This is a genomic window from Kitasatospora sp. NPDC091207, assembly GCF_044768625.1.
In the GTDB taxonomy this organism is placed as follows: domain Bacteria; phylum Actinomycetota; class Actinomycetes; order Streptomycetales; family Streptomycetaceae; genus Kitasatospora.
Map to the genome: position 1 here is coordinate 3262 of NZ_JBIVVS010000019.1, position 56326 is coordinate 59587.

Genomic DNA, 56326 nt, shown 5'->3' on the forward strand with positions numbered 1-56326 from the left:
CCTAGCCCCCCCCCCCCCCCCCCCCCCCCCCCCCCCCCCCCCCCCCCCCCCCCCCCCCCCCGCCGCCCCCCCCCGGGGGGGGGGGCCCCCCCCCCCCCCCCCCCCCCCCCCGGCCGTGCCGGGAAGGTGCCAGGGACGTGACCGGCGGGAACAGCGGGTCCGCACGGGGCGTTGCGAGCCTGCGTCGTCACAGCCCGTACCACGGCGGGGCCACCCGGAAGCCAGTTGTTCAAATTGGAACTACCGAGTACCGTCGGGGTCCGACCATCACCCCGGTAACGGAGGCCCCGCCCATGCCGCAGCCTGCCCCGACGCAGCCTGGCACCGCTCCGACCCGGCCCGGCACCGCCACGGTGCGCTCCCGGGTCCGCATCCCGCTGACCTTTCCGGACGGGTACCGCGCCGAGGCCGAGGTCTTCACCTTCCACGGCCTGGCGGACGGCGCCGAGCACCTGGCGCTCGCCTTCGGCACCACCCCGGAGGACACCACTCCACAGGACGCGACGCCGCTGGTGCGGCTGCACTCGGAGTGCCTGACCGGCGACGTCTTCGGCTCGGACCGGTGCGACTGCGGGCCGCAGCTGCGCGAGTCGGTGGAGCGGATCGCCGAGGCCGGCGGCTACCTCCTCTACCTGCGCCAGGAGGGCCGGGGCATCGGGCTGTACAACAAGCTGGACGCCTACGCGCTGCAGGACTCCGGCCTCGACACCTATGACGCCAACACCGCGCTGGGCCTGCCCGAGGACGGGCGCGACTACACCGCCGCCGCCCAGATGCTGGCGGCGCTCGGCGCCACCGGCATCGACCTGCTGAGCAACAACCCGGACAAGGCGGCCCAGCTGGCCGGCCTCGGCATCACGGTCGAGCACCGGGTGCCGACCGGCGTGCACCTGTCCGCCAGCAACATCCGCTACCTGCGGGCCAAGGTGGAGCGGACCGGCCACTCGATCGAGCTGTCCCGGCTGGTCGGCTGAGCCCGCGGCCGGCCGGGCCACCGCGGGCCGGGCCCGTTCGTCCACGCACCTGATGCCGCCCCCCTGCGACGGGGGCATCCTGGAAGGACGTCCCAGCTCTCCAGGAGGCGTCCATGCCGACGCACCAACTGCCGGTCGCGGTGGTGGGGGCCGGCCCGTACGGGCTGGCGGCGGCCGCTCATCTGACGGCACGGGGCGCTGCCCCGCGGGTGTTCGGGGAGCCGATGGCCGGGTGGCGCGACCACATGCCGGCGGGGATGTTCCTGAAGTCCACCCCGCGCGCGTCGAACATCTCCGCGCCCGCCGCCGGGCACCGGCTGGCCGACCACCGGGCGGCCCGGGGCCTGCCGCCGGTCGGTGACCGTTACCCCGTGCCGATCGCGGAGTTCCTCGCGTACGGCACCTGGTTCCAGGAGCGGTGGGTGCCCGGGGTCGAGCGCTGCGCGGTCCTCGACATCGGCTATGACCACGGCGTCTTCAGGCTGCGGCTGGACACCGGCGAGGAGGTCCGGAGCCGGGCCGTGGTGCTCGCCACCGGGCTGCGGGCCTTCGCGCACGTCCCCGGGGTGCTGGCCGCCGTGCGGCAGGAAGGCTTCGCCTCGCACACCTCGGACCACGCCGACCTGGGCCGCCTGGCCGGCCGCCGGGTCGCGGTACTCGGCGCCGGGCAGTCGGCGCTGGAGAGCGCCGCCCTGCTGGCCGAGGCGGGAGCCCGGCCCACGCTGCTGGCCCGGACGGCCCGGCTGAGGTTCGGGACCGCGCCCGACACGGACCTGCCGGGCCAACGCCCGGCGACGGTCCGGGCCCGCTACCCGGGCTCCGAACTCGGCCCCGGCTGGAACCTCCTCGGCTACTGCCGGGCCCCCTGGGCCTTCCGTCATCTCCCCGACGACGTCCGGTCCGGCCGGGTGCGGACGGTGCTCGGCCCGGCCGGTGCCTGGTGGTTGCGGGAGCGGATCGAGGACGCCGGGGTGCCGGTGCTCACCGGATGCTCGGTGGAGTCCGCGCGGGAGCGGGCGGGCGCGGTCCAGGTGCGGCTGCGCGGCGCCACCGGCGCGCTGGAGGTCGACCACGTCCTGGCGGCCACCGGCTACCGGGTGGACGTCGAACGCCTCGGCGTGCTCGACCCGGGCCTGCGGCGGGCGGTGCGACGCACCGCGGAAGGGGCCCCCAGGCTGTCCGGCGACTTCGAATCCTCGGTACCGGGGCTGTACTTCACCGGGCTGGCCGCGGCGGACACCTTCGGCCCGCTGCTGCGCTTCGTCTGCGGTACGGACTTCGCCGCCCGCCGGATCTCGGCCGCGCTCACCGACGGCGCGGCGGCCTGACCCGCCCGTACCGGGACCACCCGAACCGACCCGCCCGCACCGGCGCCACCGGGCACCCGGGCTTCCTCAGCCGCGCGCCGCTCCCCCGGCACCCGCCCGGACCGCGCCCGCCAGCCGGCGGCCGGCGTAGCGGACGGCCCGGCCGCCGAACCGGCCGGCCTCGGCCACGGCGGGCACCGGATCGTCCGGGCAGAGCCAGGCCCGCTCGGTGCCCCGGCGCGGCCACAGATCGGCCGGTAGGCGGTGCCCGTCCCGGAGGGCGGAGCCGACCGAGAGCAGGTCGAGCTGGCCGACTCCGTAGCCGCGCCGCAGCTGCGGTCCGCGCGGCACCGGGCGCCCGGTCAGCGAGAGGTGCAGCGCCCGCACCACGTCCACGCCGTCGGAGGTCTCGAAGAGGCGGAACTGCGCGCCCGTGCGCGGATTGAAGTCGACCAGCTTGTACCGGCCGTCGCGCAGGTCGAGCCGCCAGTCGAGATCGGCGATCCCGCAGTAGCCGATCCGCCGGCACAGCCGCACGGTCAGCTCGGCCAGTTCGGGGTTGGCGACGCTCCGGGCCCGGGTGGTCACGCCCGCGCCGGGCGGCCAGGAGCGCAGTTTGACGCCGGTGAAGACGGCGAGCGGCTCGCCGCCGGGGCCGCAGGTGAGGTGGGTGATCCAGTCCTGCGCCTGCTCGGCGGGCAGGTACTCCTGGGCGAGCACCGCGAGCGGCGGGCCGCCGGACGGGGCACCGGGCCGGCCGTTCGGCGGGCAGCGGGCCAACAGCTCCGCCTCGGTCCGGACGACGGTGGTGTGGCCGACCACCGGGCGCCGCAGCCGGGTGAAGGAGGCGAGGTTCTTCAGCACCAGCGGATAGCCGAACCGCCGGGCGGCGGCCAGCAGCCCGTCCCGGTCGACGGGCGCGCAGGCCCCCGGGGTGGGGGTGTCGGTGGCACGGCAGATGTCGTACAGACCGCCCTTGTCGGCCAGCCGACGGGGCAGGTCGGCCGGCACCGGCGGCAGCAGCAGGTCCTCGGCGAGCTCCGGCGCGTACTCGGCGAGCAGCACGGCGGCCTCGTCGTCGGTGGCCACCGCCACGGCCCGCCGCCCGGTCCGCCGCCTTACCTCGCCGGCCGCCTCGCGCAGGGCGGCGACCAGGTCGGCGGGCGGCTCCCGGCCGGTGCTCGGCCTGACCAGCGCCCCGGTCAGGTAGCGGGAGAGCGCGGTGGGCGTCAGCCGGTCCTCGACCATCGCGTAGACCGGGACGCCGAGCCGGCCGAGCGTGCGCACCGCGCCGAGGGCACTGTGCGACTGCGGATAGTGCCCGACCTTCACCAGGAGCGCGGGGACGGTGCGGTCCGCGCGCAACGGGCTTCGTGCCATGGCGCTCCCACCTCTCAGTGCTGCCACACCTGGACCCACTGGGCCTGCACGGCCGCCGAGGTCGTGCCGGGGGGCGGCGACTCCAGGTACCCGACGGCGAGGTTGATCACGATCTCCATGGCCACGGTCGGGATCCGCGAGGGGTCGGTGACCTGGAACCAGACCTTGCCGTCGACGTACCAGGTCACCGTGTCGGGCTCCCAGTCGACGCCGTAGACGTGGAAGTCGGAGGAGAAGTCGGCGGGGCCCCAGTTCTGGCCGACGTGCTGGTCCGAGCCGTCCGGGCCGCGCCAGTGCAGGTTCATGTGGACGTACTGGTCGGTGTTCGGGAACTCGGCGATGTCCACCTCCGGCGGGGTGCCCCGGCTCGCGGCCGGGATCAGCCAGAAGGCGGGGAAGAAGCCGTGCGGGTTGGCCGGGACCTTGAGCGAGGCCGCGAAGTAGCCGTAGGTGAACGTGTGGCGCGGCTTGGCGTTCCAGGAGTCACGGCCGGTGCTGACCATGCCGGAGACCCACGGGTACGTCCGGCCGTCGCTGCCCGTCACCGTCCGGGGCTGCGCGGTGAGGGTGAGCCGGCCGCCGCCGGCCTTGACCTGGCCCGGCTGGTACCACTGGTCCTCGCCGTTGCCGGCGTTGGTGCAGCCGCCGTCGTTCCAGTCGTAGCAGGTGGTCCAGTTCGCCGGGTCGAGGGTGGATCCGGCGAACTCGTCGTGGAACACCAGCCGCCACGCACCGGGCGCCGGAGGGTGGTTCGAGGCGGCCGCGGCCGGCAGCCCGGAGCCCGTCGTCGACCCGGTGCCGGAGGTCCCGGCGCTGCCGGAGCAGGCCGCGACCAGCACCAGCAGGGCGGCCGCCGCCGCACCGCCCGCGGCCGGCCGGGCCCGGCCGGGCCGCGCCGGCCCGCGCCGCCCGCGCGGTTCACGCGGTTCACGCGGTTCACGCGGCGGGTCCGACGGCCGGGGCGCCGTCGGACCCGCCGCCCGCACGGGCGGTAACCCGGTGGGCGGTCGGCCACCCGGCGCGGCGCGGCCCGGCCGGGTGCGGTGCGGCAGCAGGGCGAGCACCGTGGTGACGGTCGCCAGCAGGGCGAGCGCCCGGCCCACCGAGAACGCGTCGTAGGCCAGCAGCGCGACGGCGGTCAGCGCGGCGAGCGCCGTGCTCAGCGCCACCGCGAGCGGGAGGGCGGCGAGCCGGTCGGGCCCGCCGGCGGTGCGGGCGACGGTCGGCCTGGCCAGCAGCGCGGCCGCCCCCGGGCCCAGCACCAGGAAGCCGCCGGTCAGGACGACGCGCAGCGGATCGCCGGCGGGCAGCGCGGTGGACGCCAGCGCGACCCAGCCGAGGAGGGCGGGCGCCAGACGGGTGGCGGCACGGGGAGGAAGCCTCATCACTGCCCACTCTCGGCGAACGGGCTCACGACGGCGACCGGGGCGGAGTGCCGGTAGACGGTGGCGTCACCGTCGGTGAACACGACGCGCAGCGTGGACGAGGTCGAGGCGGCGTCGCGGACCCGGTCGACGGTGTCGGCCGGCAGGATGCCGGTGAGCTTGCACTCGGCGGCCTGGGCCTTGGTGAGCACCAGGTACGAGGGGCCGGGGACGGCGGGGTCGCCGAGCGCGGCCTCGACGGCCGTGGCGGGGTCCGCGACCAGTTCCCGGCGGTCCTGTGGCGTGCCCAGGGAGAGCGCCGTCCGGCTGAGCTGGTCGTAGCGCTCCTCGGAGCCGGGCAGGTCGGCGGTGACCGACACGATCCGCGATCCGGACGGGGCGGTGTGCGCGACGTAGCGCAGGGCGGCGACCTCGCCGGGGCTGAACTCGTTCATGACCTCCTTGCTGTAGTAGCCGAAGACCAGGCCGCCCAGCAGCCCGAGCAGCGCCACCGCGGTCAGCCCCCAGCGCAAGCCGGGCAGTGCCCGACGCGGGCCCCGTGCCGGAGCGGGGGCGGCGGTGGCGGCGGACGCCTCGGAGGCGGCCGCGACGCCCGGGGGGTCGGGGGCGCGGGAGGCCGGGATCAGGACGGTGGCGGCGAGCAGGGCCGCCGCGGGCAGCGCGAACAGGTAGGCGCGGAAGACCATCTCGCCGCCGTAGCTGTTGGCGAGCAGCAGCGGGACGGGCGCGATCAGGAGCAGCGGCAGGCTGGTGCGGCGCACCCAGCGGTGGCGCACGACGGCCGTCACCGCCAGCACCAGGACGACGCCGGTCAGACCCCGGTCGACCCAGGAGGCGAACACCTGCCCCGGGGCGGGCTGGGCGAGCCGCTGCAGGCCGGGCAGCGCGTTGTTGTCGGGCGAGGCCAGCGCGGCGACCAGGTTGCCGATGTTCTTGGCCAGGTAGGGCCGCGCGACCGTGGCATCCCAGGCGAAGGTGATGCCGACGGCCCCGACGAGGGCGGGCAGGACCACCCGGCGGTTGCGGCGCGGGAGGGCGAGCATGAGCAGGGTGCTGATCAGCATCAGCGGCGTGAGCTGGTGCGAGCAGGCGATGGCGGCCGTCAGGACCAGCACCAGGACGAACGGCAGCGGCCGCCAGCCGCCCCGCGGCGGCAGGTCGCTCACCCAGGTCATCGCCCGGGCACCGGCTCCCGGCCCGCTCCGCGCGGCGGCCGGGGCTCCCCCGTCACTCCCGGCTCCCTCCCCGGGCGGGGCCTGTGCCACCCGGGTGGCCGCCAGCCGGCGGAGCACCATCGCGATCACCGCGAGGAACAGCAGGTACGAGAAGGCCTGCGGGGAGAAGTAGTCCTGGCCGATCCAGGAGGCGCTGTAGTAGATCCAGATCCCGCCCCAGACCAGCCGGCGGTCCAGGGTGACGGTACGGAAGATCAGCAGCAGCGGGCCGAGCAGCAGCACGTTGGCGAGCACGGGGTACCAGACGGCGTAGCCGAGCGCGGAGTGCAGGCCGGTGGCGCGCAGCAGCAGCACGTTGAGCTGGAAGAAGCCGGGCCACTGGTTGTAGATGTCCAGCTCGCCCGCGTAGGGCACCGAGCCGTCGTGGCGCAGCATCGCGTCCACGACCATCACGTGCTTCCAGGCCCACGCGTAGCGCAGTTCCGGGTAGAGCAGTGTGGGCGTGGCGTGGATGAAGGCGATCAGGGCGAGGACGTAGCCGGCCGCCCAGCGCTGGCGGATCCGCCGGTCGCGCAGGACGGCGACGAAGCCGGCCACGAGCAGGGCCAGGCCGGTCCAGTACAGCACCGGGAGCACCTGGATCAGGCCGAGGTCGCCCATGCCGCCGAGCCGTACCCGGGGCAGGGCGAGCAGCCAGAGGGCGAGCGCCGCCGGCAGTGCCGCGCGGGCGAACACACCGAGCGGCCCGGCCGCCCGCCATCCGTCGCGCAGGGAGCGCAGCGGCCCGCGACGGCGGGACCCGCCGGGAGCGGGGCGTCGTCCGCCCGGGGAGGGTTGGACACGAGCCAGCTGGTCAACCATTGGAGGGCCTCCCGACCGGGCTGCCCACCGCGGTGCGCAGCCGGCGGTAGTTGCGCCAGAGCCGCGTGTAGAGGCTCTCCGGCACGGGCCCGATCCGGGCTCCCCGCCCGGCGACCCAGTCCTCGAAGACGTGGTCGGGCGTGTCGTTGCGGACCATCAGCCGGCAGATCCGCAGCACCGAGTCGGACCCGGAGCTGAACTTGTTCTCGACGGCGGTCGCCGAGGTCCAGCCCGCCTCGCGGACCTTGCGCCGGACGGCCGGGCTGGAGTAGCCGTGCGGATAGGCGAACGCCGCGACCTCGTGGCCGAGCGCGTCCTCCAGGCGCCGCTTGCAGTCGACGATCTCGTCGGTGCACCGCTGCCCGTAGACGGTGTCCAGCTGGGCGTGGGTGACGGAGTGGCCGCCGATCTCGACGCCCATGGCGTCCAGGGTGCTGATCTGGCGCCAGTTGAGCATGTCCGCGGGTGGGAAGAGGCTGCCGGTGGGCCGTCCGCCCGGCGGGTGGACGGCGCCGACGGTCACGTAGAGGGTGGCCGGCAGGCCGCGCTCGGCGAGCAGCGGGGCCACCGTCCAGTAGAAGTCGGCGAATCCGTCGTCGAAGGTGAGGACGGCGGCGCGGGGCGGTACCGGGGGGCCGCCGAGGATCGCCGCGACCAGCCGGCGCAGCGGCACCACGGGCCGCCCGCTGTCGACGATCCGGTCGATCTGGCGGCGGAAGGCGGCGGGGGTCACGGTGTACGGCGCGATCCACGGCGGCGGGTCGTCCGACACCGAGTGGTAGAGGAACACCGGTACCGCTTTCATGGCCGGCTCCTGGTGGGAACCGCCGTCACGACGTCCTGCCCGACGGCCGGGGCCGCGGCGGCGGCCCGGGCGTCCGCCCGGGAGAGCCGGCCGGTGGTGTACCCGACCGCTGCCAGGCAGGCGCCGGCGCCCAGGGCCCCGGCCGCCCGCGGCCGGCGCCGGCCCAGTGCGCGCAGGATCGCGGCGGGCAGCGTGCGGCGCACGTAGCGGCGCTCGCTGGAGAGTGCGGACCGGGTGCCCGCGTACCGGGCGACCACGGCCTTGGAGCGGCCCTCCGCGTAGCAGCGGGAGCTGAAGTAGCGCCAGGTGGTGCGGGCCCGCGGGACGTGCTGGCGGACGACGGCGGCGGGCTCGTAGCGCAGCTCGCTGCCGGGGTGCTCGGCGGTGAGCCGCAGGCAGAGTTCGGTCTCCTCGCAGCCGAACGGGCTGGTGCCGATCCGGCCGAGGTCGCCGCGGAACCCTCCGGCGGCGACCACCGCGGCCCGGCGGAAGGACATGTTGGCGCCGATGAAGTTGCGTACCGCGCCGGTGGTTTCGGGGGCGCCGGGGTACGAGCAGCCGACCACCCAGTCGTACTCGGGCGGGAACCAGCCGGGGCGGCCGGTCTCCCACCAGGAGTCGACCCGGCCGCCGACGCCGAGCACCCGGGGGTCGCGGTAGCCGGCCAGCAGCCGTCGCGTCCAGTCGGGTTCGGCCACCGCGTCGTCGTCCAGGAAGGCGACGATCTCACCGCGGGCGACCGTCACCCCGGTGTTGCGGGCGCCCGAGACGCCCGGTCGCTCGGGGCTCTCGACCAGCCGCAGGCCGGGGCGGGCGGCCAACCGGGCGGTCAGCTCGGGGCAGTGGTCCACCACGACGACGGTCTCGTCCGGCCGGAGCCGCTGGGCGCCGATCGAGTCGAGGGCGGCGCACAGGTCGTCCCAGCGGTCGAGGGTGTAGCTGCAGACGACCACGGACAGGGTGGGCGCGGGGCCCGGTGCGGTACCCGGCCCGTACTTCGGCTCGGTGTTCATCACGATCTCCGATCGGACGGCAGCCAGCGCGGGAGGGCGACCAGCAGCGGAAGGGCGAGGGCCGTCGCGCCGATCAGCCAGGCCAGCCCGACCCCGGCGAGGCCGAGTACGGGCAGCAGTCCGGCGACGAGCGCGATCACGAGGACGGCGTAGACGAGTTGGAGGCTGATCATCCAGCCGAGGGCGCGGCGCACCCGGGCGACGTCGGTGGCCAGGCTCAGCACGACGGTGGGCAGGGCGGAGAGGGCCATCAGCCGCAGCACGGTGGTGCCGTTCTCGGCGTAGCCGGGCCCGAACAGGCTCAGCAGCCAGGGGGCGAAGGCCACGATCACGACGACCGCCGCGAGGACCAGCAGCGCGGTGTGCCACATCATCCGGCGGGCGTGCTCGGCGAGCCGCTCCGGCGCCCGGGCGGCCTCGACCACCAGCGAGCTGCCCATGCTGTAGGCGGCCATGTAGAGGCTGTCGGCGATCACCCAGGCGAGCGAGTAGTAGGCGTTCTGCGCCGCGCCGAGCACGGCCAGCACCATCAGCGGGACGACGCTGCACGCGGCGATGCCGGAGATGTTGCCCAGGTAGTCCGCGACGGCGTACCGGGCCACCCGCGGCGGCGCGGACGCGGTGGCGCCGGCCGCGCGCTGGTGGTCCGGGATCGCCCGGCGGAAGAGCACGACGTTGGTGAGCAGGACGGTGACGAGCAGGGCCGCCGCCCAGGAGACCAGGATGCCGGTGCCCACGGCGAGCACCGCGCAGACGGCCAGCGCACCCGCCTTGGCCAGGGCGAAGAGGGTGTTCTCGCCGAGGACCCAGCCCGTGCGCCGCAGACCGGTCAGCGCGCCGTCCTGCAGGACGAAGAGCGAGTACCCGGCCGTGACCACCACGAAGGCGACCGCCACCACCGGCTCCCGCAGGTATCCGAGGCTCGGGGAGATCCACGGGATCAGCAGCAGGAAGAGCACCGCGGCGAGCGCGCTGGCGACCACGCTCGCCGTGTAGCAGCGGACCACCAGGCGCCGGGTGTGCCGGCCGGCACCGGGGAGGAAGCGCACCAGGACGCCGTTGAGGTTGAAGCGGCCGACCGCGGAGAGCAGCCCGGCGGCGGACACGGCGGCGTAGCTGAGGCCCACCGTCCCGGCGCTGTACCAGCGGGTGGCGAACAGCCAGAAGATCGCGCCGAACGCCGCCGCGAGGGTCGAACTCGCCAGCAGCATGTGGCCGTTGCGCAGCAGCGGCTCACCGGACAGCCGGACCCGGGCGGCCCGGGCCCGGGCCTTCAGCAGGGCCCGGTAGGTGCACTGGCAGGGCAGCGGGCGGGGGCAGGAGCAGGGCCTGGCGGGGGCGGCCGAGCGGGCGGTGAGCACCTGCATCACGACCAGTCCTCCGAGCGGAACCGGCGGTCCTGCCGGCGGCTGACCAGATAGCTGAACGGTCCGTTCAGGAGGCCGCGCAGTTCGAGCCGGCCGAGCCGGGCCGCCCCCGGGTCACGGTCGCCGGTGCCGGTGCCGGTGCCGGTGCCGGTGCCGTTGACACTGCCATTGCCGCCGCCGTCGCCGTTGAGGTGACCGCGGCCGGTCCGTCCGGCGCCGGCCCGGCGCAGGGCGTACCGGGTGCCGGCCGGGAGCCGGCGCAGCAGGTCGGCCAGCAGGCCGGGGCGCTGGGTGACGGCGGCGGTCAGATAGGCGCCGAGGCCGGTGCCGAAGCCCTGGATCTGGGCTTCCAGCTCCGCCATGGTGCGCCGGTGGCGGTGCCAGACGACGGCGTCCGGCCGGTACGCGAGGGTGTGCCCGGCGACCAGGACGCGCAGGAAGGCGAGCAGGTCCTCGCCGCCGCGGGTCGGGGTGCCCGCGCCGGTCGCCGGGTCGAAACCGCCGATGCCGCGGATCACGGCGGTCCGGAAGGCCATGTTGGCGCCGGTGCCGAAGCGACCGGCGGCGAACGGGAAGAGCGGGTCGTCGCCGGCCGCGCGCATCGACCAGTCCCGGGGGGCGAAGCCCTTGCCGAAGCCGCAGTACCGCTCGAAGGCCGCCTGGGCCTCGGTGTCGAGTTCGGCGGGCACCACGAGCCCGGTGACGCAGGAGATCCGGGGGTCGGCCCGGAAGGCCCCGGCGAGGGCGGTCACCCAGCCGGGATCGGCCAGCGCGTCGTCGTCGGTGAAGGCCACCACCTCGCCCCGGGCGGCGGACAGCCCGCGGTTGCGGGCCCGGGCCAGGCCCGGGACCGGCTCGCGCAGGTAGCGCAGCCGGTCCGGGTCCAGTGCGCGCACCAGCCGCTCGGTGGCGTCGTCCTCGGGGGCGTTGTCGACCACCAGGAACTCGGTGGCCGGGTAGTCGGTGCGCAGCAGCGCGCTCAGGCTGTCGCCGAGCAGGGTGGGCCGCCCCCGGGTGCAGACGATGACGCTCACCAGGGGCGCGGACCCGGACGGCGGCGCGGCGGGGCGGGCGACGGGGGTGGCAGCGGCGGGCGGACCGGCGTCGAGGTGGCGTTCGGCCGCCTCGACCAGCCGCCGGCGCAGCCGCTCGGGGTCCGGGCCGGGACCGGCGGAGGGGCCGGTGGAAGGGCCCGCAGGACCGTCCTGGGAGGGACGGTCGGGGCCGACGGCCACCAGGCCGAGCGGTCGGCCGGCCCGGCGGACCAGGGCCACCACGGGCCCCTGCGGGCGGACCGGGGCCGTGAAGCCGGGCCGCCACGGCCCACCGGGCCGGTCGAGATCGAGTTCCACCACCTGGGCGGGCGCCCGCAGGACGGTGTTCATGACGTGCCTCCGGTCCGCAGGGTGCGCTGGCGCCACACGCTGAGCAGGTAGCCGAACGGCCCGACCAGCAGCCCGCGGAACTCGCGGCGCCCCAGTCGCAGCAGGTCGGCCTCGCCCGCGGCCGGGCCGTGCCGGGCCCGGTCGCGGCGCACCCGCTGCCAGCGGTGGAGGCCGGCCGGGACGCGCCGCACGAGTGCGGTGAGCACACCGGGCCGGTGGGAGACGACGGCGGTCAGGTAGGCCCCGAAGCCGACGCCGAAGTTGAAGACCTGCCGGGTCAGCGCGTCGCAGGTGCGCGGGTGGCGGTGCCAGACGATGGCGTCCGGCTGGTAGGCGACGGTGTGTCCGGCGTCGAGCGTCTGGAAGAAGGCCAGCAGCTCCTCGCCGCCGCGGGCCGGTGTGCCGGCCCCGGTCGCCGGGTCGAAGCCGCCGATGGCGCGCAGCAGTGCGGTCCGGAACGCCATGTTCGCGCCGGAGCCGAACCGGCCGACCGAGAACCGCATCAGCGGGTCGTCCGGGCGGTCGCGCAGCGACCAGTCGCGGGCGGCGAAGCCGCGGGAGTAGCCGCCGTACTGTTCGAGGGCGGCCTGGGCCGGGGTGTCGAGTTCGGCCGGCAGCACCAGCCCGGTGACGCAGCCGATCCGGTCGTCCGCGCGGAACGCCCCGGCCAGCGCGTCCACCCAGCCGGTGTCGATGATCAGGTCGTCGTCGGCGAACGCCACCACCTCGCCGTGGACGGCGGACAGCCCGCGGTTGCGGGCCCGGGCCAGGCCCGGGACCGGCTCGCGCAGGTACCGGACGCGGTCCCGGTACCGCGTGGCGACGAGGCGTTCGGTGGCGTCGCTCCGCGGGGCGTTGTCGACCACCAGGACCTCCACGTGCGGATAGCCGGTCCGCAGCAGCGAGTCGAGGCAGCTCCGCAGCTGTTCGGTCCGGTCGCGGGTGCAGACCACCACGCTGACCGTGACCGGGCCCGCGGGCACCCGGGCGCGGCCGACCCGACCGGGACGCGCCGCGGGTGTCGCGGTGGACAGGGCGGGAACCGGCAGTTCCCGGTGAGCGGCGTCGACCAGCGCCCGGCGCAGCGCGGCACTGTCGCCCGCTGTTCCGGTGGCCGTGACCAAGCCGAGCGGGTGTCCGTGCAGTCGCACCAACGCCAACACGCGGCCGACCGGGTCGACGGCGCCGAGACCACCGGGCGAGCGCAGCTCACCCGGATCGTCCAGGTCAAGGTCGACGACACGGACAGGGGTGTAGAGCGAGTCGCGGGCGGCAGAACGCGGGCAGGCAGCTGCGGTGCGCCGGTCGGAGCCATTCATCGTCGCTCCTCCGCGGAGGCGGACGCCGAGGACCGGGCGCCGGGACGCTCGGTGATCAGGGTCCTCAGCACCCGGCGGCCGTCGGAGACGGCGTGCAGGTGGGATCGACCGCTGCGGCGGGGGAGTTCCAGGCTCGGTACCTCGGCGATCCGCAGTCCGGAGCGCAGCGCGTGCGCGATCATCTCGGCCTCGATCTCGAAGCCGGAGGAGCGCAGGTCGAGCGCGTCCAGGAAGGAACGGCGGAAGGCGCAGTAGCCGTAGCACAGGTCGGTGAGGCCTGCGTCGTACAGGCGGTTGACCACGGCGAGCAGGGCGCGGTTGCCGAACGACCGGACCTTGGTGAGGTCCAGCGAGCCGCCGCCGGCAATGCACCGGGAGCCCTTGACGAAGTCGAAGCCGTGGTCGAGGAAGTGGAGGAAGTGCGGGATCTCGCCGGGCCACATGGAGCCGTCGGCGTCCATCATGACGATGTACTCGCCACGGGCGGCGGCGAAGCCGGTCCGCAGCGCGTTGCCCTTGCCGGGTCCGCTCTGCTGGACGCTGCGGACGGTCGGCAGGCAGTGCCGGGCCATCGGGACGGTGGCGTCGTCGGAGGAGCCGTCGACCAGGATGACCTCGTCGACGCAGCGCGGGATCTGCTCGAACACCCAGGGGATGTTGCGGGCCTCGTTCTGGGCGGGGACGACCAGGGTGACGCTGTGCTGACTGGCGACGCCGTCCCCGGCCCGGCGCATCGGCCGGCGGGCGACGGCCCGGTCCTCGGCCCGGCGCTGCGGCCGGCGGGCGAGGGCCCGGTCCTCGGCGCGGCGCTGCGGCCGGCCGTCGTGGTCCGGGGGCGGAACGACGTGGGGGGGCAGGGTGGTGCTCATCGGGGACGGCCTCTCGGAAGGAGGCGACGGGCGGCGCCGGAACAGGACGCGGCCCCTGTGACGGGGCGGGCCCGGTGCGCACGGGTGGCGCACGGGGGCGGGGCCCCGGGAAGCGAGCCCCCGGAGGGACTGCCGAAACGGTGGAGAGCGGCTTTGGGGAGACAACGCGTGAGCGGTGCGCCGCCGGCTCTCGGGCGCCGAAGCGCCGGTCTGTCGAACTGGCCGAATGTGCTTCCCGCACCGGAGTACGGGGTGTGCCAGGGCCTCATCGTGCCCAGGTGACGGGCGTCACGTCAAGTAGTTTGTCCGGATTTTGCCATATCTGACCGGTTGGGCTTCGGCACCGGGACCCCCTCGGCGACGCCCGCCGGCAGCGGGAACCGGTGCCGCCCGCGCGTCAGCCGCCGACCGGCCGGCCGCCCGGCTCCTCGGCGATCCGGCGGGCGATCTCGGCCGGCCGCACCGGCCGCCCGAAGTGCCAGCCCTGCGCCCAGTCGCAGCCGATGCCGCGCAGCCGCTCGGCGTCCCGGCGGGTCTCCACGCCCTCGGCGGTGACGGTCAGGCCCAGCGCGTGCGCCATCGACACCAGGCCGCTGACGATCCGCCAGCCGGTGGCCGCGTCCTTGGCCGGGTCGTGCAGGTCGCCGACGAAGGAGCCGGCGATCTTCAGCCCGGAGACCGGCAGGTCCCGCAGGTAGGCGAGGTTGGACCAGCCGGTGCCGAAGTCGTCCACGGCGAGCGAGACACCCTGGTCGACCAGCCCGTGCAAGGTCCGCAGCGCCTCGTCCTCCGGGCCGACCACGGTGGACTCGGTGATCTCCAGCTGGAGCCGGGCCGGGTCCAGGCCGGTGGAGTCGAGGATCCGGCCGAGATCGGTCACCAGGGCGGCGCTGCGGGCCTGACGGACCGCCAGGTTGACGTTCAGCTGGGGCGCGTCGTCACCGAACCGCTTGATCCAGTCGGCCGCCTGGCCGCAGGCCTGCTCCAGCACCCAGCGGCCGAGCGGCATGATCAGCCCGGTCTCCTCGGCGGTGGTGACGAACTCGTCCGGGCCCAGCACGCCGAGCTGCGGGTGGCGCCAGCGCACCAGCGCCTCGACGGCGGCGAGCCGTCCGTCGGCCAGCGCGTACAACGGCTGGTAGTCGATGAAGAACTCGCCGCGGTCGAGCGCGGCCGGCATCCGGACCGAGACCGCGTACCGGCTGACCGCGCGGGCGTTCTCCTTGGGGTCGAAGAGCGTCCAGCGGCCGCGGCCGGCCTCCTTGGCCCGGTACAGCGTCAGATCGGCGGCGCGGACGGCGGCGCCCGGCGTGGTGGTCGAGACGCGCCGTTCCAGCACGCCCACACTGGCCCCGACGGCCAGTTTGTGATCCCCGATCAGGACGGGTCCGGCGAGCGCCTTCAGCACCGTCTTGGCCGCGGCGACGGCCTCCTGCTCGCCCCGGCAGTTCTCCAGCAGGACGACGAACTCGTCGCCGCCGAGGCGGGCGACGAGGTGGCCGAGCGGGGTCAGGGCGGCCTTCAGCCGGGCCGCGACGGCGGCCAGCAGCTGGTCGCCGGTGTCGTGGCCGAGGCTGTCGTTGACCACCTTGAAGCCGTCGAGGTCGACGTAGCAGAGGCCGAACCGGGCACCCGGGTCCGGCTCCTCGAAGAGCTTCTCCAGCCGTTCGAAGAAGGCGGCCCGGTTGGGCAGCCCGGTCAGCGGGTCGTGGGTGGCCTGGTGGCGCAGCCGCTCCTGCAGCCGGTAGCGGTCGGTGATGTCCTCCAGCATCGCCACCTGGTACTGCGGGCGGCCGTCGTCGTCCCGGATCAGCGAGACCGTGAGGTGGGTCCAGACCACCTCGCCGTCGTGCCGGTAGTACGGCTTGTCGAACTGGAAGTAGTCCCGCTTGCCGCTGATCAGCTCCTCGTACGCCTCCCAGACGCCGGGGGTGTCCTCGGGGTGGACGAGGTCGCCGACCCGGCGCCCCCGCATGTCCTCCGGGGCGGCCCCGAACAGCTCCTGGAGCGCCTTGTTGACGGCGAGGATGTTGCCCTCGGTGTCACCGATGCCGATGCCGATCGCCGCGCTCTCGAACAGCGCGCGGAACCGGGCCTCGGAGGCGCGCAGCGCCCGCTCGGCCTCCCGGCGGGCGGTGTCGGCGGCGGTCCGGATGGCCTCCTGCTCGCGCAGGGTCCGCTCGCGCAGGGCGGCCGCCCAGCCGGCCGCGAAGGCGCCGCAGAGCGCGGGCCCGCGGTCGTCGGTGGCGGGCTGCTCCTGGAGCAGTTCGACGGCCCGGGCCAGCACCACCGGGTCGGTGAAGTGCGCGTCGACGAGTTCGGCGCCGGCCTGGGCGGCCAGCCGCGGCTCGAACGGCTCGCCCAGCTGGGCGCGGTGCAGCAGCCCGGCGGTCCGGGAGACCAGCCTGCCGAGCAGGCCGGGGTGGACCGCCGTGCCGTGATCGCCGGAGAGCAGCCGCGCCCAGTCCTCGTGGAACCGTTCGGCGCTGCCCGGTACCGGCGCTTCGTTCACGGGCGGAACCCCACGCCCGCCATCCCGGTCATCCGCTCGGGGTTGCTGCCGACCGCCTCGGGCTGGTCGGGGCGCCACTGCGGCAGGTAGACCACACCGGGCCCGACCAGCTCGAAGCCGGCGAACATCGCGGTGATCTGCTCGCGGGTGCGCATGGTCAGCGGGGTGGGGGTCATCCGGTACAGCTTCTGGTGGTCCTCGGCCTGGTCGGGGCGGCCCTCCAGGGAGGCGTGCGACAGGATCAGCGCGCTGCCCGGCGGCAGCGCCTCGCGCAGCACCGCGAGCAGCTTCCAGGGGTCCTCGGAGTCACTGACGAAGTGCATGACGGCGACCAGCAGCACGGCCACCGGCTCGCCGGCCGCGAGCAGCGCGGTCACCTCGGGACGGCCCAGCAGGTCGTCGATGTCCCGGACGTCGGCCTGGACCACGGAGCAGCCCTCGTCGTCCGCCAGGAGCAGCCGGCTGTGCGCGACGGCGACCGGGTCGCGGTCGACGTACACCACCTCGGTCTCGGGGCGGATCGCGCGGGCGATCTCGTGCACCGTCCCGAAGGTCGGGATGCCGGAGCCGATGTCCAGGAAGCGGGTGACGCCCCGCTCGGCGGCGAACTGGACCGCGCGGCGCAGGAAGGCCCGGTTGGAGCGCATGATCTGGGGCAGCTCCGGCCAGAGCGCGATCGCCTGGCGGGCCATCTCCCGGTCCACCTCGAAGTTGTGCGAACCACCGAGGTAGTAGTCGTAGACCCGCGCGGCGTTCGGTTTGTCCAGGTCCGTGCCCTCCGGTACCCAGTTCGGTCGCCGCATCCTCGGGACTCCTTCGCTCCGGTTCCGGTAAACCAGCAGCCCGAAGGGACAGCTGGTTCTGATGAGACTACAAGCACAAAAGATCCTCCTCTGCACGCCGAACGCGTGCAAGCGGAATCACCTCGTCCCGCCCGCGGAGCCACCCCGCCCCGTGCCGCGGGATCACCCCGCCCTCTCCCGAAGGATCGCCTCGTCCTGCCGACCGCGCACCGCGGCCGGAGAATGGACCCGATGGCCGGACGCATCGAGGACTACGCCCTGATCGGCGACCTGCAGACAGCCGCCCTGGTCGGGCGGGACGGGTCCGTCGACTGGCTCTGCCTGCCCCGGTTCGACTCCCCCAGTTGCTTCGCCGGCTTACTCGGCGACCGGCAGCACGGGGCCTGGCGGCTCGCCCCGGCCGGCGCCGCGCAGTGCGCCACCCGCCGCTATCTGGGTGACACCCTGGTCCTGGAGAGCGAGTGGCACACCGCCGACGGCACCGTGCGGGTGACCGACTTCATGCCCCAGCGCGGCCGGGGCGGGCAGCGCTCCCCGCAACTGATCCGGATCGTCGAAGGCGTCGAGGGCAGCGTCCCGGTCCGCGGCGAGCTGCGGCTGCGGTTCAACTACGGCCGGATCGAGCCCTGGGTCCGCCGCACCGGCCGGCACCGGGTGGCCGTCGCCGGGCCGGACTCCGCCTGGCTGCGGGTCCCGCCCGAGGTCCACACCTACGGGGTGGACGGCGTCACCGTCTCCGACTTCACCGTCACCCCCGGCGCGCGCGTCCCCTTCGTCCTCACCTGGCAGCCCTCCCACCTGCCCACCTCCCCGCGCGCCGACCCCGAGGAGGCCCTGCTCGGCACCCTGCGCGACTGGCGGCACTGGGCCGCCGGCTGCCGGTACCGCGGGGAGTGGCACGAGGCCGTGCTGCGCTCGCTGCTCACCCTCAAGGCCCTCGCCTACGCGCCCACCGGCGGGATCGTCGCCGCGCCCACCGCCTCGCTGCCCGAGCGGATCGGCGGCACCCGCAACTGGGACTACCGCTTCTGCTGGCTGCGCGACTCCTCGATGACCCTCTCCGCCCTGCTCCGCGGCGGCTTCCGCGAGGAGGCCGCCGCCTGGCGCCGCTGGCTGGTGCGCGCCATCGCCGGCGACCCGGGTGACCTGCAGACCGTCTACGGGGTCGCCGGTGAGCGCGTCCTCGGCGAGACCACCGCCGGGTGGCTGCCCGGCTACGAGGGATCCCGGCCGGTCCGGTTCGGCAACGCCGCCGTCGACCAGCTCCAACTCGACGTCTACGGCGAGGTGGTGGACACCCTGCACCTGGCCCTGCTGGCCGGCCTGCCGATGGAGCGCCAGGTCTGGACCCTGCTGCGGGCCCTGATGGAGTACCTGGAGGAGCACTGGCGCGATCCGGACGAGGGCCTCTGGGAGGTGCGCGGCGAACGGCGCCACTTCGTCCACTCCAAGGTGATGTCCTGGGTCGCCGCCGACCGCGCGGTACGGATGGCCGAGGCCACCGGGCTGCCCGCGCCCGTCGACCGCTGGCGGGCGATGCGGGACGCCGTGCACGCCGACGTCTGCGCGCACGGCTACGACCGGCGGCGCGGCGTCTTCGTCCAGCACTACGGCGGGCAGGGCCTGGACGCGGCCACGCTGTTCGTCGTCAAGAGCGGCTTCCTGCCGCCGGACGACCCGCGCGTGGTCCGCACCGTGGACGCCGTCCGGGACGGCCTGGACCACGGCGGCCTGGTCCTGCGCTACCGGGCGCACCGGCACACCGACGGCCTGCCGGGCGGCGAGGGCGCCTTCCTGGCCTGCTCGTTCTGGCTCGCCGACGCGCTCCTCGCCACCGGGCGCCGGGCCGAGGCCCGGGACCTGTTCGCCCGGGTGGTCGGGCTCGCCAACGACCTCGGCCTGCTCTCCGAACAGTGGGACCCGCGCGCCCGCCGCCAACTCGGCAACACCCCGCAGGCGTTCAGCCACGTCGCGCTGGTCAACACCGCCTTCGCGCTGAGCGAGCCGGCGTAGCACCGGGCCCGCCCCGGGCGGGGTCGGCCCGGCGGGGCGAAGGGCGTCCGGTCCGGCACCAGAGTGCGGCCGTCGACCCCAACCACTACCGGTTCCGCGACGTGTGGCGGCCGGCCGCGCCGCCGGCCGCGGTGTACGCGGCGCTGGAGGACCTGCCCGGCTACCCGCTCTGGTGGCCCGAGATCCGCGCGGTGCGGCGGTTCGGCCCGGACACCGGCGAGGCGGTGGTGCGGGCGCTGCTGCCGTACCGGCTGGTCATCGCGCTCACCGCGGTGCGGCGCGACCCGTCGGCCGGCGTGCTGGAGGTCGCGATGCGGGGTGACCTGGTCGGCTGGTCCCGCTGGACGGTCGAGGCGGACGGCGCCGGCACCGCGTCCGGTTCGAGGAGGACGCCCGCCCCGGCCGGGCCCTGCTCCGGCGCCTCGCCCTCCTCCTGCACCCGGTGTTCCGGGCCAACCACGCCGTGACGATGCGCCGCGGCCGCCGGGGCCTGGCCGCGCAGCCGGCCGCCCGTCCGGCCGCCCCGCGGCACCGCCCCCCGTGAACCCGCACGATCGAACCGCCCGTTGAACGGGCAGGGCGCACCGGGCGCCCCCTCGACCCTCGGGAGCTCCCATGCGCACGACGAAGCGCACCGCCCAGACCGCAGGCCTCGCCGTCGCCGGGGGCCTGGCCCTCACCGCCTGCGTCGCCGCCCTCTCCGGCGGCACCGCCGCCGCCCAGGGCGCGGTGCCGCGGGCCGGGGCCACCGTCACCACCACGCCGACGCCCGCCCCCGCGTTCATGCTGTGCTCGCGCGGCACCTACCGGTCCTACGCGGTGTTCCCGAAGCGCGCCAACCTGCGGACGGCGACCGCCAACCCGGGGTCGTGCATCAGCCAGTCCCTGAAGGGCCAGCAGCACGAGCAGGTCGTGCTGTACGGCATCCGCCCCGACGGCAGCTCGTTCAAGATCGCCACCGACAGTTTCGACACCGCCGAGGGCGAGCGCGTCAACACGCTCAACACGCCGGACGACAACGACTGGGAGACGTTCTAACCGGTCCGCGCGGGCCGGTCCGCCCGGCCGAACAGCCAGCCGCGCAGCAGGCGGGTCACCACCGGGAGGGCCGCGTACGTCATCAGCGCGCTGATCAGCGGCGCGGTGACCAGGGCGCGGACCGCCACCGGCAGGCCCGCCAGGTGCGGGGTCAGCAGCAGGCTGGCGGTGATGGTGAGCGGGGCGATCGCCACCGTGGAGGCCACCGCCATCTTCCAGCGCACCGGCGGGCGGCCCTTCGCCGCCGACCGGGTGGTGGCGAACCAGCCCTCCATGCCGAGGATCTCGTGCCGGTGCACCTCGTGGTGGTGCCCGTCCGCGGCGGCGAAGCAGGCCGCCCGGGCCGGCGAGGCCTGCCAGGAGCGGAACGCCGCGCCGTCGCGGAAGTGCAGCAGCAGGTGCCAGGGGTCCTCCGGCCCGGCCGGGCGCAGCAGTCCGGTGCCGAGGTTGCCCTCGTGCCCGGCGGCCGCGGCGAGGATCTCCTTCGCCCAGTGCTCGAAGGCCTCCTCGTAGCCGGACTCGACCCGCCGGGCCACGAACAGCGTGACCTCGTCGTCCGGCCCGCCCCCGGCCGCCGTGCCCGGTGCCGCCGTTGCCGGTGCCGCCGTCTCCGTCCGTTCGCGCAGTCCCATGTGTCCGCCCTTCCCCGTGTCCCGGTGCGTCCCGGGGTCCCCGTGCGTCCCCGGTCGCGGCCGTCCCGCAGCGTACGGCCCCGCCCGGTGTCCACGCCCGTGCCGACCGCTCCTCGGGACGCGGGCGGGGGCGACACCGGGGCCGCCGGGGCGCCGGGCCCGCCCGCCGCGCCCTGGTGACCGGCCGGTCCCGGGCCGTTAGCGTGGCCCGGGACCGACCCCACCGCCGCCCGGGAGGCCCGCCATGACGACCCCGTCGGACGACCGCCGCGCCGACCTCCCGCCGCTCGACCCGCGCGAAGGCCCGGTCGAAGGCCCGCTCGACCGGCTCTTCGAGCGGGCCTTCGACCGGTCCGGCACCGGGAGCGGCAAGTGGGCCCGGACCGGCGGCGACGCCGCCGGCGCGATCGCGATGGGGCTGGCGGACATGGACCTGCCCGGACCGCCGGCCGTCGCGGCGGCGCTGCGCCGGCGGGCGGAGCACCCGGCCTACGGGTACACGGTGTGCGATCCGGCCGGACGGTCCCTGGTGGCCCACTGGTACCGGGAGCGGCACGGGGCGGAGATCGACCCGGCGTGGGTGCTGCTGCTGCCCTTCGGGCCGCGCACGGCCGTCCGCCTGCTGCTGGAGGCGGTGCGTCCGGCCGGGCCGGTGCTGTTCCCGACGCCGGAGTGGGGCGGCTTCGCCCAGCTCTGCCGGGCCGCCGGGCTGCCGTACCGGGAGCTGCCGCTGGCCCGCGACGAGACCGGGTACCGGCTGCCGCTGGACGCCTTCGCGGCCGGCCGGGCCGGGGCGGTGCTGCTCAGCAGCCCGCACAACCCGTCCGGCCGGGTCTGGACGGCGGCGGAGGTCCGCGCGCTGGCCGGAGCGGCGGCGCGGGCCGGCGGCGTGCTGGTCTCGGACGAGGTGCACGGCGACCTCACCCACCCGGGCCGCCGCCACCCGGTGGCCGTCGCGGTGGCGGGCCCGTACCGGGACCGGACCGTCACGCTCAACTCGGTCGGCAAGACCTTCAACACCTCCGGCATCCCGAGCTGCTTCGCGCTGGTGCCGGACGCGGCGCTGCGGGAGCGGATCACCGAGGTCATGGCCGGCTACGGCCTGTGGGAGGGCGGGCTGCTGGAGCAGGTGGCGCAGGGGGCGGCGCTGCGGCAGGGCGGCCCGTGGCTGGACGCGCTGCTGCGCCACCTGAGCGCCGCCCGGGACCGGCTGACCGGGCTGCTCGGCACGGCCGTCCGCTCCGCCCCCGAGGCTTCCTACCTGCTCTGGCTGGACGCCGCCGCGCTCGGCCTGCCGCCCGTCGGCGCCCGGGCGGCGCTCCTGGAGCGGTGCGGCCTGGAGGCCTCCGCCGGCGCCGACTTCGGCCCCGGCGGCGAGGGCTCGCTGCGGCTGAACTACGCGCTGCCGACCCCGGTACTGGACGTGGTCCTGCGCCGGCTGGAAAGGCTCTGAACTGCCCGGCATCACCCGATTGCACCGCCCCTGACCTGCGCGGACATCTCTTCACAAGATGTTTGCGAAGCGCCCCGGCATGGTCCGTAGCAGACTGGGCAGGGTAGACCGGGCCGCAATCGTGATCCCGAGGATGGTGAGTCCGGTGATACCCGTTCGCCCGACCAGCCCGACCAGCCCGACCGCCCGGCAGGGCACCGATCCGCCGCCCGGCAGGGCGACCCCGCTGACCGAATCCACGGCCCGCCGCCACATGGCCGGCGTCTGTTTCAAGATCGGACCGCCCCGACTGGTCGGTGTCGAGGTCGAGTGGTTCGTCCACGACGACCGATGTCCGACCCGCCCCGTCCTACCGGAGCGGCTGCACGCCGCACTGGACTCGCTGCCGCTGGGCGGCCCCGACGGCACGTGTCTCCCCTCCGGTGCCCGCCTCACCCTCGAACCCGGTGGACAGGTCGAGCTCAGCTCCCCGCCCGCCGAAGGCCTCACCGCCTGCGTCGACGACACCCGGCGCGATCTCGCCGCCCTGCGGGCCGCCTTCGCGGCCCAGGGCCTGCGGCTCACCGGAACCGGCACCGACCCCCTGGCCCGCCCGCGCGAGATGGTGCTGGACCACCCGCGCTATCTGGCGATGGAACGGTTCTTCGACTCGGCCGGGCCCTGGGGCCGGATCATGATGACCGGCACCGCCTCCGTACAGGTCTGCCTGGACGCGGGGGCCGCCGACGGCCCGCACGCGCTGGACCGGCGCTGGCGCCTGGCCCACCGGCTCGGGCCGGTCCTGGTCGCCGCCTTCGCCAACTCCCCGCTGCTGGACGGGAAGCCGACCGGCCACCGGTCCACCCGGCAGATCGTCTGGTCCCGGATGGACCCCACCCGCACCCTCGCACCGGCCCCGGACCACGGCGATCCGCGCGAGGCCTGGACCAGGTACGTGCTGGACGCCGAGGTGCTCTGCGTCCGCCGCCCCGACGGCCTGCCGTGGACGGCCCCGGCCGGGCTGACCTTCAGCGACTGGCTGCGCGGCGCCGGCGAGCGCCCGCCGACGCTGGCCGACCTGGACTACCACCGCACCACCCTGTTCCCGCCGGTCCGCCCGCGCGGCCACCTGGAACTGCGGATGATCGACGCCCAGCCCGGCGACGGCTGGATCGTCCCCACCGCCCTGGTGACGGCGCTGCTGGACGACCCGACGGCCGCCGACACCGCGCTGGCCGCGCTGGAGCCGCTGGAGCGCGCCGACGGCCCGCGCCCGCCACGCAGCGACGCCTGGCGCCGGGCCGCCACCCTGGCGGTGGCCGACCCCGCGCTGCGCCGCGCCACGCTGGCCTGCTTCGCCGCCGCCGACGCCGCGCTGGGCCGTCTGCCCGGCGCCGAGCGGCTGCGCACCGTCGTCGCCGAGTTCGCCGAGCGCTACCCCGCGCGCGGCCGCTGCCCGGCCGACGACCAGCTGGACGCCCTGCGCTCCGGTACCCGACGCACTCCCCCGGAGGAGGCCGCACCATGATCGACGACGCCCGCCCGACCGGCTCCCGCGCTGCCGGGGCGACCGGCCCGGGGGTCCGGCCGCCCACCTCCGCGTCGGCCGCCGCCGCGTCGGCCGCCCTCGCCTCGCCGGCCGGCCTGCCGCCCGCGGCCCTGCGCGAGGCGATCGCCACCGAGCTGCTGGCCGCCCGCGCCCGCACCGCCGCGCTGACCGACTGCGTCGAGGACCACGACCTCACCGCCCAGCACTCCCCGCTGATGTCGCCACTGGTCTGGGACCTCGCCCACATCGGCAACCAGGAGGAGCTCTGGCTGCTGCGCAACATCGGCGGCCGGCAGCCGATGCGCCCGGAGATCGACCCGCTCTACGACGCGTTCGAGCACCCGCGCGCCGAGCGCCCCAGCCTGCCGCTGCTGCCGCCCGCCGAGGCCCGCGCCTACGCGCACGAGGTCCGCGGCCGGGTCTTCGACCTGCTGGAGGCCAGCCCGCTGGAGGGCGCGCCGCTGCTGGACGCCGGCTTCGCCTTCGGCATGATCGCCCAGCACGAGCAGCAGCACGACGAGACCATGCTGGTCACCCACCAGCTGCGCCGCGGCGAGCCCGCGCTGACCGCTCCCCCGCCGCCCCCGGCGCCGGCCGACGCGGCGACGCTCCCCGCCGACGTGCTCGTCCCCGCCGGCCCGTTCACCATGGGCACGGACACCGAGCCGTGGGCGCTGGACAACGAGCGCCCGGCGCACCGGATCGACCTGCCGGCCTTCCGGCTCGACACCACCCCGGTCACCAACGGCGCCTATCTGCGGTTCATCGCCGACGGCGGCTACGACGATCCGCGCTGGTGGACCACCGAGGGCTGGGAGCACCGGCAGCGGGCCGGGCTGACCGCCCCGCTGTTCTGGCACCGCGAGGGCCGCCAGTGGCTCCGCCGCCGGTTCGGCACGGTGGAGCCGGTACCGGACAACGAGCCGGTGGTGCACGTCAGTTGGTACGAGGCGGACGCCTACGCCCGATGGGCCGGGCGGCGGCTGCCGACCGAGGCGGAGTGGGAGAAGGCCGCCCGGCACGACCCGGCCACCGAGCGCTCCCGCCGCTACCCCTGGGGCGACGGGCCCCCCGCGCCGGAGCACGCGAACCTCGGCCAGCGCCACCTGCGCCCGGCCCCGGCCGGCAGCTATCCGGCCGGTGAGTCGCCCTACGGCGTACGGCAGTTGATGGGCGACGTCTGGGAGTGGACGGCGAGCGACCTCCACCCCTACCCCGGCTTCCGGGCCTGGCCGTACAAGGAGTACTCGGAGGTCTTCTTCGGGCCCGAGTACAAGGTGCTGCGCGGCGGCTGCTTCGCCGTCGCGCCGGTGGCCTGCCGGGGCACCTTCCGCAACTGGGACTACCCGATCCGGCGCCAGATCTTCGCCGGGTTCCGCACCGCGGCCGACGTGGCGGCCGACTGATGTGCCGCCATCTCGCCTACCTCGGAGAGCCGGTGACGCCCCGGGAGCTGCTGGTGGACCCGCCGTTCGGCCTCCACCGGCAGTCCTGGGCCCCCCGGGCGCAGCAGTACGGCACGGTCAACGCCGACGGCTTCGGCCTCGGCTGGTACGCGGACGGCGACGGGACACCGGCCCGCTACCGGCGGGCCGGACCGATCTGGGCGGACGCCTCGTTCGCCGACCTCGCCCGGGTGATCCGCACCCGGGCGCTGCTGGCGGCCGTCCGCTCGGCGACCGAGGGCTGCGCGGCGGGCGAGGAGGCGGCCGCGCCGTTCGCCGCCGGGCCCTGGCTGTTCAGCCACAACGGCGCGGTGGCCGGCTGGCCGGACAAGCTGGACGCGCTGGCCGGGCGGCTGACGCCGGCCGAGCTGCTGGAGCTGCCGGTCCGGACCGACTCGGCGCTGCTCTGGGGGCTGGCCCTGCACCGGCTGCGCACCGGCGCCGGCCTCGGCGAGGTACTGGCCGGCACCGTCGCGGACGTGGCCGCGCACACCACCGGCCGGCTCAACCTGCTGCTCACCGACGGCCGCGCGATCGCCGCCACCGCCTGGGGCGACACCCTGCACCACCGGACCCTGCCGGGCACGGGCGTGCTGGTGGCCTCCGAACCCTACGACGACCACCCGGACTGGACCGTCGTCCCGGACCGCTCGCTGCTGCTGGCCGGTCCGGACGGCGTCGTCGTCCGCCCGCTCTGAACCCTCCCCCTCCTCTCACCTTCACTTTTTGAACAGAGGATCCATCTGTCATGAGCACCTTTGATCTCACCCGGCTGCTGCCCGCCGACCACTTCAGCACCGCGCTGCACCACGACGTGCGGCAGGGTCTGACCGGCGACCCCAAGCGGCTGCCGCCGAAGTGGTTCTACGACGCCCGGGGCAGCGAGCTGTTCGAGGAGATCACCAGGCTCCCGGAGTACTACCCGACCCGCGCCGAGCGGGCCATCCTGGACGCCCGGGCCGGCGAGATCGCCGCCGCCACCCGGGCCCGCACCCTGGTCGAGCTGGGATCCGGCTCCTCGGAGAAGACCAGGCTGCTGCTGGACGCGCTGCGCGACCTCGGCACGCTGGACAGCTACGTCCCGGTGGACGTCAGCGAGAGCGCCCTGACCGGCGCGGGCGAGGCGCTCGCCCTGGAGTACCCGGGCCTGAGCGTGCACGCGGTGCTGGCCGACTTCACCGCCCGGCTCGGCCTGCCGCCGGAGGGCGGCCCGCGCCTGGTCGCCTTCCTCGGCGGCACCCTCGGCAACCTGCTCCCCGCCGAGCGCGCGGTCTTCCTGCGCGGGCTGCGCGCCGCGCTCGACCCCGGCGACTTCCTGCTGCTCGGCACCGACCTGGTCAAGGACCCGCGGGTGCTGGTGGCCGCCTACGACGACGCGGCCGGGGTGACGGCGGAGTTCAACCGGAACGTGCTGAACGTGCTGAACCGGGAGCTGTCCGCCGACTTCGACCCGGCCGCGTTCGAGCACGTGGCGCTCTGGGACCCGGAGCGGGAGTGGATCGAGATGCGACTGCGCTCGCTGCAGGAGCAGACCGTGAAGATCCCCGCGCTGGACCTGCCGGTCCACTTCGAGAAGGGCGAGGAGCTGCGCACCGAGGTGTCGGCCAAGTTCCGCCGGGAGCGCGTGACCGAGGAGCTGGCCGCGGCCGGCCTGCGGCTGAGCCACTGGTGGACGGACCAGGAGGGCCGGTTCGGGCTCTCGCTGGCGTCGCCGGTGGAGCACCAGGTTTGACAGTTCACTTTACTAATAAGCAAGGGGACTTGTCGGGCATCCCGCGTACAACACTTGAACATTGACGGGTTACGATCTCGGCTACCAAGCTCAGCGTTGAGTACCAGGAGTCAAGATCGTGAGCGTCACCCAGCAGCCCTCGGAGCCCGTGGCGGCGGAGGACCGATCCTCCGACCGCCTCGGCTTCGTCGTCTTCATCACCGCCGCCGCGGCCCTCGGCGGATTCCTGTTCGGCTACGACAGCTCCGTGATCAACGGTGCCGTCTCCGGCATCCAGGAGAAGTTCGGGGTCGGCGACGGCGTCACCGGTCTGATCGTCTCGTCCGCGCTGCTGGGCTCGGCGGTCGGCGCGGCGCTGGCCGGGCGGTTCGCCGACCGGTACGGCCGGATCAAGGTGATGAAGGCGGGCGCGCTGCTCTTCGCGGTGAGTGCGGTCGGCTCGATGCTGCCGTTCTCCGCCTGGGACCTCGCCTGCTGGCGGGTCCTCGGCGGAGCGGCCATCGGCATCGCCTCGGTGATCGCCCCGACCTACATCGCCGAGGTCGCGCCGACCCGCTACCGGGGGCGGCTGGCCTCCTTCCAGCAGGCCGCGATCGTGCTCGGCATCGCGATCTCGCAGCTGGTCAACTGGGTGCTGGCGGACGCCGCCGGGGGCGAGACCCGCGGCCGGCTGCTCGGCCTGGAGGCCTGGCAGTGGATGCTCGGCATCTGCGTCGTCCCGGCCGCCGTCTACTTCGTGCTCTCCTCGATGATCCCCGAGTCCCCGCGCTACCTGATCTCGGCCGGCCGCCTGGACGAGGCCCGCGCGGTGCTCGGTGACGTCGAGGGCGAGGGCTCCGACACCGACGCCCGGATCGCCGAGATCCAGGGCCTGATCGCCTCCGACCACCGGCCGCGCTTCGGCGACCTGCTCGGCGGCCGGTTCGGCCTGCTGCCGATCGTCTGGGTCGGCATCGGCCTCTCGGTCTTCCAGCAGCTGGTCGGCATCAACGTGATCTTCTACTACTCGTCGATCCTGTGGCAGTCCGTCGGCATCGACCAGAGCAACTCGCTGCTGATCAGCTTCATCGGCTCGGTCATCAACATCCTCGGCACCGTGGTGGCGATCCTGCTGGTGGACCGGATCGGCCGCAAGCCGCTCGCCCTGATCGGCTCGGCCGGCATGGCCGTCTCGCTGGCCGCCTGCGGCTGGGCGTTCTCCTCGGCCACCGGCAGCGGCGACCACGTCTCCCTGCCGGACCTCCAGGGCACCGTCGCGCTGATCTCCGCCAACGCCTTCGTGCTGTTCTTCGCGATGTCCTGGGGCGTGGTGGTCTGGGTGATGCTCGGCGAGATGTTCCCCAACCGGATCCGGGCCGCCGCGCTCTCCGTCGCCGCCTCGGCGCAGTGGATCGCCAACTGGGCGATCACCGTGTCCTTCCCCTCGCTCTCGCGCTGGAACCTCTCGGCGACCTACCTGGTCTACGCGGCCTTCGCGGCGCTGTCGATGGTCTTCGTGGCGAAGTTCATGAAGGAGACCAAGGGCATCCGGCTGGAGGACATGGGCTGATCCGACAGTCGGACCTTCGGCCCTCGCACCCTAGCGGCATCCGCCGGGGCGCGAGGGCCGAATCGTTCACTCTCTGCGCCGGGGCGCACACCTCCGGTACTCCTGTTCGGCAGGAGGGATGTGTCCTTGATCTTCAACCGGCTTCGCGCCCGCAGCACCCGCAACTCCCGTCGCCCCGCGCCGGTACCGGCGCCGGCCGCGGTACCGGCGCCGGCCGGCGGCTGCCCGTTCGGCCACGCGCACCCGGCCCCCGAGCCGCCGCGCGGGCCCCAACCGCAGCCCGCCACCGTGCACGGCACCGGCATCCGGCACCTCGTCGACGTCGGGCGCGCCGACCTGCCGCGCACCGACCTGGGGCACCCGGCCGGCCCCGGTCACCGGACCGGCGCGGCACCGCTCACCACGGCGGAGCGCCCCACCGACGCCACGCGGTTCCCCGACCTCGGACACGGCACCGACCTCGGACACGGCGCCGGCACCGAGCCGGACACCGATGGCGGCGCCGAGCCGTTCACCGACCCCGACGCGGCCGCCGACTTCGTCCGGCAGTTCCACCACGAGCAGCCCGGCGCCGGCGACCCGGTCGGGCGGGTGCTGGCCGTCCTGGACGAGATCGACCGCACCGGCACCTACCAGCACACCCCCGCCGAACTCGCCTACGGCGCCAAGCTGGCCTGGCGCAACGCGGCCCGCTGCATCGGCCGGCTGTACTGGCGCAGCCTGGTGGTGCGCGACCTGCGGCACCTGGCCTCGGCCGACGACATCGCCACCGAGTGCTTCGAGCACCTGCGGGTGGCCACCAACGGCGGGCGGATCCGCCCGGTGATCTCGGTGTTCGCCCCCGACCGGCCCGGCCGCCCGGCCGCCCGCGTCCTCAACCAGCAGTTGGTCCGCTATGCCGGCCGCCCCACCGCGACCGGCTTCGTCGGCGACCCGGCCGGCGCGGCCCTGGCCGCCCGTGCCCGGGACCTCGGCTGGAAGAGCGGCGAGGAGCGGTTCGAGGTCCTGCCGCTGCTGGTGCAGGAGCGGCCCGGTGCCCGCCCCGAGTGGTACGAACTGCCGGAGGACACCACCCTGGAGGTCCGGCTCACCCACCCCGACCACGCCTGGTTCGCCGAGCTGGGCCTGCGCTGGTACACGGTGCCCGCGATCAGCGACATGACGCTGGAGATCGGCGGCGTCCGCTACCCCACCGCGCCGTTCAACGGCTGGTACATGGGCACCGAGATCGGCGCCCGCAACCTCGCCGACGCCGACCGGTACGACATGCTGGCGACCGTCGCCGAGCGGCTCGGCCTGGACACCTCCAGCGACCGCACGCTCTGGCGCGACCGTGCGCTGGTGGAGCTCAACGTGGCGGTGCTGCACTCGTTCCAGGAGGCCGGCGTGACGATCGCCGACCACCACACCGAGTCGGAGCGCTTCCTGAGGCACATCGCCCAGGAGGAGCGACTCGGGCGGCCCACCCCCGCCGACTGGAGCTGGATCGTGCCCCCGGTCTCCGGCGGGCTGACCCCCGTCTACCACCGGTACTACGACCCGGTGGACCCGTCGTCGCGCCCCGCCTTCGTGGCGCGCGAGCCCTGGTGAGGGCGTTGCCCGGCCTCGCCGACAGTCCGCTCGTACCGGAGCCGCAACCCGTCGAGCAGCGCTTCGAGGCCGGTCTCGAAGGCGCCCTCGTCGATCGCGCCGCGGTGCTCGGCCAGCCGGTGGGCCTCGCCGAGGTGCGGGTAGTCGGCGGCGTCGTACAGCCCGGCGTCCTCGGGGAAGCCCGCCGCGAACGAGGCCAGCGCCGAGCCGGTGACGAAGTACCGCATCAGCGCGCCGATCCGGGTGGCCTGCCCGCGCGGCCAGCCGGCCGCGACCAGGCAGCCGAAGACGGCGTCGGCCAGCCGCAGCGCGTTCGGGCGGCGGCCGGGGCCCTGGGCGAGCACCGGGACGATGTTGGGGTGCGCGGCCAGGGCGGCGCGATAGGAGCGGGCCCAGTCGCGCAGTGCCCGCGGCCAGAGCGCCCCGGTGGTGAACATCGACAGGTCGACCTCACCCATCACGCTGTCCACCACCGCGTCCAGCAGCTCGTCCTTGGTCGCGACGTGGTTGTAGAGCGACGGCCCGCTGACCGACAGCTCGGTGGCGAGACGGCGGGTGGAGAGCGCGTCCAGGCCCTCGGCGTCGATGAGCCGCAGCGCGGTGGCGACGATGAGCTCGCGGCTGAGCAGGGGGGTGCGCGGGCGGGCCATCCTCGGGGTTCCTCCGGTCGAGTGGGGTGAGGACCGATTGTGGCAGGCGCCCCTTCCCAGCGCGGCCCGGTCGGGGTTACAGTCCCGGTAAAACTTGCAGCGCTAGTTTATCGGCCCGAACCCCCCAGGCCCGGGTCCCCCCGTGCCCCGGCCCCAGTCCGCAGAGGTGTCGCCATGAATCTGGAGCTGTCCGAGGAACAGGCCGCCCTCCGGGACCTCGCGGCCGCCTTCACCGACCGCGAGATCGTCCCGCACGCGGCCGCGTGGGACCGGGCCGAGTCCGTCGACCGGGCGGTCATCGGCAAGCTCGGCCGGATCGGCCTCCTCGGCCTCACCATCCCCGAGGAGTACGGCGGCAGCGGCGGCGACCACCTCGCGTACTGCCTGGCCCTGGAGGAGCTCGGCCGGGGCGACTCCGCCGTGCGCGGCATCGTGTCGGTCTCACTCGGCCTGGTCGCCAAGTCGATCAACGGCTACGGCAGCGAGGAGCAGAAGCGGCACTGGCTGCCCCGGCTCACCTCCGGCGAGTCGCTCGCCTGCTTCGCCCTCACCGAGCCCGGCACCGGCTCGGACGCCGCCAACCTCACCACCCGGGCCGTCCGGGACGGCGACCACTGGCTGATCAGCGGCGCCAAGATGTTCATCACCAACGGGACGTGGGCCGACGTCGCGCTCGTCTTCGCCCGCACCGGCGGGCCGGGCCACCAGGGCATCACCGCCTTCCTCGTCCCCACCGACCTGCCCGGGTTCACCCGCACCGAGATCCACGGCAAGCTCGGTCTGCGCGGCCAGGCCACCGCCGAACTCGCCTTCGACGCCGTCCGCGTGCCCGACGGGGCCCGGCTCGGCGAGCTCGGCAAGGGCTTCACGGTGGCGATGGCCGCCCTGGCCAAGGGCCGGATGTCGGTCGCGGCCGGCTGCGTCGGCATCGCCCGGGCCTGCCTGGAGGCCGCCGTCCACTACGCCGGCCTGCGCGAGCAGTTCGGCCGGCCGATCGCCTCGCACCAGCTGGTCCAGGAGCTGCTCGCCGACATCGCCGTGGACGTCGAGGCCGCCCGGCTGCTCACCTGGAAGGTCGCCGACCACATCGACCGCGGCCTGCCGTTCGCCACCGAGTCCTCCGTCGCCAAGCTCTACGCGAGCGAGGCCGCCGTCCGGGCCGCCAACAACGCGCTCCAGGTGTTCGGCGGCTACGGGTTCATCGACGAGTACCCGGTCGGCAAGTACCTGCGCGACGCGCGGGTGATGACCCTCTACGAGGGCACCAGCCAGATCCACAAGCTGCTCATCGGGCGTTCGCTCACCGGCGTCAACGCCTTCTGACATCCGTCAGAGCATCCGCCCCCCTGGATAAGGAGCCCGACGACGTGCGTCCTGTCTACTTCGCCGCAGCCCGCCGCACACCCATCGGCCGGCTGCGCGGAGCGCTCGCCACGGTCCGCCCGGACGACCTCTCGGCCACCGTGCTGCGTGCCCTGCTCGCCGACCTCCCCGCCCTCGACCCGGCCCGGATCGACGACGTCTACTGGGGCGCCGCCAACCAGGCCGGCGAGGACAACCGCAACGCCGCCCGGATGGCGGTGCTGCTCGCCGGCCTGCCCGACAGCGTCCCCGGCGCCACCGTCAACCGGCTCTGCGCCTCCGGCCTGGAGGCCGTCACCCAGGCCGCCCGGGCGATCGGCTCGGGCGAGGCCGACGTGGTGCTGGCCGGCGGCTGCGAGTCGATGACCCGCGCCCCCTTCGTCCTCCCCCGGCCCGACGAGGCGCTGCCGCACCGGATCGAGACCTTCGACACCCGGCTCGGCTGGCGGCTCACCAACCCGCGGATGGCCGAGCTGCACGGCGTCCTCTCGATGGGCGAGACCGCCGAGGAGGTCGCCGCCCGGTACGGCATCAGCCGGGAGCGCCAGGACGCCTTCGCGCTCCGCAGCCACCGGCTGGCCGCCGCCGCCCGCAAGGACGGCCACTTCGACGCCGAGCTGGTCCCGGTCGAGCGGCCGGACGGGGTGACCGTCCACCAGGACGAGAGCATCCGGGAGGACACCGACCCGGAGAAGCTCGCCCGGCTGAAGCCGGCCTTCCGCCCGGGCGGCACGGTGACGGCGGGCAACGCCTCGCCGATGAACGACGGCGCGGCCGGTCTGGTGCTGGTCAGCGAGGAGGCCCTGGGCGAGCTGGGCCTGCGGCCGCTCGGCCGGTACGTGGCCGGCGGCTCGGCCGGGGTGCATCCGGACGTGATGGGCATCGGCCCGGTGCCCGCCACCCGCAAGGTGCTCGGCCGGGCCGGCTGGTCGGTCGCCGACCTGGAGGAGGCCGAGCTCAACGAGGCCTTCGCCGCGCAGGTGCTCGCCGGCATCGACCAGCTGGGCCTCGACCCCGAGCTGGTCAACCGGACCGGCGGGGCGATCGCGCTCGGCCACCCGCTGGGCGGCTCCGGCGCGCGCATCCTCACCACGCTGCTGCACCGGATGCGCCGCGACGGAACGCGGCGCGGCCTGGCCACCATGTGCGTGGGCGTCGGCCAGGGCAGCGCCGTCCTGGTCGAATCGGCCTGACCGCCGGCCGCCGGCCGGTCCGCCCACCCGTCCCCCCTCATCGACCCATCGACCCATCGACATCGAAGGAGTTGCCGTGACTCGATTCGCAGGCAAGGTCGCCGTCGTCACCGGCGCGGCCCAGGGCATCGGCGCGGCCACCGCGCGACTGCTCGCCCAGGAGGGGGCCGCCGTGGCGGTGGTCGACCTGACCGCCGAGCGGGCCGCCGGAACGGTCGAGGAGATCACCGCCAAGGGCGGCACCGCGCGGGCGTACGGCTGCGACGTGGCCGACTACGACGCGGTGGAGGCGGTCTTCGCCGAGGTCGCGCGGGACCTCGGCGGGGTGCACATCCTGGTGAACAACGCCGGGATCACCCGGGACAACCTCTTCTTCAAGATGACCAGGCCCGACTGGGACGCGGTGCTGACGGTCAATCTGACCAGCGCCTACAACTGCAGCCATGTCGCGCAGACGTACATGGTGGCGCAGAAGTACGGCAAGATCGTCTCGCTCAGCTCGCGCTCGGCGCTCGGCAACCGGGGCCAGGCCAACTACGCGGCCGCCAAGGCGGGCATCCAGGGCCTGACCGCCACACTGGCGATCGAACTGGGCCCGTTCAACATCAACGTCAACGCCGTCGCCCCCGGCTACATCGCCACCGCGATGACCGCCTCCACCGCCGAGCGGGTCGGCGCGACGGCCGAGGAGCACCAGGCGGAGGTCTCCGCCCGCACGCCGCTGCGGCGGGTCGGGCGGCCCGAGGAGATCGCCTCGGTGGTCGCCTTCCTGGCCAGCGAGGACGCCTCCTACGTCAGCGGGCAGACGCTGTACGTCAATGGTGGGGCACGCTGACCCTGTCTGACGTTGCGTCAGAAGGCCGTCCCCGGCGTTGGGTTACCTTCACCTGGGACGGCCTTTACCCTTTCCGGTGGCCAGGCGCGACCATGCCGGCGGGTACGAAATGACTATGGCATGATCATGCTGCTCTCGATGGGATGACCGGACCACCCCGACCGACCAGGTCGGGCCCTGCGTCCCAAGGAGCCCCATGGGCAGCCCCGCCACCATCCGCCGCGCCCTGGCCCTGCTCGCCGTCGGGGCCACCGCCCTCACGACCGGCACCTTCGCCGCCCCGGCCGTCCAGCCGGCCGCCGCCACCGGCCTCGCGGGCGTCCACGTCCGCCCCGCCTCGACCGGGCACATCAGCGCCGTCGGGCGGAACGCGCCCCTGCCCACCTCGCAGTGCGTCAGCGAGATCGGCATCCACTGCTACTCCCCGCTGCAGTACCGGACCGCGTACAACCTCGACCCGCTGTACCGGGAGGGCATCACCGGCAAGGGCCGCACGATCGTCATCGTCGACTCCTTCGGCTCACCGACCATCCAGCACGACCTGGAGGTCTTCGACAAGCAGTGGGGCATCCCGGACACCCAGGTCGAGGTGGTCAAGTGGGGCAACGTCCCGGTCTTCGACCCGACCAACCCCGACCACACCGGCTGGGCCGGCGAGAGCACCCTGGACGTCGAGTACGCCCACGCCGTCGCCCCCGACGCCCACATCATCCTGGTCGAGACCGGCGTCGCCGAGACCGAGGGGACGACCGGGCTTCCCGAGATGATGGACGCCGAGAAGTCCCTCATCAAGTCCGGCCGCGCCGACGTCATCTCCCAGAGCTTCGGCGCCACCGAGAACACCTTCCCCGGCTTCGACAAGGGCGACTACTCCTCCCTCACCGGCCTGCGGTACGCCTTCCAGGAGGCCGCCGCGCACGACGTCACCGTCCTCGCCGCCTCCGGCGACACCGGCGCCACCGACTACCAGGCCAACGGCGAGGACCTCTACCCGCACAAGGTCAACTCCTGGCCCTCCGCCGACCCGCTGGTCACCTCCGTCGGCGGCACCCAGCTGACCCTGGACGACGCGGGCCGGCGGACCACCCCCGACCGGGTGTGGCACGACAGCCGCGGCGCGGGCGGCGGCGGGACCTCCGCCGTCTTCGACCGCCCCTGGTACCAGGCCGGCGTCGCCGGCGTCACCGGCAACCACCGCGGCACGCCCGACCTCAGCATGAGCGCGGCGGTCGACGGCGCCGCCTGGACGTACGAGTCCTACGACCCGACCTCGGTCGGCTGGCACCTCACCGGCGGCACCAGCGAGGCGACCCCGGTCTTCTCCGGCGTCGTCGCCCTCGCCGACCAGCTCGCCGGCCACCGCCTCGGCCAGCTCAACTGGCGCCTCTACGGCCTCGCCCTGCTCCCGCAGCAGTGGAGCGGCCTGGTCGACGTGACGACGGGCGACAACTCCTGGGACACCGTGACGGGTTACCCGGCCGCCAAGGGCTACGACCTCGCCAGCGGCCTCGGCACCATCGACGGCACCAGGTTCGTCCACGCCCTCGCGGGGCGGTAGGAACAGACCCTCACGCGCCGGAGCGGGCGGCCGATCGGGCCGCCCGCTCCGGCGCGTCGGACGGGACCGGGCGGCGGGTCAGGGGGCGTCGGCCGGGGAGGCGTCGGGGCGGGGAGTGGCGAGCTGGGCCAGGTGGCGTTCGGCGGCGCGCAGCTTGCGGCCGTCGCGGCCCGGGAGGTGGGCGCGCAGCTCGATGATCTCGGGGGCGATCCGGAGCGCCTCCGCCCGGTCGGTGACCGCCCGCCAGCAGGCCTCCGCGTTGGTGGCCGCCTGCTGGGTGTCCGGGTGGTCCGGGCCCAGGGAACGCAGCAGGGACAGGGCCACCTCGCGGTAGATGTCCGCCGCCTCGACCGACTTGCCGGCCAGCCGGCAGACGTGGGCGCGGACCTGGCGTACCTGGAGCACGGGCGCGGAGACGGCGCCGTGCTCGGCGATCGCCTCCAGTTCGAGGGCGAAGGCGAGGTCGGTGGCGGCGGCGTGGTCCCCGGCGTCGGCGCTGCGGACGATGCGGCCGATCACCTCGCGGTAGTCGTCGCGAGGGGGTTGGGGGACCGCGGGGGCGGCCGCCGCGGGCTCGGGGGCCGGGTCCGCGGGGGTGGGGTCGGGGGTCGGGTCGGCCTGTGGGGCCGGGTCGGCGGCGGGGGCCGGGTCGGCCACCGCGACGGGCTCGTCAGCGGCCGGCACCGGGTCGGGTGCGCGGTCCGCCGGTTCCACCTCGGCCGGGAGGCCGGTGGACACCGCGTCGGCCGGCACCGCGTCCGCCGGGAGGTCCTTGGCGAGGGTCACGCCCGCCGCCGACGGCGGGCGCCAGGCATGGGCCTTCAGCAGGTCCACCGGCCGGGCCGGCGGCGGGGGCGTGGGCGCCACGCCGGGCTTCAGCAGGTTCACCGGGCCGTCGGACGGCGCTGCCGGCGGTACCGGGGCGGGTTGCGGTGCGGCGGCCGCCGGCGCCGAACCGGGCACCGGGAAAGCGGGCGCGGCGGCCTTGTCGAGAGTCACGGCGGGCCGGGTGGACGGGGCGGCATCACGCGGGGCCGCATCGCGCGGACCGGCGTCCCGCGGGGCCGGCGGGCGGGGCAGCAGCGCGGCGGGGCGCGGACCCTCGTACGGAACGGCGTCCGGCAGCGAACCGTCCGTACGGCGGGCGGTGTTGCGGAAGAACGGCCGGTTCGGCGCGTGGGTGGCGAGGATGACGACGTCCGGGCGCAGCACCGAGTACACCTGCTGGCGCAGTTGTTCGGGCGCGAGGACGGCGTCGGCGCCCGGGCGGCCGCCGTGCAGGGCCTCGATCAACGCGCGGGTGAAGGTGCCGATCTGCTCCGGGTCCGGGCTGACCACCGCCCAGAGCGGCAGGCCGTCGGCGAGCGGCGAGACGGTGCCCTGGAGGTAGGGCCAGGCGTTCTGATCGGCGCTCAGGTCGGCGATGACGAGCGTCTGCCAGTCGGCGGGCCGGTGCCGCAGCTCGGCGGCGACGGACTGCCAGGCGATGCCGTCCTGCCGGATGCTCCCGGGCTTCGAGTCCCGCAGGGTGAGGTGGAGTTGGCCGCCGCGTTTGTCGGCGAGCAGGTGGCCGCCGAGGTGGACGAGCAGCGGCCCGGGGTGCCGGGCGGCGGCGCGCAGGTGGGCCAGCACGGTGTGCGGGTCGCTGGCGCCGGGGAGGTGGACGGCGTCCACCGCGTCGGCCGCGAGAAGGACCTGGGGCGAGACGGCGGCGAGCATCGCGGACAGGACGGGTGCCTGCGTGGGCCCGCCGCGCCCCCAGGTGCGGCGGCCGGAGTTGCCGTAGCCGCCCTCGACCACCAGGATCCGCCCGCGCGGCGCGGCCCCGAGGCCGCCCGGAACGGCGTTGAAGCCGTGCGCGGGAGTGGTGCCGTGGGCGGGAGTGCCGCCCGGGACGGTGAAGGGCGGTGGGGTGGCGGAGGGCAGTGGGGCCACGACGGACATCCCGGTGACGGTCCATCCGGTGGGCGGCGCCATCGGCGCGACCGGCGCCGGAACGGGGGCCTGGGCAGGGGCCTGGGCAGGGGCCTGGGCCGGGACGGGGGCCGGGATCGGGACAACGGCCGGCGGCTCGTACAGGGCCGCGGGACCGGGCGGGTGCTCCTCGTAGGGGTTGCGCGGCGGCCGCGGCGGTACCGCGTCGCGGGGGCCCGGGTCCGCGACGGAATCGGGGCCTCCTGGGAGAGCTGTCGACTCCGCCATCTCTGGTCACCGCCCCGCCCCGCCGCTGAGCGGCGTCTGCTGCCCTTGCCCCGTGGCGTCTGCCACCACGTCACGTCCGTCTGCGCCACCCTACGAGATCCCGGCACACCCGAGCCAGGCCGGGTGGGCGATCACCGCCCCATCGCACCGTCGCGCCACAGCGCCGCCGTTCACCCGGCTCACCCGGTCGTCACTCCCGCGCGCCCGCGCGCCCGCCGGCGCCCGGACGGCGGTGGCCGCGCGCCGCGGTCGACCCCGGCCTGCCGGAGCGACGGGCCGCGCTCTCCACAGGCATCTGACAGCCTGGCGCAGCGCGGGCCGCTCCCGGCGCCGCCCGCTCCCCGGTCGGCAGGGGGGGTTGCCCTTCCGGCCCGAGGATCCCACCCGATCGCGCAGCCGCCGTGCCCCGGTGACGAGGCGTCCGACCGCCTGCTCGTGATGGCGGTGGACACCGTCACCACCTGACTCGCCCCGCGCCGGAGTCCGCGGCAACAGCCGGACGCCGCCACGTGTTCATCCGGGCCGGCCCGACTGCCGACGGCGCCGGGGCGGCTCGCTCCGGGTGAGGCCCCGTCATCGCGGCGCGTCGACGCGGTGTTCGCCGTACCGGCGGGGCTCCGCCCGCGTCAGGCCGGGCCTGCGGCGACGCAGAACTCATTGCCCTCCGGGTCGGCCATCACCACGTGGTGCCCGTCGAACACCTCCAGGACGGCACCGCCCGCCCGCACCAGCCGCTCGGACTCCGCCGTGATCCGCGCCCAGCGTTCGGCGGCGCCGCCGTGTCCCGGCACCCGGACGTCGACATGGAGCCGGTTCTTCGCCGTCTTCGGTTCGGGGACCTTGAGGATGGAGAGCCGTGGGCCGACTCCGTCGGGATCACAGAGCCATGCCCCGTCGTCCTCGGAGTCGTCCTCCAGCAGGTCGAACTGCGCGGCCCACTCCGCGCGGGTCGTGAAGGGAGGCGGCGGCGGCTCGTCGATGTACCCCAGTGCCGTCTTCCAGAAACCGGCGAGGAGCTGTGCGTCCGCGCAGTCGAGGGTCAGGTCGATTCTGGCTGCCATGACAGGAGCGTACGGCTCGGCTCCGACACCTGCCCGCCGTCGCCCCCGGCGGGAACGCGGGCCCCGCAGGCGCGGACCTCGTCGGCCCGGAAGGGCGAGGCGGCCGGCCGGGCCGGACACCGGACGCACCCGGGCCGCCGGCATCACGGGCCGACCTGGCGGAACGGACCGTCAGGGGCCTGTCGGTCGCGGCCGACAGGCCGACCTGACGGTCCGTTCCGGTGGGGGGTCAGCCGGCGAGCCAGTCCCGGTAGTGGGTGGGCGCCACGCGGGCGTCGGGACCCGGCGTGAGGACGTCTCCGCGGACGGCGGCGAACAGGCCCGCCCGGTCGTCGACGACGACGGGGCGCCGGTCACCACGCGCGGCCAGCGTCATCCGGCCGATCTCGTCGAGCGTGAACCTGTCGGGACCCGCGACCTCCAGGATCCCGCCGAGCGGCGCCGCGCCGGCCACATCGGCGAGCGCGTCGACGACATCGGCGCTGGCGATCGGCTGGAGCGGGGTCGCGGGCAGCCGCACCGCGGTCTCGTCCGAGGTCCACGACATGGTCGGCTCCATGAACTCGAAGAACTGCGTGGCACGCACGATCGAATACGGCGTCGGGCCACCACGCAGCAACTCCTCCTGGAGGACCTTGGCGCGGTAGTAGTCCAGCTCGGTGACCTGGTCCACGCCGACGATGGAGAGCGCGACCTGGTGGCTCACGCCGGCCCGCTCACCGGCGGCGAGCAGGTTGCCCACGGTGGTGCGGAAGAAGTCGAGGGACCGATCGTCGAACGTGGGGGAATTGGTCACGTTGACGACGGTGTCGGCGCCGGCGAGCGCGTTGTCGAGACCCGCCCCGGTGAGCAGGTCGACGCCGGACGACAGCGACGCGGTGGTCACCTCGTGACCTCGCGCGGTCAGCTCGGTCGCGAGCTGGGAGCCGATCAGGCCGGTGCCGATGACGGTGATCTTCATGGTGTGCCTTCCTTCTCTTCCTGGCCCGAGCACCGCCCGACGGGAACTCGGACATCTCCTGTCCGAGATGATGATACTCGGATAGTCTGGATCCGAGTCACAGGGAGGTGACATGAAGTTGTCCGGTGGCGTGGAGTGGGCGCTGCACTGCTGCGTGGTGCTGACCACGGCCGGCGTACCCGTGCCGTCAGCCCGGCTGGCCGCGCTGCACGACGTGTCCCCGAGCTATCTGGCCAAGCAGATGCAGGCGCTGTCCCGGGCGGGCCTGGTGCACTCGGTCCAGGGCAAGACCGGCGGCTACGTCCTCACCGAGCGCGCCGAGGACATCACCCTGCTGGACGTGGTGCAGGCCGTCGACGGGGCGAGCCCGGCGTTCGTCTGCACCGAGATCCGCCGGCGCGGGCCGCTGGGGACGCCGCCCGAGCAGTGCACGAGGCAGTGCCCCATCGCCCGGGCGATGGGAGCGGCGGACGAGGCGTGGCGGGCGTCCCTGGCCGCCGTCACGATCGCGGACCTCGTCGCCTCGGTGGAGGGTGACAGCGGCCCCGAGGCACTGCCGAGGATCGGCGCCTGGCTGAACGAGGGCCCGGGCGGCCGGCCCTAGATCCGGATCCTGCGACAGCGCTCACCCACCTGCCGGCCCTCCGGCCCGCCGCCCGCTCACGCCCCCGAGAGCAGGTCCCGCAGCAGGGCCACGGTGTCGGCGTCGAGGTCCCGGCCGGTACGGCGGCTCAGCGCGTCCAGCCGGTTGACGGCACGCAGGAGCTGGTCACGGGCGCCGGCGGAGGCGTAGGCGTAGAAGAGGTCGCGGTGCAGGAGTTCGACGTCCGGGGCGACGGCGAGGCCGCGGAAGACGGCGGCCTCGGCGCTGCGGTGGTCGCCGTACTGGAGGCGGCGGGCGGCCAGTTCGTGGGCGGTGTCGACGATCGCCGCGATCATGTCCTGGCGCTCCGCCTCGGCCCAGCCGTACGCGGCCGGCGGGGCCTCCGCGAACGGGGCCCCCCGGACCAGGGCCAGGGCGTGCGCGAGCGCCGCGTCCGCCGTGGCGCTGGTGCTGCGCATCCCGCGCCGGTAGAGACCGCGGAACTCGTCCCAGTCGCAGGTGACGGTCGGGGCGAAGGCGTAGCCGTCGGCGCTGTCGGTGGGCAGGAAGGCCCGGCCCTCCGCCGAGCTGCCGAACCAGGCCGCCAGATCGGCGAGTTTGCCCGGCAGCGGGCTCTTGGCATCGGCGACGGTCGGGTGGGTGTCCAGGTGGGCCGCGCCGGGGTGCAGATCGTGGTCGAGCGCGGCGTGGTCGGCACCGGAGCGCAGGGCCAGGTAGGCGGCGAGTTCGGTGAGCCGGGTGAGGGCCGCGGGTTCGACCGTGCCGGCGGCGCCGGCCACGTCCACCGGGCCGAGCAGCCGGATCCGGGGGGCGGTGCGGACGGCGTGCGCCTCCGGGGAGCGGAGGATGGCCAGCAGGTCGTCGGCGTCGCTGCGGACCGGGGTGGTGCGCGCCACCGGGGCGGCGGCGGCCGGGCCGGGAGCCGGCTCGGCGGACGGCTCGAACGACGGCTCCGGGGCGGGCTCGGGGCGGCCCGGGACCCTCGGGTCGGCACCGGCGGGCGCCGGCGCCGGGTCGTGCGTCGGTACCGGCTCCGGTACCGGCGCGGGCGCCGCCACCGGCTCCGGCCCGGGGGCGGCCGGGGGCAGCGGCCGCACCGGGACGACCGCCTCGGTGCGGGCCTCGGTGGCGGCCGGCCGGCGGAGGTTCTGGGTGGTCTCGTCGGCGTCCCGGTCCTCCTCGACGTCACCGTCGACGGCGGGCGGCACGACGGCGGACGGCACGACGGCGGGCCCGGCCGGCGGCGCCGCCGGGGTGCTCGCCTGCCGGCCGAGGCCGTTGACGAGGTAGCGGGATCCCGGTCCACCGGCGACGCCGGGCGCGGCGGGCGCGGCCGGGTCGGTGCCGGCGAACGGGCTGACCCCGGTGCCGATCACCCGGGCGAGCAGACGCGGGCCGGCCGCGTCACCGCCGGCCGCACCGCCACCGCCCCCGGTAGCGCTGTCGCCGGGACCGAAGTCGGGACCGGCGTCGAGAGCCCGGTCGAAGCCGGCGCCGAGGGCGCCGCCGTCGAAACCGCCCTCGAAGGAGGCCGCCGAGGCGCCGACCGCCGCCAGTACCGGCACGGGGGCCGGGAGTTCGGCCGGTTCGAGGTCGGTGCCGGGGCCGTCGAGGGTCCAGGCGGGGGCGGGGTGCTGGGTGGTGTCGTCGGCGGCCCGGAGCAGCTCGGAGACCTGCGCGTACTGCCCCTCGGTCAGGCGCTGGAGCTCGACCGCGACGTGCAGACCGGGGATGGTCGCCTGGCCGGTGGCGGGCAGCGTCCAGCGGGCGACCGGGCCGGTGCCGCGCTCGGGCGCGCGGGTGACCACGGCGACGCAGGTCCGGGGGCGGGCGTCGAGCAGGCGGCCCAGCTCGGCGGGAACGTCCCCGCCGGGCTGCTGGGCGCAGAGCACGATCTCCGGGACCCACGACTCGTCGGCCAGTCCCCGGCTGCGGGCGTCCCGGGGGCTGGCGGCCTCGGCGGCGACCAGCGTGGCGCGGGCCTTCGCGGTGCGCGGGCCGAGGGCCGTGAGCGCCGCCTCCAGGGTGGGGTGCCGGTGGATCCGCTCGGCGGCGGGCCCGGTGATCGGCAACTCCTCGGCGAGGTCCACCAGATGCAGGTGCAGCCGGTCGGCCAGCGGACTGTGGGCCAGCTCGACGGCCAGGGTGCGCAGCACGTCCCGGGCGTCGTCCGGGTGGCCGGAGAGGTGGAGCAGCCGGACGGTCTCCAGGTCGGCGAGGACCACCGATCCGTCCGGAGCGCCGCCGAGGGTGACCAGTGCCGGGTAGGGCGCGGCGGTCTTGTGGGCCTGGGAGGGCGACAGGAGGTCCCCGGAATCGGCCGCGCACCACCAGACGTTGGGGGCGTGGGCGGCGCGGAACGGGGCGATCGGGGTGGCCGGGCCGGAGAGGTGCAGCTCGACCGTGTGACCGGGGGTGATCCGGGCCGCGACGATGGCGGGCAGACGCTTGCCGCCCCGCACGGTGTTGCGGGCCATGGTGCGCAGGGCGCGGTCGAGCAGGTCGAGGCCGCGATCGTCCTGGCGGACCTTCAGTTCGGCCTCGAAGGCGGCGGCGGGGGCGGCCGGCAGCGCGATGCGGTGGCGCGGACGGCGGGCGCGCAGCTGGGTGCCGCGCTTGTGGGCGACGGTGCCGACCATCATGGCGGCGAGCAGCACGCCGACGGTGGAGGCGGTCAGGGCGACGGTGTAGTCGTCGCCGGCCTGTTCGGCGTGCGCGGCCGGAGCCGGAGCCGGGGTGTCGGCGGGCGCGGAGGCAGGCGCCGAGGCCGGCGCGGAGGCGGGCGCCGAGGCGGATGCCTGCGGGGCCGGGGTCTGCGGGGCCGGGGTCTGCGCGGGAGGCGCCTGCGGGGTCTGCGCGGGAGCCTGGTCGGCGGGCGCGGGCGCGGGAGCCGGGGCGGGCGTGGGCTCAGGAGCAGGAGCGGGAGCGGGTGCCGGAGCCCCCGGCAGCGTCAGCACCATCCCGGGCACCACCACGTCCGGATCGGTCAACCGCTCCCCGTCCGGCGCCTGGGCGTCCTTGTTCGCCTCGAAGAGCTTCGGCCAGGCCTCGGCATCCCCCAACTCCCGCTCGGCGATGGCCGACAGGCTGTCCCCGGCCGCCACCGTCACGGTGCTGTGCCCGCTCCCGGCGCTCCCCGCCTGCGGCGCGGTCGGCGCGGTCGGCGCACCGGGTGCGGGAGCGGGTGCGGGGGTGGGTGCCTTGGCCTCGTCGGCCTTGGCGTCGCCCGGCATCAGCAGCTCCCAGCCGGGGTGGATGGGCCGCTCGGCGTCGAAGGTCAGGCCCGAATCCCCCATCGGCCGACCCGCGTTGAGCTTGGCGATCTCCACCCAGCGCTCCCCCGAGCCCAGTTGGCGCTCGGCGATGGACCAGAGGCTGTCGGCCGGCCGGCTGTCCCGGACGGTGTAGGTGGGCTGCTGGTCGGCGGCGGGCGCGAGCGCCGGCGCGGCCTGGGCCGCGGGCAGCGCGGCGCGCTGCGCGCCGACGGCCTGGGCCTGCGCGACGGCCGGGGCCCGCTCCGGGGCGGCGGCGAAGGCCGAACCGGCCACCGGCAGCAGGGCGATCACCGAACCGACCAGGCCGGCCGCGACCCGCTGACTCCAGCCGAACGCCGGGATCCGCCGGGCGATCCGCCCGCGCAGCTGGGCCGGGATCTCCAGCAGCACCGAGAGCGCGAAGCAGAGCCAGCCCAGCCAGCCGACCACGACCAGCAGCCAGAGGAAGAGCCGCCCGTCGTCGGGGCTGGTCAGCAGCTGCCCGACGCCGTCCGGCGCCACCTCGCCCATCGCCGCGACCGCCCCGGTGCCGTACAGCAGCAGCGCGGGTACGCCGACCAGCAGGACGAGCAGGGTGACCAGCGCGGCGAGCGCGGTGAGCAGTGCGCCGCCCCGGCCCCGGCGCGGTGGCAGCGGGGCCGGCCGGCGGCGGGCTCCCGCCGGGGCTGGCACGCCCCGGGCCGGGCGTCCGGCGCGGGCTTGGTCCTTGGCACGTGGCGCGACCATCAGTCGGTCTCCGCTTTCTCGACTCCGTGGACGAGGGTGGCACTGCCCTTGCCCGTGACCTTCTGTTTGCCGAGCTCGCCCAGCAGCGCCGGCTTGTACTCGGCCTGCACCGTGATGGTGACGGACGAACCGTCGTCCGAGAACGCCACCTCGTGAACGGCGAGGTGGTACAGCGCCAGGTAGCTGTTGGCGGCGTCCTTGACGTAGTCCTGCTTGACCTTGTAGCCCTCGCCCCGGAGCACGGCGGCCTCGTCGAGCTGCTGGCCGCCCACCCGGGCGGCCTCCTGGGCGTAGCCGTCGGTGCGCTCGGCGACGCGCAACCGGCCGCCGGCGTCCACGACGAGGGCGATGATCAGCACCAGGAACGCCGCACAGATCGCCACGAAGATGGCGATCGCACCGCGGTCCGACCGGTCGCGGCCGCGCCGGCCCCACCGCCGGACGGCCCGGCCGCCCCACCGTTCCCCCCCGGGTCTGCGCACCGTCACGCCCCCTCCCGCACCTTCGTCTCCCTGGCGGCCCCGCCCGGGACCGCTCCGCCCTGCCCTGCCGTCCCCCGGGAGCTCTCCGCTTGCGTCTCCCCCGCCCGGGCCGTCCCCAATCCCCGCCCGGCGCCCTCGTCGGCACCGGTCGTCCGTCCCACCGGCATCGGCCCGCTCACCCGGCCCGGTACCGGTCGACCACCGAGACGAACCGGCCTTCGAGCCGCTTCGTCCCGGGCATGCCCGGCCCGGGCAGCAGGTCGCTCAGACCCACCTCGCACCAGACCGTCACCTCGACGGTCACCAGCGTCGCCCCGTGGCTGGTCAGCTCGCCGTGCTTCACCGCGGTGTCGCTGTCGCGGCAGATGACGCCCTGCTGCTTCAGGGTCTCGGCGGCGGTCTTCTTGACCAGCTCGTCCATCCCGTCCACGCTGCGCGCCAGCGAGGCCGTCCGGGCGGCCGAGCGGGCCGCCGCCTCCACCGTGCCGGCCGCGGTCTGCACCCGCCCGGCGGCGACGGCGACCAGGATCAGCGCGACGACGCCCGGGGCGACGATCGCCGCCTCGATCGCCACGCCGCCGGCGTCCCGACCGCGTGCCGACCGCCGACGCGCCAACCGGCCGCCCCACCCGGTGGGCCGGGCCGGACGTTCGGCCCGCCTCACGGCGCCGCCCGGGGCGGGACGAAGCGCTCACGCGGCGCCTCGGCGTGCTGCGTGATGGTCGGCGGGGTGACCCCGGGGATCAGGACCGGCGGCGTGAGCTCCACCGTGACCCGGATCAGCACCGGAGAACTCCCGTCCGTCCGCACCCGGTAGCCGGGACCGCCCTGGCGTTGCAGGAAGTCCTCGGCCTGCCGCTTGGCCGCGGCGTCCTTCACCTCGTCGCTCTGGTTCCCCTGCACGCGACCGGCGTCCACGCCCTCACGGGCGGCGGTGAGCGCGAGCTGGCGGTTGTACCACCACATCGAGCCCTGGACAACGATCAGGACGAGCAGCAGGACGACCGGGAAGACGATGGCCAGGCTCAGGCTTATCGCTCCTCGGTCGCGGCGGCGACGGGGTCGGCGCATCACGGGGTCGCCGCACCGCCGGCCCCGCCACCGGGCAGGTTCGGGTCCTGCTCGACCTTCTTCACGACCTTGTCCTTCAGCGCGTACAGCGCCACCGCGACGGCGCCGGCGACGAAGACCAGCGCGATGATGGCCAGGGCGAGTTCGATGCTGATCGCGCCCCGGTCGCCGCGCGCCCTGGCGGCCTTCAGCCGGCCGACCCGGAACTGGAAGAGCAGCAGGGCGAACTGGACGGGTAGCAGCGTGGGCCGGATCAACCGGACGGCCAGGGATTTGAGCTGGTCGGACATCGGAGGACTCCCAGGGGTCAGTGGTGGTGACAGCTGCGCGCGGGCACCGGGGGTGGTGTCAGACGAGCATCTGGTGGAGCGCGGGGAAGACGATCAGGGCGGTCATCAGCAGGGTCAGGGCGGCCCCGGGCGCGACCATCCGCTCGCTGTCGGCGTTGGCCCGGGCGAGGTCCTCGGCGAGCAGCTCGCCCCGCAGGCCCTTGGCCCGGGCGCGCAGGGTGTCGTAGACGGCGGCCCCGTCGGTGCCGGAGAGCCGCATGATGTCGGCGACGTCCTGCAGCGGGGTCAGGCCGAGCTCCGCGGCGAGCGCGTCCAGGCCCGCCCAGGGCGGCAGCCGGTCGGTCGCGGCCCGGTCCAGGGCGTCCCGGATCCGGCGGAAGACCGGGCCCCGGCCGACCGCGGCGGCCCGGCGCAGCGCCTCCGCGGGCCCGAGGTCGGCGGCCCGCTCCAGCGCGACCAGCTCCAGGTAGGCGGCGATGCCGTGCAGGTACTCGGTCCGCGCCTCCTTGGCCTCGCCGCGCACGATGGCGTCCGGGACGAACCAGAGCAGCCCGGCGAGCAACGGCCCGAGCACCAGCGGCAGCGCGAACGGCAGGCCCATGTCCAGCAGCACCGCCATCGCCGCCAGGTAGGCCGGCAGCACCAGGCCGATCACGGCGAACAGCAGCTTGTGCGCCATGAACCGGGCCGGGGCCCGGCCGATCAGCGACAGCTCCCGCCGCGGGACGCGCACCCCGCGCAGCCCGATCGAGCGCTCACCGATCCGGTCGAACCAACGCGGCCGCTCGTCCGGGTCGGGCTCCCGGTCGGCGGGCGTGCGGTGCAACCGGTCCAGGGCCTGGCTCAGGTCGGGCGGCGCGGGCCGGAGTTCGGAGATCAGCAGGGCGACGCCGCCGGCCGCGACCGCGCCGGCCAGCACGGACCAGGGGGAGATCATCGGACCTCCCCGAGGAGTCGCTGGTCGTCGCCGGTGTCCTGGGCCTCGCCCTCGGCCGGCCGGCCGGTGGCGGTCCCGCGTCGCCGGCCGCCGCTGCGGCTGCGCCGGTCGACCTCCAGCAGGCGCGGTACCGGCGGGTGCGAGGCGAGCGCGCGCATCCAGGCGATGACCGCCACGAAGAGCGCGGCGACCACGGCGAGCACGACCTGCCCCAGCGCGGTGCTGTAGGGCCTGGTGTAGTCGGTGTTGAACGAGCCGATCACGACGACCAGCACGATGATGCCGACCAGCCAGCGGATGGTGGTGCGGTGCTTGGCCCGGTCGGCCTCGATCACCCGGCGCTGGCGGACCTCCTCGCGGACCGATTCGGCCATGTCCGAGAGCGCCCGGGCCAGACCGGGGCCGCTGTCCCCGGCGCGCAGCAGCAGCGCGGCGAGCACCTTGTCGGCGGTGGCGTCGGCGAGGCTGTCGGCGAAGGCGCGCAGTGCCTCCTCCGGCCGCCAGCGGGCCTGCAGCCGGGCGGCCAGCTCGCCGACCTCGTCCTCCAGCGCGGCGGGCGCGGTGCGGCGGCTGGTGACGATGGCCTGGTTGAGGCCGACACCGAGCAGCAGCACGTCGGCGATGCGCTGGGTCCACTCGGAGAGCGCCTCCAGCCGTTCGATCCGGTGGGTGTCCGAGCGGGTGGTGTCGAAGAGCCAGGGCAGGCCGAAGACGACCAGCGGCACCAGCAGCGCGGTCAGCGGGATGCCGGTGAAGAGCCAGCCCAGTGGCGCGGCGACGAGCGCGACCGGCAGCTGGATCCGGCGCAGTCGCACCATCCGGGCGGAGGCGCTGCCGGGCGCGCCGTACCAGAACTCCTGGCCGCGGGCGGCCAGCGAGCCGGGACCGGAGCGGCCGCCCGCCGGGTCGCCGTCGTCCGCGCTGCCGAGGGCCCAGGCCACCAGGGTCACCAGGCCGGCCGTGACCAGCAGTCCGCACAGCACGAAGAGCAGCGTCATCGCGCCCCACCGCCGATCCGCAGCTGCAGCGGCTGGCTCCAGCTCCCGTACCGCGAGCCGAGCAGCGCGGCGTCGAAACCGGCCCGGCGCAGGTCGTCCAGGCAGTTCGGCGGGGTGTGCGGGACGGCGCGCGGCTCGCCGAGTTCGGGCCGCGGGCCGAACACGGTGTTCAGCGCGGGCCGGCCGCTCTCCCCGAGGCCGGCGACCTCCAGGACGTGCGAGACGAACCGGTGGCGCCGGCCGCCGACGGCCGTCTCGTCGACCATCGCGACGTGCACGATGAGGTCCACGGCGTTGGCGGTGAGCCGGTAGGCGAGCGTGTCGGTCATGTGCGAGCCGTACTCCAGGCAGAGTTCGGCGATGCGGTCGACCACCATGTGCGGGCCGCGGGCGTGCAGGGTGCACATCGAGCCGCCCTCGCCGTTGGTCATGACGCGCAGCATCGGGACGACCTCGCCGGACCGGACCTCGCCGACGATGATCCGGGAGAGCGTCATCCGCAGCGCGGCGGGGATGAGGTCGCCGATGCTCAACTCGCCCGCCAGCCGGCCCTCGACGCGCTCGCCGTTGCCCTCCCGGGCCTCCATCGGGACGACCTGGCGCAGGTGGCCGAGGGTGTGCAGCCAGAGCTCGAACTCCGACTCCAGGGTGCCGATCCGCTCGTCCGGCGGGATCTCGGCGGCCATCGCGCGCAGCAGGCTGGTCTTGCCGACGCCCTGCGTACCGGTGATCATCACGTTCTTCCGGGCCCGGATCGCCGCGGCCAGGAAGGCGGCCAGGGTGGTGTCCAGGGTGCCGAGTTGGACCATCTCGGGCAGCGTCGCCGAGGCCACCCGGTGGCGGCGGATCGCCACGTACGGGCGCGGGGTCACCTCGGTGAGCGCCTGGAGGCGCATCCCGCCCTCCAGCCGGAGCGCGAGGGTGGGGCTGGAGGTGGAGAGGCTGCGCTCGCCGCCGCCGTGCTGGCGGGCGAGGTCCTGGAGCAGCTCGATCAGCTCGGCGTCACTGTCGGCCACCGGCGGCACCTGGCGCAGGGGTTGGTGGACCCGGGAGATCCAGACGTCGTCGCAGCCGTTGATCAGGATGTTCTCGATGTCGGGGTCGTCCAGGTAGGGCTGGAGCCGCCCGGCCCGGAAGAGCAGGTCGAAGACGGCCTCGGCGAGCGCGCGGTCCTGCTCGCGGGTCGGCGGGATGCCGTGGGTCTGCGCGTACGCGTCGGACCAGCGGGCGACCGCCTCCTCGATCAGGGCCCGGCCGCGCTGGCGGCGGGTGGCGCGGTCCGGCTCGACGCCCGAGGTCGCGGTCAACCGGGCGATCTGCTGGTGCAGTTCGGCCGCCACCTGGCGCTTCAGCTCGCGCGCCACCTGCGGGTCGACGGCCGGCCGGGTGCCGGCGCCGCGCAGGTCGAGCGCGGGCAGCGGGGAGGGGACGGCGGTGGGGGTCGCGGCGCCGACCTGGTACCCGCCCGGCCTGGGTGCGCCGGGGGCGGCCGGTCCGACCGGACCGGGGGTCACCGGCCCCGGCCCGGACGCCGGGTGGGGCGCCGGCTGGGGCGCCGTCCAGGGCAGGGCGGCCGGGTCGGACGCCGGATGCTGGTGCAGGGGGCTACCGCGCACGGAGCACCTCCCCGTAGCTCACGTGGGACTCCTGACCGGCGGGCGGCTGCTGCGGGCCCTGGCCGAACGGCGGCTGCGACTGGCCGTAGGGCCCGAACGGCGCGGCCGGACCGGCCGGCCGGGCGGGCTCGGGCCGGACCTGCCCGTACTGCTGCGAGGCGCCGAACCGCTGCTCCGCCCCGCTGTCCTGCGCCTGCCCGTACCGCTGCTCCGCCCCGCCGTACGGTGCCTGGCCGTACTGCGGGTCCGCCTGCCCGTACTGCGGCGAGGCGCCGTACTGCGGCGCCCCGCCGTACGGTGCCTGGCCGTACGGCGCCGAGGTCTCGGAGGGCGCCTGCCCGTACCCCTGCTCCGCCTGCCCGTACTGCGACGGGCCGTCGTACGGCGCCGACGCCCCGTCCGGCGGCGGCTGGACGTGCGCCGGGAACGGCGCGGGCGCGGCCGGCTGCGGCGCCAGCCCGGCGAGCGGCGCCACCGGACCGGTGGTGATCACCGGAGCCTGCGGCACCGGCCCGTACGGCTGCGGCGCCGCCGGGTACCCGGACACCGGCCCCTCCGCCTCCGGCGCGGGCGCCGGCCCGACCTGGGCGGGTGCCGCCGAGGGCGCCAGCCGCTGCCGGCGGCGGCGCACCAGCGACTGCGCCTCGTCCGCCGCCGACCGGGCGGTGCGCATCAGCTCCGAACGGATGAACCGCCGGTCGGTGATGTCCCCGCCGTCCGAGAGCACCCGCGCGGTGCGGGCCGCGTGCGGCAGCAGTCCGAGTACCGGCAGCCCGTACTCGCGCGCGACCTCCGCGCCCGAGTACGGGCCCTCGGCGACCAGCAGCAGCCCCAGCGCGTCGGCCCCGGTGCCGGCCGCCGCGAGGTCCTCGGCGAGCGCGGACAGCCGCGGCCGGGCCGCGCTCAGCCCGCGCAGGGTGGTCCGGACGGTCACCGCCACCACGTCCGCCCGGCGGGCCAGGACGGCGCTGGTCCCGGTGGCGCCGGAGCGCCCGAGGTCCAGGATGACGTCGTAGCCCTGCGGTTCCAGCCCGTGCAGCACGTCCATCAGCGGCTCCCAGGTGTAGGCGAGCCCGGGCGCCTGGGTCGGGTCGGTCAGGCCGGGCAGCAGCAGCCGCTCGGCGTTCCCCTCGGGTGACAGGTCGATCAGCTGCTCCCAGAGCGTCTGGGCGAGCAGCCCGCGCCGGTCCGCGACCGCCAGGTTGCGCAGCCCGTAGACCGCCTCGACCCGGCCCTCCAGGGCGCCGGCCAGCACGGCGCCGCCGTCCGGGTCGCACTCGACCAGGACGATCCGGCGCCCGGGCGGGAGCGGCCAGGCCAGCAGCAGCGCCAGGGCCGTCGTGGTGGCGCCCGGCGCCCCCGGGCCGCCGACCACCGCGATCACCGCCATCTCAGCCCCCACCCGCCCCGGACGGCGCGGCGGACCCGGGCGCCGCCGCGGGGGCGGTCGGCGCGGCCGTGCCCGAGGCGGCGCCCGCGCCGGACGGCGCCGGTGCCCCGGCGGGCACGCCGCGCGGCGCCAGCACCACCTGGATCCGCCCGCTCGCGACCCACGAAGCCAGCCGGGGGGCGTCGGCGGCGGCCACGGCCACATCCACCACCTGGCTGCCGTCGGTGTCCACCCGGCCGATCGTGACGACCAGCGCGGACAGCGACTCCGGCCGGCCGCTGTCGGGCGTGTAGACGACGACGACCGCCACACCGGACTGCAACCGGGACGCCGGCAGCTGGGTGCGCTTGGCCGACACGCCGACCACCAGCTGGCCCGGCTGGACCGTCAGGTTCTGGGCGAGGTCCGCGTCCAGCAGCAGCGCGCCGCGCCTGAGGTCGGTGGTGGCCCGCCTGCCGACGGCGCGCTGGCGGCCCTCGGCGGCCACCGGCTTGAGTGCCGGGTCGGTCGCGATCCGCGCCACCACCAGGTCGGCGTCGGTCACCACCTGTCCGAACGGCACGTCACGGGCCAGTGCCAGCACGGCGACCCGCTGGCCGGTGCTGTTGTAGAGCACCGCGCCGCCCAGCCCGCCGGCGGCTATCAGCGCCACCGCCATCGCCAGCACGGCCGGCCGCCGGCGTCGTGCCCGCAGGTTCCGCCCGGGGGCGTGCGGCGCCCCGCGCCCCTGCTCCGGCACCGCCACGGACACCGCCGCGCCCCCGGCCGTGCCGGACCCAGGCGTCGCAAATGTACGGTTCTCCACCGGGTTCCGGCCTCTCCCACGTCGTTCGGACACGTTGCCGCGTTCAGGACTCGTTCGCTGTGCTCCGGGCCGTGCGGCGGGGACGAACCCCGCCGCCCGCCCGTCAGTTGAGGACCTGCACCTCGCCCACCCTCAGCTCCAGCGGAGCGAAGGTGAGCGGTACCTTGATCGGATCGACCTTCTGGGTGCTGCCGGTGACGGTCACCACGCCCACCCAGTTGGCCTGGACGCTCCCGACGAAGGTGCCGTTGGGCTTGCCGGCCGAGCCGGTCGTGAACTCGTGGCCGCAGGTGGGCGACTTGGCGGCGCCGTACTTCGCCTCGTAGGGCGTACCGGCCGCGGCGCCCTCCTTGGAGCAGGTCTCCGGCCGGCCGTCCCCGAGGTCCCACACCACCGACTGCAGCCGGGGCGTGACGGTGATCGTGACGCCGCCGCCGCTGACCGACTTCGCCGCCGGCGCCTTGGCGTTCTCCAGCCAGAGCCAGACCGGTACCCCGACCACGGCCGGGCCCTTGGGCGCCATCCCCGGCTCGGGGAACGGCAGGACGATGCTGTCCATGATCTTGCGGGCCTCCGCCACCGGGTTGAGCGGCGGCGGACCGGCGGGTGCCTGGGCGAAGAACTGCGGCGCGGGCGCGCCCATCGACCCGTCGGTGAACCGGCAGGTCGCGGCGTACACCGTGCCCTCCGAGGGCTGGTGCCCGCCCCACTCCGCGGCACCGGCCGCGGGCTGCGGGACGAGCTCGCGGTAGTAGCAGCCGGTCGAGCCGCTGAACCAGCCCAGCTCCGGATCGTGGCAGGGCCAGTCCTGCCCGTTCCAGCGGCAGACCTGCGGACCGCCGGAGCTTCCGCCGCCCGTCCCGCCACCGCCCGGGGACGGCGTGCCGCCGGGTGTGGTGTGCTCCTCGCAGATGACGTTCACCTGGCAGTGCGTGACGTCACCGCCGATCGGTGGTTCGTCCGCCATCGCAGGCGCCGCCGGGGATAACAGCAATCCCGCGACCAACAGCGCGCGGATCACGAATCGCCGTACCGGATTCAGCATGTTCGGTCCACCTCCCGCTTGAACTCGTAGATCAGCCAGCGCGTTTGGAACTGTCGCAGGGAAACGGTCGCGATGTACCGGGTGAACCGCCGCGGTGGATCCTTTACGGCGCGGGTGGTGGCATCGGCCTGGTGCCAGTCGGTCACATCGAGGCAGTCCTCGATGACGGCGGTCTGCGGGGCCGCCTTCAGATCGACGGTCTTCACCACGGGTGAATTCCGCGGGCTGCCGATCATCACCAGTTTGGCGTCGTGGAGCTGACGGAGATTGACGAGGGCGTCGCCCAGCGCCTTCCCCGAGGAGTAGGTCTCCAACTGGGAGCCGTCCGAATCGGTCCGGCCGAAGTCCGCCACCTGGGTCTGCCACCAGTCCTGATAGGTGTTCAGCACCAGGCGGCCCGCGGCGCCTTCCGGCCCGTCGGTCGGCGCGATCCCGACGTTTGCGGAACCACCCGATGGAGTGAGCGGGTTCACTTCCGCACCACTGGGCGCGGCCGTCCCGAGACGATCGACGGAACCGGCGCCACCACCGGCCCCACAGGCGCTCAGAAGCATCGCCAAAACCAGCCCAGCGACCCCAACCGCCCCAGGGCGCAATACATTTCCGCGCCGCCGCATCGCCCCACCTCGTCGCGACCGACCCCGTCCGTGGTCTGTGGTCGCCAGAAGAATTCCGCTGCCCCGCCGGTGTTGCCGCGAGAGCATCGATTCTTCGCCAACCCGCCCCTTCACGGCAACACCCCGGGCCACCTGACCTTACGCGGAAGGAGGATCCGTCGGGGCACTTTCGCGCCACAGGAGGGCCAACAGTTCTTCGGAAAGCGACAATCCGGCCAATGCGCCCCGGACCGCGGCCCGATTGCGCATCAACAGGCGCCCGCCCTGCGGCGGTCCGAGCAGGCGCGCGCCCGTCGCGCCGGCCGGATCACCGCCGTCGAGCAGGCCCGCGACGGCCGGCTGGAGGTCGAGCGGGGCGACGGCGGCCGGCGCTCCGGGCAGCCCCTGCCCGAGCACGGTGGTCAGCGCCCGGCTGAACGACCCCTCACCGCCCGGCAGGACCGCGTCCCGCCCGCGTCTGCCGGGGGTGTAGCGGCCGATCCGGCCCCAGAGCGGGACGCGTGAGTAGCTGAGCAACTCGCCGACGCCGTCCTCGCCGCCACCGCGTTCGAGCGCCGCCCAGGTGTCCCGGTCCACGACGGCGTCGACCAGCAACAGCGCCTCCTCCTGGTCACCGTGCACCATCGCGCTGACCACCCAGTCCCAGGCGAGCCCGCGCCGGTACGCGTTGTCGGCGGTGCTGCCGCCGGTGACCAGGGCCAGCCGCCGGCCGCGCGGGTCGGCCACCAGCTGACCGACCAGGCAGACCAGCAGCCACCGCCCCGGCCGCCCGGCCGCCTCCCGCACCGCCGTGAGCATGGTGTTGGCGTCCGCGCCCGGCTCCACCACGGCGACCCGGCAACCGCCCGAGCCGGCGTCGAAGCACATGCCGGGCAGGATGTCGGCGAGCAGCCGGGCGCCGTCCGCCGCGTGCGCCGAACCACCGAAGCCGCGGTCCGGACCGCCGTCCGCCCCGATCACCACAAGGTCGACCCCACTGACCACCCGCACCGCCCCCTCCTCGCCGGCCCCGGTATCCCCGGAACCGCCCGCCGCGGCTGCCTGCCGCCGCGCCCCTGCCCTGCCCTGCCGTGCCATGTCCTGCTGTGTCCTGCCGTGCCCTGTACTGCCCGGCCCGGTACCCCTGGTCGGCCCGGGTGCCGGACCGCGCGGACCTCGACGACCGCCCGTGCCGGCGGCACGTTCCACCGCGCCGCCCGACAAGCTACCGCCCCGGACCCCCGCCGACGGGGCTCCCGACCCGGTCGCTCCGGGACCATGGGCCCTATCGGCCGCACACCGGCGGGGGGACGATCGGAGCCATGGAGCGTGACGACCGGGCGGAGACCCTGTGCGAGGCCGAGTGCCTGCGGCTGCTCAGCACCGTGCCCGTCGGACGCGTGGTGTACACCGAGCACGCGCTGCCGGCGGTCCTGCCGGTCTCCTTCGAGGTCGCGGCGGACGGGCGGCTGCTGCTGGCGGTACGCCGGGGCAGCGGCACCGCGCGCGGCCTGGACGGCACCGTGGTCGCCTTCCAGGCCGACCAGCTGGACCCGGTCACCCGGACCGGCTGGAGCGTCCTGCTGCACGGCCGGGCGGACGTGGTGCGCGAGCCGGAGCTGGTCCGCCGGGCGCTGCGCGCCGGGCTGCGCCCCTGGGTCGGTGATCCGGACCCGATGTTCGTCGCCCTGGTGCCCGAACTGATCGGCGGCCGCCGGCTGCTGCCCGGCGGACGCACCGCGCAGCGCTCCTGACCCCGGCGGGTCACGGACCACCGCCGGGCGGACCGCCCCCTGGCAGGTGACCGGCGAGTAGGCATACTCTCCCCCGAGTTCCCACCCCCGCCTGCCACCAGGAGCGCACCGTGACGACCTTCGCCTCCCTCGCCGACCTGACCGCCGCCGTCGGCACCGAGCTGGGCACCAGCCGGTGGCACACCGTCGAGCAGGAGCGGATCGACCTGTTCGCCGAGGCCACCGGCGACCACCAGTGGATCCACGTCGATCCGGAGCGGGCCGAGAAGAGCCGGTTCGGCTCGACCATCGCGCACGGCTACCTCACGCTGTCGATGATCCCGGTGCTGGCCAAGGAGTGTTACAGCGTCGAGGGCGTTCGGATGGCGCTCAACTACGGCTCGGAGAAGGTGCGCTTCCCGGCCCCGGTGCCGGTCGGCACGGCCCTGCGGGCCACCGCCGAGCTGGTCTCCGCGACCGAGGTGCCCGGCGGCGTCCAGGCGGTGGTCAGGTTCACCATCACCAGCGCGGAGAGCGAGAAGCCGCACTGCGTGGCGGAGACGATCACCCGCTTCTACGCCTGAGCCCGGCGGGGCACACCCGAACGCGGCCGGGCGGCACGGGCGGAGCGGGGCGCCACGGGACGCACCGGACCGCTGCCGGACCGCCGCCGGACCGGCCGGTCGCCGGACCCGCTCGGCCCGGCGTACGCCGAACGGCACGCGTGGGGCCGTCCACCGGGTCCGGACAGCCCACAACGAGTAACCTCCGACGAGATGGTCGTCGTACCGCAACGGTCTC

Annotated in this window: 48 protein-coding genes; 19 read left to right on the forward strand and 29 right to left on the reverse strand. The window is 75.4% G+C overall.

All coding sequences use genetic code 11. The annotated features are described in order from the left end of the window. Positions 1 to 293 precede the first annotated feature (293 nt). Both ribA and ACIQTO_RS26930 read left to right on the forward strand, forming a co-directional pair. Complete coding sequence (ribA, locus tag ACIQTO_RS26925; protein WP_402392949.1) at positions 294 to 974, forward strand: GTP cyclohydrolase II; 681 nt, start codon at positions 294 to 296, stop codon at positions 972 to 974. A gap of 113 nt (positions 975 to 1087) precedes the next feature. Then, complete coding sequence (locus ACIQTO_RS26930) at positions 1088 to 2302, forward strand: FAD-dependent oxidoreductase (protein WP_402392951.1); 1215 nt, start codon at positions 1088 to 1090, stop codon at positions 2300 to 2302. A 66-nt stretch (positions 2303 to 2368) separates the two neighbouring features. Here the strand turns inward: ACIQTO_RS26930 and ACIQTO_RS26935 are convergent, their stop codons facing one another. The 11 genes from ACIQTO_RS26935 to ACIQTO_RS26985 form a co-directional block, all read right to left on the reverse strand. After that, positions 2369 to 3661 carry an ATP-grasp domain-containing protein gene (locus ACIQTO_RS26935; protein WP_402392953.1) on the reverse strand — a complete coding sequence of 431 codons (1293 nt, stop codon included), beginning with the start codon at positions 3659 to 3661 and terminating at the stop codon, positions 2369 to 2371. Positions 3662 to 3675: 14 nt separating this feature from the next. Next, positions 3676 to 5046 carry a family 16 glycosylhydrolase gene (locus ACIQTO_RS26940; RefSeq protein ID WP_402392956.1) on the reverse strand — a complete coding sequence of 457 codons (1371 nt, stop codon included), beginning with the start codon at positions 5044 to 5046 and terminating at the stop codon, positions 3676 to 3678. After that, a complete protein-coding gene (locus ACIQTO_RS26945; RefSeq protein WP_402392957.1) occupies positions 5046 to 7082 on the reverse strand; it encodes a glycosyltransferase in 2037 nt (678 codons plus the stop codon). Before ACIQTO_RS26945 ends, ACIQTO_RS26940 begins: the two co-directional genes overlap by 1 nt. Next, positions 7075 to 7887: a polysaccharide deacetylase family protein gene (locus ACIQTO_RS26950; protein ID WP_402392959.1), complete on the reverse strand. Its 813-nt coding sequence runs from the start codon at positions 7885 to 7887 to the stop codon at positions 7075 to 7077. Before ACIQTO_RS26950 ends, ACIQTO_RS26945 begins: the two co-directional genes overlap by 8 nt. Beyond that, entirely contained in the window at positions 7884 to 8900 is a 1017-nt protein-coding gene (locus ACIQTO_RS26955) for a glycosyltransferase family 2 protein (protein WP_402392961.1), read from the reverse strand. The genes ACIQTO_RS26950 and ACIQTO_RS26955 overlap by 4 nt, the downstream gene beginning before the upstream one ends. Then, positions 8900 to 10267 carry a lipopolysaccharide biosynthesis protein gene (locus tag ACIQTO_RS26960; protein ID WP_402392963.1) on the reverse strand — a complete coding sequence of 456 codons (1368 nt, stop codon included), beginning with the start codon at positions 10265 to 10267 and terminating at the stop codon, positions 8900 to 8902. Before ACIQTO_RS26960 ends, ACIQTO_RS26955 begins: the two co-directional genes overlap by 1 nt. Continuing rightward, positions 10267 to 11652: a glycosyltransferase gene (locus ACIQTO_RS26965; protein ID WP_402392965.1), complete on the reverse strand. Its 1386-nt coding sequence runs from the start codon at positions 11650 to 11652 to the stop codon at positions 10267 to 10269. The genes ACIQTO_RS26960 and ACIQTO_RS26965 overlap by 1 nt, the downstream gene beginning before the upstream one ends. Further along, positions 11649 to 12971 carry a glycosyltransferase family 2 protein gene (locus ACIQTO_RS26970; RefSeq protein ID WP_402392968.1) on the reverse strand — a complete coding sequence of 441 codons (1323 nt, stop codon included), beginning with the start codon at positions 12969 to 12971 and terminating at the stop codon, positions 11649 to 11651. Before ACIQTO_RS26970 ends, ACIQTO_RS26965 begins: the two co-directional genes overlap by 4 nt. Then, positions 12968 to 13840, reverse strand: a complete 873-nt coding sequence (locus tag ACIQTO_RS26975) for a glycosyltransferase family 2 protein (RefSeq protein WP_402392971.1) — start codon at positions 13838 to 13840, stop codon at positions 12968 to 12970. The genes ACIQTO_RS26970 and ACIQTO_RS26975 overlap by 4 nt, the downstream gene beginning before the upstream one ends. Before the next feature lie 397 nt (positions 13841 to 14237). Beyond that, positions 14238 to 16352 carry a putative bifunctional diguanylate cyclase/phosphodiesterase gene (locus ACIQTO_RS26980; RefSeq protein ID WP_402392974.1) on the reverse strand — a complete coding sequence of 705 codons (2115 nt, stop codon included), beginning with the start codon at positions 16350 to 16352 and terminating at the stop codon, positions 14238 to 14240. Beyond that, the gene (locus ACIQTO_RS26985; protein ID WP_402392977.1) at positions 16349 to 17155 is read right to left on the reverse strand and encodes an SAM-dependent methyltransferase; all 807 of its coding nucleotides are present in this window, start codon (positions 17153 to 17155) and stop codon (positions 16349 to 16351) included. Before ACIQTO_RS26985 ends, ACIQTO_RS26980 begins: the two co-directional genes overlap by 4 nt. Positions 17156 to 17386: 231 nt before the next feature. Between ACIQTO_RS26985 and ACIQTO_RS26990 the strand changes: the two genes are divergently transcribed. The 3 genes from ACIQTO_RS26990 (at position 17387) to ACIQTO_RS27000 (ending at position 20206) form a co-directional block, all read left to right on the forward strand. Next, the gene (locus ACIQTO_RS26990; RefSeq protein WP_402392979.1) at positions 17387 to 19168 is read left to right on the forward strand and encodes a glycoside hydrolase family 15 protein; all 1782 of its coding nucleotides are present in this window, start codon (positions 17387 to 17389) and stop codon (positions 19166 to 19168) included. A 101-nt stretch (positions 19169 to 19269) separates the two neighbouring features. Then, positions 19270 to 19635 carry an SRPBCC family protein gene (locus ACIQTO_RS26995; RefSeq protein ID WP_402392981.1) on the forward strand — a complete coding sequence of 122 codons (366 nt, stop codon included), beginning with the start codon at positions 19270 to 19272 and terminating at the stop codon, positions 19633 to 19635. A 148-nt stretch (positions 19636 to 19783) separates the two neighbouring features. Further along, a complete protein-coding gene (locus ACIQTO_RS27000) occupies positions 19784 to 20206 on the forward strand; it encodes a hypothetical protein (protein WP_402392983.1) in 423 nt (140 codons plus the stop codon). Here the strand turns inward: ACIQTO_RS27000 and ACIQTO_RS27005 are convergent. Beyond that, positions 20203 to 20838 carry an antibiotic biosynthesis monooxygenase gene (locus ACIQTO_RS27005; RefSeq protein ID WP_402392985.1) on the reverse strand — a complete coding sequence of 212 codons (636 nt, stop codon included), beginning with the start codon at positions 20836 to 20838 and terminating at the stop codon, positions 20203 to 20205. The two genes, ACIQTO_RS27000 and ACIQTO_RS27005, sit on opposite strands and share 4 nt — an antisense overlap. 244 nt (positions 20839 to 21082) lie before the next feature. On the opposite strand from ACIQTO_RS27005, the gene ACIQTO_RS27010 reads away from it, so the two are divergent. The 7 genes from ACIQTO_RS27010 to ACIQTO_RS27040 all read left to right on the forward strand — a co-directional run bounded on the left by ACIQTO_RS27010 (position 21083) and on the right by ACIQTO_RS27040 (position 30135). Further along, positions 21083 to 22291 (forward strand): aminotransferase class I/II-fold pyridoxal phosphate-dependent enzyme, encoded by a 1209-nt coding sequence (locus ACIQTO_RS27010; protein WP_402392987.1) that lies wholly within the window; start codon positions 21083 to 21085, stop codon positions 22289 to 22291. Between the two features lie 145 nt (positions 22292 to 22436). Next, entirely contained in the window at positions 22437 to 23798 is a 1362-nt protein-coding gene (gene egtA / locus ACIQTO_RS27015; protein ID WP_402392989.1) for an ergothioneine biosynthesis glutamate--cysteine ligase EgtA, read from the forward strand. Beyond that, on the forward strand, positions 23795 to 25225 hold the full coding sequence (gene egtB, locus ACIQTO_RS27020; protein ID WP_402392992.1) for an ergothioneine biosynthesis protein EgtB: 1431 nt from the start codon (positions 23795 to 23797) through the stop codon (positions 25223 to 25225). Before egtA ends, egtB begins: the two co-directional genes overlap by 4 nt. Continuing rightward, on the forward strand, positions 25225 to 25962 hold the full coding sequence (gene egtC, locus ACIQTO_RS27025; protein WP_402392994.1) for an ergothioneine biosynthesis protein EgtC: 738 nt from the start codon (positions 25225 to 25227) through the stop codon (positions 25960 to 25962). Before egtB ends, egtC begins: the two co-directional genes overlap by 1 nt. 50 nt (positions 25963 to 26012) lie before the next feature. Further along, positions 26013 to 26996, forward strand: coding sequence for an L-histidine N(alpha)-methyltransferase (gene egtD / locus ACIQTO_RS27030; protein ID WP_402392996.1), 984 nt, complete (start codon positions 26013 to 26015; stop codon positions 26994 to 26996). A gap of 118 nt (positions 26997 to 27114) precedes the next feature. Then, positions 27115 to 28545 (forward strand): sugar porter family MFS transporter, encoded by a 1431-nt coding sequence (locus ACIQTO_RS27035; RefSeq protein ID WP_402392998.1) that lies wholly within the window; start codon positions 27115 to 27117, stop codon positions 28543 to 28545. Between the two features lie 120 nt (positions 28546 to 28665). Beyond that, the gene (locus tag ACIQTO_RS27040; protein ID WP_402393001.1) at positions 28666 to 30135 is read left to right on the forward strand and encodes a nitric oxide synthase oxygenase; all 1470 of its coding nucleotides are present in this window, start codon (positions 28666 to 28668) and stop codon (positions 30133 to 30135) included. Here ACIQTO_RS27040 and ACIQTO_RS27045 read toward each other — a convergent pair. After that, on the reverse strand, positions 30078 to 30785 hold the full coding sequence (locus ACIQTO_RS27045; protein WP_402393003.1) for a TetR/AcrR family transcriptional regulator C-terminal domain-containing protein: 708 nt from the start codon (positions 30783 to 30785) through the stop codon (positions 30078 to 30080). The genes ACIQTO_RS27040 and ACIQTO_RS27045 overlap by 58 nt on opposite strands. 174 nt (positions 30786 to 30959) lie before the next feature. On the opposite strand from ACIQTO_RS27045, the gene ACIQTO_RS27050 reads away from it, so the two are divergent. The 4 genes from ACIQTO_RS27050 to ACIQTO_RS27065 all read left to right on the forward strand — a co-directional run bounded on the left by ACIQTO_RS27050 (position 30960) and on the right by ACIQTO_RS27065 (position 35733). After that, a complete protein-coding gene (locus tag ACIQTO_RS27050; RefSeq protein ID WP_402393006.1) occupies positions 30960 to 32108 on the forward strand; it encodes an acyl-CoA dehydrogenase family protein in 1149 nt (382 codons plus the stop codon). 44 nt (positions 32109 to 32152) lie between these two features. After that, on the forward strand, positions 32153 to 33340 hold the full coding sequence (locus ACIQTO_RS27055) for a thiolase family protein (protein WP_402393008.1): 1188 nt from the start codon (positions 32153 to 32155) through the stop codon (positions 33338 to 33340). A 76-nt stretch (positions 33341 to 33416) separates the two neighbouring features. Beyond that, positions 33417 to 34175 (forward strand): 3-oxoacyl-ACP reductase FabG, encoded by a 759-nt coding sequence (fabG, locus tag ACIQTO_RS27060; protein ID WP_402393011.1) that lies wholly within the window; start codon positions 33417 to 33419, stop codon positions 34173 to 34175. Between the two features lie 196 nt (positions 34176 to 34371). Continuing rightward, positions 34372 to 35733, forward strand: coding sequence for a S8 family serine peptidase (locus tag ACIQTO_RS27065; protein WP_402393014.1), 1362 nt, complete (start codon positions 34372 to 34374; stop codon positions 35731 to 35733). Between the two features lie 78 nt (positions 35734 to 35811). Here the strand turns inward: ACIQTO_RS27065 and ACIQTO_RS27070 are convergent, their stop codons facing one another. From ACIQTO_RS27070 to ACIQTO_RS27080, 3 genes are all read right to left on the reverse strand, one after another. After that, positions 35812 to 37677: a hypothetical protein gene (locus ACIQTO_RS27070; RefSeq protein WP_402393017.1), complete on the reverse strand. Its 1866-nt coding sequence runs from the start codon at positions 37675 to 37677 to the stop codon at positions 35812 to 35814. Between the two features lie 884 nt (positions 37678 to 38561). Next, the gene (locus ACIQTO_RS27075; protein ID WP_402393020.1) at positions 38562 to 38996 is read right to left on the reverse strand and encodes a VOC family protein; all 435 of its coding nucleotides are present in this window, start codon (positions 38994 to 38996) and stop codon (positions 38562 to 38564) included. Positions 38997 to 39225: 229 nt separating this feature from the next. Next, a complete protein-coding gene (locus tag ACIQTO_RS27080) occupies positions 39226 to 39957 on the reverse strand; it encodes an SDR family oxidoreductase (protein ID WP_402393022.1) in 732 nt (243 codons plus the stop codon). A 112-nt stretch (positions 39958 to 40069) separates the two neighbouring features. On the opposite strand from ACIQTO_RS27080, the gene ACIQTO_RS27085 reads away from it, so the two are divergent. After that, a complete protein-coding gene (locus tag ACIQTO_RS27085) occupies positions 40070 to 40561 on the forward strand; it encodes an RrF2 family transcriptional regulator (RefSeq protein WP_402393025.1) in 492 nt (163 codons plus the stop codon). Between the two features lie 56 nt (positions 40562 to 40617). On the opposite strand, the gene ACIQTO_RS27090 is transcribed toward ACIQTO_RS27085, so the two are convergent. The 13 genes from ACIQTO_RS27090 to ACIQTO_RS27150 form a co-directional block, all read right to left on the reverse strand. Continuing rightward, the gene (locus tag ACIQTO_RS27090; RefSeq protein ID WP_402393028.1) at positions 40618 to 44562 is read right to left on the reverse strand and encodes a BTAD domain-containing putative transcriptional regulator; all 3945 of its coding nucleotides are present in this window, start codon (positions 44560 to 44562) and stop codon (positions 40618 to 40620) included. After that, positions 44562 to 45050, reverse strand: coding sequence for a hypothetical protein (locus ACIQTO_RS27095; RefSeq protein ID WP_402393031.1), 489 nt, complete (start codon positions 45048 to 45050; stop codon positions 44562 to 44564). The genes ACIQTO_RS27090 and ACIQTO_RS27095 overlap by 1 nt, the downstream gene beginning before the upstream one ends. A gap of 169 nt (positions 45051 to 45219) precedes the next feature. Further along, the gene (locus ACIQTO_RS27100) at positions 45220 to 45618 is read right to left on the reverse strand and encodes a TadE/TadG family type IV pilus assembly protein (protein WP_402393033.1); all 399 of its coding nucleotides are present in this window, start codon (positions 45616 to 45618) and stop codon (positions 45220 to 45222) included. A gap of 86 nt (positions 45619 to 45704) precedes the next feature. Then, positions 45705 to 46115: a TadE/TadG family type IV pilus assembly protein gene (locus tag ACIQTO_RS27105; RefSeq protein ID WP_387887647.1), complete on the reverse strand. Its 411-nt coding sequence runs from the start codon at positions 46113 to 46115 to the stop codon at positions 45705 to 45707. Further along, a complete protein-coding gene (locus tag ACIQTO_RS27110) occupies positions 46115 to 46405 on the reverse strand; it encodes a hypothetical protein (protein ID WP_402393036.1) in 291 nt (96 codons plus the stop codon). The genes ACIQTO_RS27105 and ACIQTO_RS27110 overlap by 1 nt, the downstream gene beginning before the upstream one ends. A 58-nt stretch (positions 46406 to 46463) precedes the next feature. Then, positions 46464 to 47342, reverse strand: a complete 879-nt coding sequence (locus tag ACIQTO_RS27115; protein WP_402393038.1) for a hypothetical protein — start codon at positions 47340 to 47342, stop codon at positions 46464 to 46466. Then, positions 47339 to 48340 carry a type II secretion system F family protein gene (locus ACIQTO_RS27120; protein WP_402393040.1) on the reverse strand — a complete coding sequence of 334 codons (1002 nt, stop codon included), beginning with the start codon at positions 48338 to 48340 and terminating at the stop codon, positions 47339 to 47341. Before ACIQTO_RS27120 ends, ACIQTO_RS27115 begins: the two co-directional genes overlap by 4 nt. Continuing rightward, the gene (locus ACIQTO_RS27125) at positions 48337 to 49956 is read right to left on the reverse strand and encodes an ATPase, T2SS/T4P/T4SS family (RefSeq protein WP_402393043.1); all 1620 of its coding nucleotides are present in this window, start codon (positions 49954 to 49956) and stop codon (positions 48337 to 48339) included. The genes ACIQTO_RS27120 and ACIQTO_RS27125 overlap by 4 nt, the downstream gene beginning before the upstream one ends. Next, on the reverse strand, positions 49946 to 51346 hold the full coding sequence (locus tag ACIQTO_RS27130; RefSeq protein WP_402393045.1) for a hypothetical protein: 1401 nt from the start codon (positions 51344 to 51346) through the stop codon (positions 49946 to 49948). The genes ACIQTO_RS27125 and ACIQTO_RS27130 overlap by 11 nt, the downstream gene beginning before the upstream one ends. 1 nt (position 51347) lies before the next feature. Next, positions 51348 to 52097 (reverse strand): SAF domain-containing protein, encoded by a 750-nt coding sequence (locus ACIQTO_RS27135; protein ID WP_402393048.1) that lies wholly within the window; start codon positions 52095 to 52097, stop codon positions 51348 to 51350. 157 nt (positions 52098 to 52254) lie between these two features. Beyond that, positions 52255 to 53118, reverse strand: coding sequence for a hypothetical protein (locus ACIQTO_RS27140; RefSeq protein WP_402393051.1), 864 nt, complete (start codon positions 53116 to 53118; stop codon positions 52255 to 52257). 71 nt (positions 53119 to 53189) lie between these two features. Beyond that, the gene (locus tag ACIQTO_RS27145) at positions 53190 to 53750 is read right to left on the reverse strand and encodes a hypothetical protein (protein ID WP_402393054.1); all 561 of its coding nucleotides are present in this window, start codon (positions 53748 to 53750) and stop codon (positions 53190 to 53192) included. Between the two features lie 201 nt (positions 53751 to 53951). Then, positions 53952 to 54803: a hypothetical protein gene (locus ACIQTO_RS27150; protein WP_402393057.1), complete on the reverse strand. Its 852-nt coding sequence runs from the start codon at positions 54801 to 54803 to the stop codon at positions 53952 to 53954. Positions 54804 to 55114: 311 nt separating this feature from the next. Here ACIQTO_RS27150 and ACIQTO_RS27155 point away from each other — a divergent pair, with 311 nt between their 5' ends. Next, positions 55115 to 55546, forward strand: coding sequence for a pyridoxamine 5'-phosphate oxidase family protein (locus ACIQTO_RS27155; protein WP_402393060.1), 432 nt, complete (start codon positions 55115 to 55117; stop codon positions 55544 to 55546). A gap of 110 nt (positions 55547 to 55656) precedes the next feature. Beyond that, positions 55657 to 56109, forward strand: a complete 453-nt coding sequence (locus ACIQTO_RS27160; RefSeq protein WP_402393062.1) for a MaoC family dehydratase — start codon at positions 55657 to 55659, stop codon at positions 56107 to 56109. Positions 56110 to 56326 lie beyond the last annotated feature (217 nt).

Coding starts and splice junctions, on each gene's coding strand:
- ACIQTO_RS27145 (WP_402393054.1), bottom strand. CDS start 53,750: ATGCTTCTGAGCGCCTGTGGGGCCGGTGGTGGCGCCGGTTCCGTCGAT.
- ACIQTO_RS27120 (WP_402393040.1), bottom strand. CDS start 48,340: ATGACGCTGCTCTTCGTGCTGTGCGGACTGCTGGTCACGGCCGGCCTG.
- ACIQTO_RS27005 (WP_402392985.1), bottom strand. CDS start 20,838: ATGGGACTGCGCGAACGGACGGAGACGGCGGCACCGGCAACGGCGGCA.
- egtB (WP_402392992.1), top strand. CDS start 23,795: ATGATCGACGACGCCCGCCCGACCGGCTCCCGCGCTGCCGGGGCGACC.
- ACIQTO_RS26950 (WP_402392959.1), bottom strand. CDS start 7,887: ATGAAAGCGGTACCGGTGTTCCTCTACCACTCGGTGTCGGACGACCCG.
- ACIQTO_RS27045 (WP_402393003.1), bottom strand. CDS start 30,785: ATGGCCCGCCCGCGCACCCCCCTGCTCAGCCGCGAGCTCATCGTCGCC.
- ACIQTO_RS26970 (WP_402392968.1), bottom strand. CDS start 12,971: ATGAATGGCTCCGACCGGCGCACCGCAGCTGCCTGCCCGCGTTCTGCC.
- ACIQTO_RS27010 (WP_402392987.1), top strand. CDS start 21,083: ATGACGACCCCGTCGGACGACCGCCGCGCCGACCTCCCGCCGCTCGAC.
- ACIQTO_RS27155 (WP_402393060.1), top strand. CDS start 55,115: ATGGAGCGTGACGACCGGGCGGAGACCCTGTGCGAGGCCGAGTGCCTG.
- ACIQTO_RS27140 (WP_402393051.1), bottom strand. CDS start 53,118: ATGGCGGACGAACCACCGATCGGCGGTGACGTCACGCACTGCCAGGTG.
- ACIQTO_RS27070 (WP_402393017.1), bottom strand. CDS start 37,677: ATGTCCGTCGTGGCCCCACTGCCCTCCGCCACCCCACCGCCCTTCACC.
- ACIQTO_RS26945 (WP_402392957.1), bottom strand. CDS start 7,082: ATGGTTGACCAGCTGGCTCGTGTCCAACCCTCCCCGGGCGGACGACGC.
- ACIQTO_RS27130 (WP_402393045.1), bottom strand. CDS start 51,346: ATGGCGGTGATCGCGGTGGTCGGCGGCCCGGGGGCGCCGGGCGCCACC.
- ACIQTO_RS26975 (WP_402392971.1), bottom strand. CDS start 13,840: ATGAGCACCACCCTGCCCCCCCACGTCGTTCCGCCCCCGGACCACGAC.
- ACIQTO_RS26960 (WP_402392963.1), bottom strand. CDS start 10,267: ATGCAGGTGCTCACCGCCCGCTCGGCCGCCCCCGCCAGGCCCTGCTCC.
- ACIQTO_RS27000 (WP_402392983.1), top strand. CDS start 19,784: ATGCGCACGACGAAGCGCACCGCCCAGACCGCAGGCCTCGCCGTCGCC.
- ACIQTO_RS26930 (WP_402392951.1), top strand. CDS start 1,088: ATGCCGACGCACCAACTGCCGGTCGCGGTGGTGGGGGCCGGCCCGTAC.
- ACIQTO_RS27080 (WP_402393022.1), bottom strand. CDS start 39,957: ATGAAGATCACCGTCATCGGCACCGGCCTGATCGGCTCCCAGCTCGCG.
- ACIQTO_RS26940 (WP_402392956.1), bottom strand. CDS start 5,046: ATGAGGCTTCCTCCCCGTGCCGCCACCCGTCTGGCGCCCGCCCTCCTC.
- ACIQTO_RS27050 (WP_402393006.1), top strand. CDS start 30,960: ATGAATCTGGAGCTGTCCGAGGAACAGGCCGCCCTCCGGGACCTCGCG.
- ACIQTO_RS26965 (WP_402392965.1), bottom strand. CDS start 11,652: ATGAACACCGTCCTGCGGGCGCCCGCCCAGGTGGTGGAACTCGATCTC.
- egtC (WP_402392994.1), top strand. CDS start 25,225: ATGTGCCGCCATCTCGCCTACCTCGGAGAGCCGGTGACGCCCCGGGAG.
- ACIQTO_RS27090 (WP_402393028.1), bottom strand. CDS start 44,562: ATGGTCGCGCCACGTGCCAAGGACCAAGCCCGCGCCGGACGCCCGGCC.
- ACIQTO_RS26935 (WP_402392953.1), bottom strand. CDS start 3,661: ATGGCACGAAGCCCGTTGCGCGCGGACCGCACCGTCCCCGCGCTCCTG.
- ACIQTO_RS27110 (WP_402393036.1), bottom strand. CDS start 46,405: ATGTCCGACCAGCTCAAATCCCTGGCCGTCCGGTTGATCCGGCCCACG.
- egtD (WP_402392996.1), top strand. CDS start 26,013: ATGAGCACCTTTGATCTCACCCGGCTGCTGCCCGCCGACCACTTCAGC.
- ACIQTO_RS27115 (WP_402393038.1), bottom strand. CDS start 47,342: ATGATCTCCCCCTGGTCCGTGCTGGCCGGCGCGGTCGCGGCCGGCGGC.
- ribA (WP_402392949.1), top strand. CDS start 294: ATGCCGCAGCCTGCCCCGACGCAGCCTGGCACCGCTCCGACCCGGCCC.
- ACIQTO_RS27075 (WP_402393020.1), bottom strand. CDS start 38,996: ATGGCAGCCAGAATCGACCTGACCCTCGACTGCGCGGACGCACAGCTC.
- ACIQTO_RS26990 (WP_402392979.1), top strand. CDS start 17,387: ATGGCCGGACGCATCGAGGACTACGCCCTGATCGGCGACCTGCAGACA.
- ACIQTO_RS26985 (WP_402392977.1), bottom strand. CDS start 17,155: ATGCGGCGACCGAACTGGGTACCGGAGGGCACGGACCTGGACAAACCG.
- ACIQTO_RS27085 (WP_402393025.1), top strand. CDS start 40,070: ATGAAGTTGTCCGGTGGCGTGGAGTGGGCGCTGCACTGCTGCGTGGTG.
- ACIQTO_RS27065 (WP_402393014.1), top strand. CDS start 34,372: ATGGGCAGCCCCGCCACCATCCGCCGCGCCCTGGCCCTGCTCGCCGTC.
- ACIQTO_RS27105 (WP_387887647.1), bottom strand. CDS start 46,115: ATGCGCCGACCCCGTCGCCGCCGCGACCGAGGAGCGATAAGCCTGAGC.
- ACIQTO_RS26955 (WP_402392961.1), bottom strand. CDS start 8,900: ATGAACACCGAGCCGAAGTACGGGCCGGGTACCGCACCGGGCCCCGCG.